55 protein-coding genes (2 of these 55 running past the window's edge) are annotated in these 57281 nt (G+C 55.6%); 32 read left to right on the top strand and 23 right to left on the bottom strand.

The features are described from left to right. A protein-coding gene (uraA, locus tag EKN38_RS01870; RefSeq protein ID WP_013098238.1) for a uracil permease crosses the window boundary here: on the top strand, positions 1 to 213 show its end. The gene continues 1077 nt to the left of window position 1, outside the view; 213 of the gene's 1290 nt are visible here — the last part of the coding sequence; its start codon lies off the left edge, out of view; its stop codon occupies positions 211 to 213. A 94-nt stretch (positions 214 to 307) separates the two neighbouring features. Further along, positions 308 to 1009 (top strand): DnaA inactivator Hda, encoded by a 702-nt coding sequence (locus EKN38_RS01865; RefSeq protein ID WP_211944493.1) that lies wholly within the window; start codon positions 308 to 310, stop codon positions 1007 to 1009. A gap of 33 nt (positions 1010 to 1042) precedes the next feature. On the opposite strand, the gene EKN38_RS01860 is transcribed toward EKN38_RS01865, so the two are convergent. From EKN38_RS01860 to celB, 3 genes are read right to left on the bottom strand one after another with little or no spacing between them, the layout of a single operon-like run. Further along, positions 1043 to 2464, bottom strand: coding sequence for a leucyl aminopeptidase family protein (locus EKN38_RS01860; protein ID WP_014832863.1), 1422 nt, complete (start codon positions 2462 to 2464; stop codon positions 1043 to 1045). Between the two features lie 2 nt (positions 2465 to 2466). Further along, complete coding sequence (locus EKN38_RS01855) at positions 2467 to 3420, bottom strand: N(4)-(beta-N-acetylglucosaminyl)-L-asparaginase (RefSeq protein WP_013098235.1); 954 nt, start codon at positions 3418 to 3420, stop codon at positions 2467 to 2469. Between the two features lie 3 nt (positions 3421 to 3423). Beyond that, positions 3424 to 4743: a PTS cellobiose transporter subunit IIC gene (celB, locus tag EKN38_RS01850; protein ID WP_014832862.1), complete on the bottom strand. Its 1320-nt coding sequence runs from the start codon at positions 4741 to 4743 to the stop codon at positions 3424 to 3426. 147 nt (positions 4744 to 4890) lie between these two features. Between celB and EKN38_RS01845 the strand changes: the two genes are divergently transcribed. Then, positions 4891 to 5715 (top strand): hypothetical protein, encoded by an 825-nt coding sequence (locus EKN38_RS01845; RefSeq protein ID WP_014832861.1) that lies wholly within the window; start codon positions 4891 to 4893, stop codon positions 5713 to 5715. On the opposite strand, the gene arsC is transcribed toward EKN38_RS01845, so the two are convergent. Both arsC and bepA read right to left on the bottom strand, forming a co-directional pair. Next, complete coding sequence (gene arsC / locus EKN38_RS01840) at positions 5712 to 6068, bottom strand: arsenate reductase (glutaredoxin) (protein ID WP_014832860.1); 357 nt, start codon at positions 6066 to 6068, stop codon at positions 5712 to 5714. The two genes, EKN38_RS01845 and arsC, sit on opposite strands and share 4 nt — an antisense overlap. Positions 6069 to 6082: 14 nt before the next feature. Continuing rightward, entirely contained in the window at positions 6083 to 7546 is a 1464-nt protein-coding gene (bepA, locus tag EKN38_RS01835) for a beta-barrel assembly-enhancing protease (RefSeq protein ID WP_014832859.1), read from the bottom strand. Between the two features lie 221 nt (positions 7547 to 7767). Between bepA and EKN38_RS01830 the strand changes: the two genes are divergently transcribed. Then, positions 7768 to 8832 carry an AI-2E family transporter gene (locus EKN38_RS01830; RefSeq protein ID WP_014832858.1) on the top strand — a complete coding sequence of 355 codons (1065 nt, stop codon included), beginning with the start codon at positions 7768 to 7770 and terminating at the stop codon, positions 8830 to 8832. Between the two features lie 137 nt (positions 8833 to 8969). Here EKN38_RS01830 and bcp read toward each other — a convergent pair whose 3' ends face one another. Together bcp and EKN38_RS01820 are read right to left on the bottom strand one after the other, a co-directional pair. Beyond that, on the bottom strand, positions 8970 to 9440 hold the full coding sequence (gene bcp, locus EKN38_RS01825) for a thioredoxin-dependent thiol peroxidase (protein WP_013098229.1): 471 nt from the start codon (positions 9438 to 9440) through the stop codon (positions 8970 to 8972). Then, entirely contained in the window at positions 9440 to 10009 is a 570-nt protein-coding gene (locus tag EKN38_RS01820; RefSeq protein WP_013098228.1) for a glycine cleavage system transcriptional repressor, read from the bottom strand. The genes bcp and EKN38_RS01820 overlap by 1 nt, the downstream gene beginning before the upstream one ends. 145 nt (positions 10010 to 10154) lie before the next feature. On the opposite strand from EKN38_RS01820, the gene dapA reads away from it, so the two are divergent. From dapA to ypfH, 6 genes are all read left to right on the top strand, one after another. Further along, positions 10155 to 11033 (top strand): 4-hydroxy-tetrahydrodipicolinate synthase, encoded by an 879-nt coding sequence (dapA, locus tag EKN38_RS01815; RefSeq protein WP_013098227.1) that lies wholly within the window; start codon positions 10155 to 10157, stop codon positions 11031 to 11033. Positions 11034 to 11049: 16 nt separating this feature from the next. Beyond that, positions 11050 to 12084: an outer membrane protein assembly factor BamC gene (gene bamC, locus EKN38_RS01810; RefSeq protein ID WP_014832857.1), complete on the top strand. Its 1035-nt coding sequence runs from the start codon at positions 11050 to 11052 to the stop codon at positions 12082 to 12084. 109 nt (positions 12085 to 12193) lie between these two features. Next, positions 12194 to 12907 (top strand): phosphoribosylaminoimidazolesuccinocarboxamide synthase, encoded by a 714-nt coding sequence (purC, locus tag EKN38_RS01805; protein ID WP_008501631.1) that lies wholly within the window; start codon positions 12194 to 12196, stop codon positions 12905 to 12907. Between the two features lie 119 nt (positions 12908 to 13026). After that, a complete protein-coding gene (locus tag EKN38_RS01800; protein ID WP_014832856.1) occupies positions 13027 to 13896 on the top strand; it encodes a neutral zinc metallopeptidase in 870 nt (289 codons plus the stop codon). Then, the gene (locus EKN38_RS01795) at positions 13896 to 15869 is read left to right on the top strand and encodes a tRNA(Met) cytidine acetyltransferase TmcA (RefSeq protein WP_014832855.1); all 1974 of its coding nucleotides are present in this window, start codon (positions 13896 to 13898) and stop codon (positions 15867 to 15869) included. Before EKN38_RS01800 ends, EKN38_RS01795 begins: the two co-directional genes overlap by 1 nt. Before the next feature lie 73 nt (positions 15870 to 15942). After that, a complete protein-coding gene (gene ypfH, locus EKN38_RS01790; protein ID WP_014832854.1) occupies positions 15943 to 16638 on the top strand; it encodes an esterase in 696 nt (231 codons plus the stop codon). 41 nt (positions 16639 to 16679) lie between these two features. Here the strand turns inward: ypfH and EKN38_RS01785 are convergent, their stop codons facing one another. Genes EKN38_RS01785 through EKN38_RS01775 form a run of 3 tightly spaced genes read right to left on the bottom strand, consistent with a single transcriptional unit; the run spans position 16680 to position 18390 of the window. Continuing rightward, positions 16680 to 16877, bottom strand: coding sequence for a YpfN family protein (locus EKN38_RS01785; RefSeq protein ID WP_013098222.1), 198 nt, complete (start codon positions 16875 to 16877; stop codon positions 16680 to 16682). A gap of 24 nt (positions 16878 to 16901) precedes the next feature. Further along, positions 16902 to 18029, bottom strand: coding sequence for a succinyl-diaminopimelate desuccinylase (gene dapE / locus EKN38_RS01780; RefSeq protein WP_046888235.1), 1128 nt, complete (start codon positions 18027 to 18029; stop codon positions 16902 to 16904). Positions 18030 to 18039: 10 nt separating this feature from the next. Further along, positions 18040 to 18390 (bottom strand): ArsC family reductase, encoded by a 351-nt coding sequence (locus EKN38_RS01775; RefSeq protein WP_013098220.1) that lies wholly within the window; start codon positions 18388 to 18390, stop codon positions 18040 to 18042. A 387-nt stretch (positions 18391 to 18777) separates the two neighbouring features. Here EKN38_RS01775 and ypfM point away from each other — a divergent pair, with 387 nt between their 5' ends. Next, positions 18778 to 18837: a protein YpfM gene (gene ypfM, locus EKN38_RS01770; RefSeq protein WP_015572204.1), complete on the top strand. Its 60-nt coding sequence runs from the start codon at positions 18778 to 18780 to the stop codon at positions 18835 to 18837. Between the two features lie 109 nt (positions 18838 to 18946). On the opposite strand, the gene acrD is transcribed toward ypfM, so the two are convergent. After that, a complete protein-coding gene (gene acrD, locus EKN38_RS01765) occupies positions 18947 to 22060 on the bottom strand; it encodes a multidrug efflux RND transporter permease AcrD (protein ID WP_126521605.1) in 3114 nt (1037 codons plus the stop codon). Positions 22061 to 22206: 146 nt separating this feature from the next. Next, the gene (narQ, locus tag EKN38_RS01760; RefSeq protein WP_014832851.1) at positions 22207 to 23895 is read right to left on the bottom strand and encodes a nitrate/nitrite two-component system sensor histidine kinase NarQ; all 1689 of its coding nucleotides are present in this window, start codon (positions 23893 to 23895) and stop codon (positions 22207 to 22209) included. 152 nt (positions 23896 to 24047) lie between these two features. Here narQ and aegA point away from each other — a divergent pair, with 152 nt between their 5' ends. From aegA to EKN38_RS01740, 3 genes are all read left to right on the top strand, one after another. Continuing rightward, positions 24048 to 26024: a formate-dependent uric acid utilization protein AegA gene (aegA, locus tag EKN38_RS01750; RefSeq protein WP_126521603.1), complete on the top strand. Its 1977-nt coding sequence runs from the start codon at positions 24048 to 24050 to the stop codon at positions 26022 to 26024. Between the two features lie 67 nt (positions 26025 to 26091). Next, positions 26092 to 26685: a GDP-mannose pyrophosphatase NudK gene (gene nudK / locus EKN38_RS01745; protein WP_014832849.1), complete on the top strand. Its 594-nt coding sequence runs from the start codon at positions 26092 to 26094 to the stop codon at positions 26683 to 26685. 105 nt (positions 26686 to 26790) lie between these two features. Further along, positions 26791 to 27834, top strand: coding sequence for a DUF1176 domain-containing protein (locus EKN38_RS01740; protein WP_014832848.1), 1044 nt, complete (start codon positions 26791 to 26793; stop codon positions 27832 to 27834). Between the two features lie 43 nt (positions 27835 to 27877). On the opposite strand, the gene tkt is transcribed toward EKN38_RS01740, so the two are convergent. Continuing rightward, entirely contained in the window at positions 27878 to 29866 is a 1989-nt protein-coding gene (tkt, locus tag EKN38_RS01735) for a transketolase (RefSeq protein WP_126521601.1), read from the bottom strand. Positions 29867 to 29885: 19 nt separating this feature from the next. Then, positions 29886 to 30836 (bottom strand): transaldolase, encoded by a 951-nt coding sequence (gene tal / locus EKN38_RS01730; protein ID WP_014832846.1) that lies wholly within the window; start codon positions 30834 to 30836, stop codon positions 29886 to 29888. A 246-nt stretch (positions 30837 to 31082) separates the two neighbouring features. Here tal and maeB point away from each other — a divergent pair, with 246 nt between their 5' ends. Next, positions 31083 to 33362 carry an NADP-dependent oxaloacetate-decarboxylating malate dehydrogenase gene (maeB, locus tag EKN38_RS01725; RefSeq protein WP_014832845.1) on the top strand — a complete coding sequence of 760 codons (2280 nt, stop codon included), beginning with the start codon at positions 31083 to 31085 and terminating at the stop codon, positions 33360 to 33362. 43 nt (positions 33363 to 33405) lie between these two features. On the opposite strand, the gene hemF is transcribed toward maeB, so the two are convergent. Further along, positions 33406 to 34305 (bottom strand): oxygen-dependent coproporphyrinogen oxidase, encoded by a 900-nt coding sequence (gene hemF, locus EKN38_RS01720; protein ID WP_014832844.1) that lies wholly within the window; start codon positions 34303 to 34305, stop codon positions 33406 to 33408. Beyond that, a complete protein-coding gene (amiA, locus tag EKN38_RS01715) occupies positions 34305 to 35180 on the bottom strand; it encodes an N-acetylmuramoyl-L-alanine amidase AmiA (protein ID WP_014832843.1) in 876 nt (291 codons plus the stop codon). The genes hemF and amiA overlap by 1 nt, the downstream gene beginning before the upstream one ends. 212 nt (positions 35181 to 35392) lie before the next feature. Between amiA and EKN38_RS01710 the strand changes: the two genes are divergently transcribed. From EKN38_RS01710 to pdxK, 10 genes are all read left to right on the top strand, one after another. Continuing rightward, entirely contained in the window at positions 35393 to 35818 is a 426-nt protein-coding gene (locus EKN38_RS01710) for a GNAT family acetyltransferase (protein WP_014832842.1), read from the top strand. Then, positions 35805 to 36254, top strand: coding sequence for a DUF2919 domain-containing protein (locus EKN38_RS01705; protein ID WP_014832841.1), 450 nt, complete (start codon positions 35805 to 35807; stop codon positions 36252 to 36254). Before EKN38_RS01710 ends, EKN38_RS01705 begins: the two co-directional genes overlap by 14 nt. Positions 36255 to 36317: 63 nt before the next feature. Continuing rightward, positions 36318 to 36893: an RpoE-regulated lipoprotein gene (locus EKN38_RS01700; protein ID WP_014832840.1), complete on the top strand. Its 576-nt coding sequence runs from the start codon at positions 36318 to 36320 to the stop codon at positions 36891 to 36893. A 92-nt stretch (positions 36894 to 36985) separates the two neighbouring features. Next, positions 36986 to 37885 (top strand): Dyp-type peroxidase, encoded by a 900-nt coding sequence (locus EKN38_RS01695; RefSeq protein ID WP_014832839.1) that lies wholly within the window; start codon positions 36986 to 36988, stop codon positions 37883 to 37885. Between the two features lie 172 nt (positions 37886 to 38057). Further along, positions 38058 to 39071 carry a sulfate ABC transporter substrate-binding protein gene (locus EKN38_RS01690; RefSeq protein ID WP_014832838.1) on the top strand — a complete coding sequence of 338 codons (1014 nt, stop codon included), beginning with the start codon at positions 38058 to 38060 and terminating at the stop codon, positions 39069 to 39071. Beyond that, a complete protein-coding gene (cysT, locus tag EKN38_RS01685; protein ID WP_014832837.1) occupies positions 39071 to 39904 on the top strand; it encodes a sulfate/thiosulfate ABC transporter permease CysT in 834 nt (277 codons plus the stop codon). Before EKN38_RS01690 ends, cysT begins: the two co-directional genes overlap by 1 nt. After that, positions 39904 to 40779 carry a sulfate/thiosulfate ABC transporter permease CysW gene (gene cysW, locus EKN38_RS01680; protein WP_014832836.1) on the top strand — a complete coding sequence of 292 codons (876 nt, stop codon included), beginning with the start codon at positions 39904 to 39906 and terminating at the stop codon, positions 40777 to 40779. The genes cysT and cysW overlap by 1 nt, the downstream gene beginning before the upstream one ends. Further along, positions 40769 to 41863 (top strand): sulfate/thiosulfate ABC transporter ATP-binding protein CysA, encoded by a 1095-nt coding sequence (gene cysA / locus EKN38_RS01675; RefSeq protein ID WP_014832835.1) that lies wholly within the window; start codon positions 40769 to 40771, stop codon positions 41861 to 41863. The genes cysW and cysA overlap by 11 nt, the downstream gene beginning before the upstream one ends. 118 nt (positions 41864 to 41981) lie before the next feature. Further along, positions 41982 to 42893: a cysteine synthase CysM gene (gene cysM, locus EKN38_RS01670; protein ID WP_014832834.1), complete on the top strand. Its 912-nt coding sequence runs from the start codon at positions 41982 to 41984 to the stop codon at positions 42891 to 42893. 5 nt (positions 42894 to 42898) lie between these two features. Beyond that, complete coding sequence (gene pdxK / locus EKN38_RS01665; RefSeq protein ID WP_014832833.1) at positions 42899 to 43735, top strand: pyridoxine/pyridoxal/pyridoxamine kinase; 837 nt, start codon at positions 42899 to 42901, stop codon at positions 43733 to 43735. Positions 43736 to 43779: 44 nt separating this feature from the next. On the opposite strand, the gene crr is transcribed toward pdxK, so the two are convergent. From crr to cysZ, 5 genes are all read right to left on the bottom strand, one after another. Beyond that, the gene (crr, locus tag EKN38_RS01660) at positions 43780 to 44289 is read right to left on the bottom strand and encodes a PTS glucose transporter subunit IIA (RefSeq protein ID WP_003861316.1); all 510 of its coding nucleotides are present in this window, start codon (positions 44287 to 44289) and stop codon (positions 43780 to 43782) included. Positions 44290 to 44329: 40 nt separating this feature from the next. After that, a complete protein-coding gene (gene ptsI, locus EKN38_RS01655; protein ID WP_014832832.1) occupies positions 44330 to 46057 on the bottom strand; it encodes a phosphoenolpyruvate-protein phosphotransferase PtsI in 1728 nt (575 codons plus the stop codon). Between the two features lie 44 nt (positions 46058 to 46101). Continuing rightward, a complete protein-coding gene (ptsH, locus tag EKN38_RS01650) occupies positions 46102 to 46359 on the bottom strand; it encodes a phosphocarrier protein Hpr (protein ID WP_000487600.1) in 258 nt (85 codons plus the stop codon). Between the two features lie 317 nt (positions 46360 to 46676). Further along, entirely contained in the window at positions 46677 to 47648 is a 972-nt protein-coding gene (gene cysK, locus EKN38_RS01635) for a cysteine synthase A (protein ID WP_014832831.1), read from the bottom strand. A gap of 163 nt (positions 47649 to 47811) precedes the next feature. Beyond that, positions 47812 to 48573: a sulfate transporter CysZ gene (gene cysZ, locus EKN38_RS01630; protein ID WP_014832830.1), complete on the bottom strand. Its 762-nt coding sequence runs from the start codon at positions 48571 to 48573 to the stop codon at positions 47812 to 47814. A gap of 230 nt (positions 48574 to 48803) precedes the next feature. On the opposite strand from cysZ, the gene zipA reads away from it, so the two are divergent. The 3 genes from zipA to EKN38_RS01615 all read left to right on the top strand — a co-directional run bounded on the left by zipA (position 48804) and on the right by EKN38_RS01615 (position 52107). Continuing rightward, positions 48804 to 49805, top strand: coding sequence for a cell division protein ZipA (zipA, locus tag EKN38_RS01625; protein WP_014832829.1), 1002 nt, complete (start codon positions 48804 to 48806; stop codon positions 49803 to 49805). Between the two features lie 69 nt (positions 49806 to 49874). Continuing rightward, positions 49875 to 51890, top strand: coding sequence for an NAD-dependent DNA ligase LigA (ligA, locus tag EKN38_RS01620; RefSeq protein WP_126521599.1), 2016 nt, complete (start codon positions 49875 to 49877; stop codon positions 51888 to 51890). A 1-nt stretch (position 51891) separates the two neighbouring features. After that, the gene (locus tag EKN38_RS01615) at positions 51892 to 52107 is read left to right on the top strand and encodes a DUF3820 family protein (protein ID WP_003861328.1); all 216 of its coding nucleotides are present in this window, start codon (positions 51892 to 51894) and stop codon (positions 52105 to 52107) included. Here the strand turns inward: EKN38_RS01615 and EKN38_RS01610 are convergent. Next, entirely contained in the window at positions 52104 to 53099 is a 996-nt protein-coding gene (locus tag EKN38_RS01610; protein WP_014832827.1) for a bile acid:sodium symporter family protein, read from the bottom strand. The two genes, EKN38_RS01615 and EKN38_RS01610, sit on opposite strands and share 4 nt — an antisense overlap. Before the next feature lie 89 nt (positions 53100 to 53188). Between EKN38_RS01610 and EKN38_RS01605 the strand changes: the two genes are divergently transcribed. Then, positions 53189 to 54124: a LysR family transcriptional regulator gene (locus tag EKN38_RS01605; protein ID WP_014832826.1), complete on the top strand. Its 936-nt coding sequence runs from the start codon at positions 53189 to 53191 to the stop codon at positions 54122 to 54124. Here EKN38_RS01605 and EKN38_RS01600 read toward each other — a convergent pair. Next, positions 54121 to 54462 carry a FlxA-like family protein gene (locus EKN38_RS01600; RefSeq protein WP_014832825.1) on the bottom strand — a complete coding sequence of 114 codons (342 nt, stop codon included), beginning with the start codon at positions 54460 to 54462 and terminating at the stop codon, positions 54121 to 54123. The genes EKN38_RS01605 and EKN38_RS01600 overlap by 4 nt on opposite strands. Before the next feature lie 319 nt (positions 54463 to 54781). Here EKN38_RS01600 and pyk point away from each other — a divergent pair, with 319 nt between their 5' ends. The 3 genes in view from pyk to EKN38_RS01585 are tightly spaced (at most 5 nt apart) and all read left to right on the top strand, a layout consistent with a single transcriptional unit that may run on beyond the window. Continuing rightward, on the top strand, positions 54782 to 56209 hold the full coding sequence (pyk, locus tag EKN38_RS01595; RefSeq protein ID WP_043951677.1) for a pyruvate kinase: 1428 nt from the start codon (positions 54782 to 54784) through the stop codon (positions 56207 to 56209). Then, positions 56210 to 56944, top strand: a complete 735-nt coding sequence (locus EKN38_RS01590; RefSeq protein WP_014832823.1) for a TSUP family transporter — start codon at positions 56210 to 56212, stop codon at positions 56942 to 56944. Positions 56945 to 56949: 5 nt separating this feature from the next. Further along, positions 56950 to 57281 carry the beginning of an AEC family transporter gene (locus tag EKN38_RS01585; RefSeq protein WP_014832822.1) on the top strand. It continues 595 nt past the right edge of the window, so only the first 332 of its 927 coding nucleotides appear in the window; the start codon lies at positions 56950 to 56952; its stop codon lies beyond the right edge, outside the window.

Below are 57281 nucleotides of genomic sequence, written 5' to 3'. Positions count from 1 at the left end.
TACAGCAAAGCGCAGAACCTGATCCTGACTTCCGTTATCCTGATCATCGGCGTGAGCGGCGCGAAGGTTCACATCGGCGCGGCCGAGCTGAAAGGCATGGCGCTGGCGACCATCGTTGGTGTGGGCCTGAGCCTGATTTTCAAGCTGATTTCCGTGATCCGTCCGGAAGAGGTGGTACTGGACGCCGACGAAAGCGAAAAAGCGTCACACTGATCGTAAAGCCGGGTGAGGGATCGCCCGGTTCTCTCCTGGCAGGTTCCGTGCTAAACTCCGTTCCGATTTTATGTAAGATCTGGTTGAGGTACTTCTGAACGGACCGGCACAGCTCTCTCTGCCACTCTATCTCCCTGACGACGAAACTTTCGCGAGTTTCTGGCCGGGTGATAACCCCTCTTTACTGGCTGCACTCCAGAATGTGCTGCGCCAGGATCACAGCGGATACATCTATATCTGGTCACGCGAAGGCGCGGGGCGCAGTCACCTGTTGCATGCCGCCTGTGCGGAGCTTTCTGCGCGGGGGGATGCGGTAGGCTATGTACCGCTGGATAAACGTACCTGGTTTGTGCCTGACGTGCTGGAGGGAATGGAACATCTCTCCCTGGTCTGCATCGATAATATCGAATGCGTGGCGGGGGATGAGCCATGGGAAATGGCGATCTTTAACCTCTATAACCGTATCCTGGAATCGGGCAAAACCCGGCTGCTGATCACCGGCGATCGTCCGCCGCGCCAGCTTAATCTGGGGCTGCCGGATCTTGCTTCCCGTCTCGACTGGGGGCAAATTTACAAGCTGCAGCCGCTGTCAGATGAAGACAAACTCCAGGCGTTGCAGTTGCGCGCCAGACTGCGCGGATTTGAACTGCCGGAAGACGTGGGGCGTTTCCTGCTCAAGCGTCTGGATCGGGAGATGCGCACGCTGTTTGACACGCTCGATCAGCTCGATCGCGCCTCCATTACTGCCCAGCGTAAGCTCACCATTCCGTTTGTGAAAGATATTCTGAAGCTTTGAGGTTGTTTGCCCGGTGGCGCAGCCGCCACCCGGCTAGAGATCTCCCATCAAGTGCTCCACCAGCAGCGGAATCGGCCTCCCTGAGGCCACGCTTCTGCCACCCTCACGCCACAGCGCTGTACCGCTAATGTCCAGATGCGCCCACGGGATTGTCGGCGGGCAGAAGTGATGCAGCAGCCACGCTGCCGAGGCGCTGATTGCCGCATTGTTGGGCGGCGTATTGCAGAGATCGGCGATGGCGCTGTCAGTCTGCTTTTTCAGCCGCGCATTCAGCGGCAGGGACCATACTTCATCTCCACTCTGTTTTCCTGCCTGCGTCAGCGCCTGGCGCAGCGGTTCATCCTGGGTCATCAACCCGCTCAGTTCATATCCCAGCGCTTTGACCACCGCACCCGTCAGCGTTGCCATATCGATAATATAGCGCGCCTGCGGATGGCGCTGGCTGGCCCAGGCGATAGCGTCTGCCAGCACCAGCCGGCCTTCTGCATCGGTATTGTTGATTTCAACCGTGGTGCCGTTGCAGGCTCTGGCTACCGTGCCAGGCTGCATGGCGTCCGGGCCGATGGCGTTTTCTGCCAGCGCCAGCACGCCCATGAGGCGCACGGGGAGCGCCAGCTCTGCAACGGTCAGCATCAGCCCCAGCACATTCGCCGCGCCGCACATGTCATATTTCATGGTGTACATGCCCGCGCCGTCTTTGAGCCACAGGCCGCCGGTATCGAAGGTAATGCCTTTACCTACATAGCAGCGCACCGGGCCGTCAGAAACACCGTCATAGTGAATAGCCAGCAGTCGTGGCGGGCAGGAGGCGCCTTTGCCAACGGCGTGAAGCAGCCCCAGACCCTGTTCAACGATCTGCTTGTCATCCAGCACGTCACAGCGCAGGGCAGGGAAAGCCGCGCACAGCGTCTGCGCCTCCTGCACCATAAACTGCGGCGTGCAGCGGTCGGAGGGGATATCGGCCAGACGGCGTGCGGCGACCATTCCACGGCTAATGGCGAGCTGCTGGCGGAAGATAACGTCCAGCCGCGCCTGCTGTTCTGGCAGGCAGAGGGCGGTAACGTGCTCAACGCGCAAAGTGACATCGTCCGCTTTCTTCAGCAGCAGATCGCTAAGCCTGTGCGACTGATTAAAAAGAAAACGCAGGAGCTGTTGCAGCACAACGTCGTCAATGTGGGTGACATCCAGCACTACGTCGGTGCTGACGGGCGTCGCCAGCAGCGGGCGGAGGGCGGTGAGTAATCCTTCAGTCAGCCCGTCATGCCAGAGTGCATCCGGCACCAGGGTGATGCGTGCAAAGGGCGCACAGCCAAATCGGGTGTCGGCAACGGCGTCCTGTCCGCGCATTTCCGCAATCAGCGGAGTGTCCGGCAGCAGCGGGCACGCGCTGCGGGCGATGAGATGGCTGTGTGGAGTTGCCTCTGAAAGGTCCGTTATTAGCTGATACGTCATCATTATTACTCCTCAATCGGGGCGCGGATCCGTGCGGCATAGGCCTGCATCCATTCATCATCCACCGCCTGATAGTGCGTTTTTTCCCGCAGGCGTTCGGCGCGAAACACGGTCAGCGGCTGGCGCGCGGTCGCCACCACAAACGAGAATGTTTTGATGTTGGTGGCGGCGCCAAATTCACCTTTGTTATTCATGCATACCACGGAGAGATCGCCCGCGCGGCCAAAACGCGACATCAGCTTGTCTTCCAGCTCGAACACCACGGAATCTGCCGCCTGCTGCGGAGACATCCCCTGCGCCATGCGGCGAACAATTTCGTAGCTGGTGCAGCCTTTCATCAGATCTTCGCCCACGCCCGTGGCGGTGGCGGCGCCAGTTTCACTGTCGCAGTAGAAGCCGGAGCCGATGATCGGTGAATCGCCAAGGCGGCCGCGCTTTTTCATAAACAGGCCGCTGGTGGAGGTGGCCACGCTCATGGATCCCTGTTTGTCGAGACCGATAATCCCGACGGTGTCATGACCATCGTAGGGGCTTAAGCCTTTATCCAGCGTCTCCCGGCAGCGCTTGCGGTAGTGCTGCATGGCCCGGTCGGTGAGCATCGTTTTGTCGGCAAAACCCTGGCTCAATGCCCACTCCCGCGCGCCCTGGCCGACCAGCAGGCTGTTATAGCGCTGGCGGCTTAACGCCTGCGCCACGCGCACCGGGTTGGCGATATCCACCAGATTTCCCACGGCGCCAAAGGCCAGCGTGTCGCCATCCATGTAGGCGGCGTCCAGTTCCACCTCGCCATTTTCGGTTGGTAGCCCGCCGTAGCCGACCGATTTATAGAACGGAAAGTCCTCGACGGCGGCAACGGCATCCACGACCGCGGCAGCCACCGGTTTCCCTGCTGCCAGCGCAGAGGCCGACTCGGTGACGCCTTCAAGCGCCATTCGCCAGGTGGCGATAATTCCCCACATGCTTTACTCCTGTTTTGCAAGGGTGGTGTCGGTTTGCGTCACGGTGGCAATCTCCGCGGCGCGGTACTGTTTATCCACGATACGCATGAATGGCAGATACAGCATGGCGCCAATCAGCAGGTTGATAAGCTGCATGATGCTGCCGCTGAGATGCCCGGTGACGATAAAACCGCTGATAACAGGCGGCAGCGTCCAGGGGATAAACACCCCGGTGGTGACGGCGACCGCACCAATTTTCATTGCCACGTACTGCACGGTGACCAGCACCAGCGGCACCAGATTGAACGGAATGAGCATGATCGGGTTCATGATCACCGGCAGGCCGAACAGAATCGGCTCGTTGATGTTAAACACCGAGGCTCCCGCGCCCAGGCGTGCCACTTCGCGCATGTTTTTACTGCGGGCGAAAATCAGCATCGCAATCACCAGCGACAGCGTGGCCCCTGCGCCGCCCATCCAGATCATGTCAAAAAACTGTTCGGTAATAATGTGCGGCGGCGTGGCGCCGGCCTGAATGGCGGCGATGTTATCGGTCTGGTTCTCCATCCACAGCGGGCGAATAATGCCGTTGATCATCGAACCGGAGTTAATGCCCACAGACCACAGAATGGTGATGCTGAATACGGTCATCAGCGCGCCAAAATAGGAGGTACCGTAGTGGCGAACCGGGGTTGCCACCACCTCGTAAATAAACTGGTGGATGGTGTTGTAATGGGTGTTTTCAAATCCAATGCGGATAACCAGCACCAGGATCATCACCAGCAGGGCAGGGATCAGCGCCGCGAACGACTCCTGCACCGCAGGCGGTACGCCATCCGGCATTCTGATAACCAGTTTTTTGCGCTTCAGCCAGCAGAACAGCTCCGTCCACAGCAGAGAACCAATCATCGCCACAAACAGACCCTTACTGCCAATCCACTCTACCGGCATGACGGTGATGCCGCCATTTTCTGCCACTTTGATAAAAGGAGTCAGGATCAGAAAGGCGACCAGTGCCAGAATGCCGCAGGAGATACGGTCTTCGCCATAGTGTTCAGCCAGGCGGTAGGCGACCAGGAAGCTGATAAACAACGACATGGTCGAGAACACCGCGTTGAACGGGATTTCGATAATCGCACTCCAGCTTTCCCCAAACGCCTGAGACATAAACTGCTGATAGGTTTGATTGGGGAAGGAGGAGATCACCAGCAGGATGGAGCCAACGATGATAAACGGCATGAATGAAACGTAGGCACCGCGAATGGCACCAAGATGACGCTGCTGGGCCGTTTTGGCCGCCAGCGGCATCAGTTTTGCTTCAAGAAATCCCAGAACATTGTTCATTGTGAACTCCGTACAAGATTGAGAGGTGTTGTTTGTGTTATCTGTGGGGATTATCAGTGAAGCGTGGCGAGCGAAAGGTGAAATCGGTCACAAAGCAATCGCTGGTGTATTATAAATCTCATAAGATTAGTTCTGGAGTTTGTTGCGATGGAAATCAAACTGCACGCCAATGCGACCACGACGCCGCGCATCCGCCGCTATCTTCAACAGTCGGATAAGAGCGACAGAGAGCTGGCCGTCGAGCTGGGCATTTCAGTCACTACCGTCAGACGCTGGCGTAATCGAGACCAGGTGTCGGATAACCATACGACGCCGAAAGTGATACACAAAGCGATGAGACAAGAGCAGATTGCGCTGGTGAATGCCCTGCGTGATATCCTGGGGGCACCGCTGGATGAACTGCTGTTGATGGTCAACGACGTACTCGGAATCGCCGTATCCCGCGCTACCCTGAACCGCTATCTCAAACCGGCCGCAGCTAAGCAAAAAGGGGCACCCTTGCAGGGGAAAAAGGCGCTTAAAGCGGGTATTACGCCCCATACGCTGGAACTGCACCATTTGCCGTTGTCGCTGCACATGGACGACGGCGGGGAGCAGCATCTGCTGTGGGCGCGAGAGCCGGTGAGCGGCTGGTGCTATGCCCGGCTTTACGCCGGGCTGTCGACTCAACGACTGAATACCTGGACGCAGGAGGTGCTGGCGGCATGTCCGGCTGCTATACAATCTATTGAGACTTTTGGTTTTGAGGCGACGCTGGCTGTTAACGACATTACGGTGAAGGCACATCAACGTACCTGCAGTGCACTTCAGGTGATGGTGCCCTTACGCGATATTATTCCGCGAGTGAATGTTGAACCGCCGGGTGTATTATTGATGACCTTGTGCGAGTTTTACAACCGGGGTAAAGCGCAGAAAAAGCTGGGGGAAAGTACGCCGCAGGCCTTTCTGGAAGGGCTGCGGCGCGAGGTTTAAAGAATGTCGAGCACCTCTTCCGGTGGGCGTCCAATGCGCGCCTTGCCGTTTGCCACCACAATCGGGCGTTCAATCAGCTTCGGATTATCAACCATCGCCTGCACGAGCTCAGCTTCAGTGAGACGCGTGTCGTCCAGGTTAAGTGACTTATAGAGATCCTCTTTCTGGCGCATCAACTCCCGTGCACTTCTCATGCCCAGCATATGCAGGAGCTGGCGGATCGTCTGCGCGTCAGGCGGTGTCTCCAGATACAGCACCACCTCCGGCTCTACGCCGTTGGATTTCAGCAGGCTGAGGGTGTCGCGGCTCTTGGAGCAGCGAGGGTTATGGTAGATTTTTACCGCGTCAGTCATCTTTTCTTCCTTTTTTACATCTTTTCGTACGGCTTGAAGCGCTGCTGTAGTGCGCGCAGCTGATCGATACGCGCATCGTAACGGGCCTGTTGCAGGCTGCCTAGTTTGACCTGCGAACTGGCGCTGCTGAGCATCGAAATGGCCTGATCCAGACGCCCTACCAGGGCAAAACCTTCGGCGCGTGCCGCCAGCTCCTGATCGCGGTTGCCCAGCTGGGCTTCTGCCTGTGCGAGCAGATCCCAGCCGTTTTGATCGTCTTTATTGTCGAAGGTGTAGCGGTTCAGAATGGTGGCCGCTTCACCCGGCTGGCCGCCCTGCAGATAAGCGTTTGCCAGGTTAAGCTGCAGCACCGGGTTGGTCCGCACCTCTTTGGCACCTTTCAGGCGGTTAATCGCATCGGCAGGTCTCTTCTGCCCCAGATCGATATCGGTCGACAGATCGAGATACCACGGGTTATTCGGGTCGGCGGCCAGCAGCGGTTGCAGGGCTTTGCGCGCCTCGTCGTATTTGCTGGCTTCCATCGCCTGCAGCGCACGGCCGTATTGCGCCGCGTTCTTCTCGCGCACGTTGCCTTTTGCCAGGGCATCCAGCAGGTCGCTGGTGAGCTGGTTACGCCCGGAATTGTACATGCCCAGCGTTCTCACTTTCGCCATGTAGAAATCCTGTGAGGATTGCACCACCACCGGACGCATCTGATTGGCACGGTTACGCGCATCCGACAGGCGGCTTTCCGGTAACGGGTGTGTGAGCAGGATTTCGGGTGGACGTGACGAGTAGCGTGCCTGATCGAGCAGTTTTTCCAGGAAGCTTGGCATGGCCTGCGGGTCAAAGCCCGAGCGCTGCAGTACCTGGATGCCAATGCGGTCCGCTTCCTGTTCGTTTTGCTGGGTAAAACTGATCATCCCCTGGCGCGTGCCTGCCAGCGTGCCGGTTAATGCAGCCATCCCGGCCTGCGGGCTGGCCATCGCCAGCAGAATAGAGCCCAGCGCCCCCACCCAGGTCAGGGGCGCGTTGCGTTTCTGGTCTTCCATCGCACGGGCCAGATGGCGCTGGGTCACGTGGGAAATTTCGTGCGCCATCACTGACGCCAGCTGGCTTTCGTTATCGGAGTAACGGAATAACGCCGAATGCAGCACCACGTTACCGCCAAAGAAGGCGAAGGCGTTGATTTCGTCGTTATTGATTAAATAGAAGTGGAAGGGGGTTTTTACCGAGTTGGCGTGCGAGACCAGGCGCATCCCCAGACCATTAATGTACTGCACCAGCAATGGGTCATTGATCAGCGGAGCACTGCCGCGCAGCTGGCGAACGTAGTAATCACCCATCTGCATCTCCTGACCAATGGAGAGCGTGCTTCCTGCTGTGGTGCCCATGTCCGGCAATGAATCGGACGAGTCAGCGAAAGCTGGCAACACCTGACCGACCGTTACGGCGGCAATCAGTGTCGCGACCACTGTTTTTTTCAACTGCCTGAACATAACCACTGTCCTGTATTTTGGATGTGCTAATTTGACCGATGAACCCGCATATCGTTCATCTCCACTGCCCTGCGAGTGTAGCCGTGTTACGGCATGAAGAAAATCCCATTCATCAGGCTTTTGCGGATTGTGACAGGGATACAAAAAGCGAAAGTCTTTTTTGTGACAGTTAGATACAATTCACCTTCTGACTCCCGTCATTCGATTCAGGGAAGGGTTGTATGCTCGAAATGTTAATGCAGTGGTATCGGCGCCGGTTTAGCGACCCGGAAGCCATTGCTTTGCTGGTTATTCTGGTTGCCGGGTTCGGTATTCTGTTCTTTTTCAGCGGCCTTCTGGCGCCACTGCTGGTGGCGATTGTGCTGGCCTATCTGCTGGAGTGGCCAACCGCGCGGCTGGAGAATATCGGCTGCTCCCGACGCTGGGCGACCAGCATCGTGCTGGTGCTGTTTGTTGGCATTCTGCTGTTGATGGCGTTTGTGGTCATGCCCGTCGCCTGGCAGCAGGGGATCAACCTGATCCGCGATATGCCCGGCATGTTAAATAAGCTTTCTGATTTTGCCGCCACGCTGCCGCGTCGTTATCCGGCGCTGATGGACGCGGGGATCATCGATGCGATGGCCGAAAACATGCGCGCCCGCATCATGACCATGGGCGATTCGGTGGTGAAATACTCCCTGGCGTCGCTGGTTGGGCTCCTTACGCTCGCCGTCTACCTGGTGCTGGTACCGTTGATGGTGTTCTTCCTGGTGAAGGACAAAGACCAGATGCTCAACGCCGTGCGGCGTATTCTGCCGCGTAATCGTGGGCTGGCCGGGCAGGTGTGGGAAGAGATGAACCAGCAGATCACCAACTACATTCGCGGCAAGGTGCTGGAGATGATTGTGGTTGGGGTCGCGACGTGGATTGGCTTCCTGATCTTCGGGCTGAATTATTCACTGCTGCTGGCGGTGCTGGTGGGGTTATCGGTCCTTATTCCGTATATTGGCGCGTTTGTGGTCACCATCCCGGTGGTGGGCGTCGCGCTGTTCCAGTTTGGCCTGGGCACCGAGTTCTGGAGCTGCTTCGCCGTGTACCTGATTATTCAGGCGCTGGATGGCAACCTGCTGGTGCCGGTGCTGTTCTCAGAAGCGGTAAATCTGCATCCGCTGGTCATTATTCTATCGGTGGTGATTTTCGGCGGGCTGTGGGGATTCTGGGGCGTGTTCTTTGCCATTCCGCTGGCGACGCTGATTAAAGCTGTCGTCCACGCGTGGCCGGATGTGCCGGCGGTGGAAGAGAGGTAGTTTTTGTGCGGCCTGATGCTCTCACCCCGGCCCTCTCCCACGGGGAGAGGGGGAAACACTAAAAACGGCAACCAGGTTGCCGTTTTGCATTTATCTTGTAGGTCGGGTAAGGCGAAGCCGCCACCCGACACTCACTTTCAGGCACTTTGTTTCAGCCAGTTCAACACCACGTCGTGGTGGTTGCTGGTTTTGAAGTCGTCAAAGACATGTTCCACTTTACCGTCAGCGTCAATCAGGAAACTGATGCGGTGAATGCCGTCATAGGTTTTGCCCATAAACGTCTTCTCGCCCCAGACGCCGAACTGCTCACAGACCTGATGATCTTCGTCGGAAAGCAGCGTGAAGTTCAGCAGCTCTTTTTCAGCAAATCGTGACAGCTTTTCTGGCTTATCGGTGCTGATACCCAGCACTTCTACGCCGGCTTTTTTCAACTCGTCCATGTTGTCGCGTAAGCCGCAGGCCTGTACGGTGCAGCCCGGGGTCATGGCTTTCGGGTAGAAATAGACCAGAACACGCTGTCCCTGGAAGTCGGTCAAATTTACTTGCTCACCATCCTGATCCGGTAAGCTAAATTTCGGTGCGATGTCACCGGCTTTCAGTGGGTTCATTACTCAACTCCATCCTGTTCATGCTGCGAATAATTTACGACGCTTATACTGCCTTGCGCGTGTAATTCTGTACAGAGGGCTTTGAACGCTTGCTCGATATTTGACGCATCCTGTGATGCAGGACTGTGGGCGGTGATTTGAATAAAGAGGGTAGGAACGGCACTCTCATCAGCCGGTTGTGTGCGGGAAACCAGCTCGGCAATGTTCATCTGATGGCTGTCAAACAGCGCGGTAAAACGCTCGATCAGATGAGGGGAATCAGGAACTTCAACCTGTACCCAGACGGTGGCAGGCATGGCCGGACGCGGACGCGCGTTGGTGCGTTTCATCACGATCAGTAAATCCAGCTCCGCGCCTTTCAGCGGCAGGGTGGATTCGATAAGCGTGATGGCGTTCCATGTCCCGGACAGCAGCATAATAAACGTGAACTCTTCGCCCAGCATCGCCAGACGGCTGTCCTCGATATTACAGCCGCAGCTGCTCACGTGGCGGGTAATGGTGTTCACGATACCCGGCCTGTCAGCACCCAGCGCAGTGATAACCAGGTAATGTTGTGATGAGGTTGTCAAACCTGTTCTTCCTTTGCTTGGTTAAGTCTTCCTAAGGAAAGCATAAAAAAAACATGCATACAACCGCCTGAGGGCCTCAGGTCGCTTGCTTTTATTACAGTTCCAAACGTACCATTGAGGCTCTTGTTCGCACAGAGGATGGCTCATGTTCACGGGAAGTATTGTCGCGCTTGTAACACCGATGGATGAAAAAGGTAATGTCTGCCGGTCAAGCATGAAGAAGCTGATTGATTACCATGTCGCCAATGGAACCTCGGCGATCGTTTCGGTAGGGACTACCGGTGAATCTGCAACGCTGAGCCACGAAGAGCACGGCGATGTGGTGATGTTGACCCTCGAACTGGCTGACGGACGTATTCCGGTCATCGCGGGAACAGGCGCGAATGCAACCGCGGAAGCGATCAGCCTGACCCAACGTTTTAACGACAGCGGCGTTGTTGGCTGTCTGACGGTCACCCCTTATTATAACCGTCCTACTCAGGAAGGTTTGTTCCAGCATTTCAAAGCCATCGCTGAACATACTGACTTGCCACAAATTCTGTATAATGTGCCGTCCCGTACTGGCTGCGATATGCTGCCGGAAACCGTTGGTCGTCTCTCGAAAGTAAAAAATATTATCGGTATTAAAGAGGCGACAGGGAACTTAAGCCGCGTTCATCAGATCAAAGAGCTGGTTTCAGACGACTTTATCCTGTTGAGCGGTGACGATGCGACCGCGCTGGACTTTATGCAGCTCGGTGGTCATGGCGTGATCTCCGTAACGTCGAACGTTGCGGCCCGCGATATGGCGGAAATGTGCAAGCTGGCGGCGGCAGGTCACTTTGATGAAGCCCGTCTCATTAATAAACGTCTGATGCCGTTGCACAATAAATTATTTGTCGAACCCAATCCGATCCCGGTGAAATGGGCATGTAAGGAGTTGGGACTTGTAGCAACCGATACGCTGCGTCTGCCAATGACACCGATTACCGACCACGGTCGTGAAATCGTCACTGCAGCGCTCAAGCATGCCGGTTTGCTGTAAAGTTTAGGGAGATTTGATGGCTTATTCAGTACAGAAGTCGCGCCTGGCGAAGGTTGCGAGTGTTTCGCTTGTTATGCTGCTCGCTGCCTGTAGTTCAGACTCGCGCTACAAGCGCCAGGTGAGCGGTGATGAATCCTATCTGGATGCGACCCCGCTTGCTGAACTTCATGCACCGGCTGGCATGATCCTGCCGATTCAGAACGGCGATTATAATATCCCCGTGACCAACGGCAGCGGCCCGGTGGGCAAAGCGCTTGATATTCGTCCGCCAGCACAGCCTCTGGCGCTGGTGAGCGGGGCGCGCACCCAGTTTACCGGTGATACCGCGTCTCTGATGGTGGAAAGCGCACGTGGCAGCACGCTGTGGCCACAGGTGGTGAGCGTTATTCAGTCGAAGAACTACACGATTGATAAACGCGATGACGCCAGCCAGACGTTAACCACCGACTGGATCGAGTGGAACCGTCTGGATGAAGACCAGCAGTACCGTGGTCGTTATCAAGTCTCCGTTAAACCGCAGGGCTATCAGCAGGCGGTTACCGTTAAGCTGTTGAACCTGGAGCAGGCGGGTAAACCGGTTGCGGATGCCGCCGCCATGCAGCGTTACAGCACTGAAATGCTGAACGTGATTGCTGCGGGCCTGGATAAAAACGCTACCGACGCCGCTAACGCCTCACAGAGCCGTAACGGTGTGACGTTTGATGTCCAGAGCGGCGCGGATGATACCGGCCTGCCGATGCTGGTTGTTCGTGCACCGTTTAACCAGACCTGGCAGCGTCTGCCAGCGACGCTGGAAAAAGTGGGCATGAAAGTGACCGACAGCACGCGTTCAACCGGTAGCATGACGGCAACCTATAAGCCGCTGTCCGACAGCGCATGGCAGGAGCTGGGCGCACGCGATCCACAGCTTGCTTCCGGCGACTACAAGATTCAGGTAGGCGACCTCGATAACCGCAGTAGCCTGCAGTTTATCGATCCGAAAGGTCACACGCTGACCCAGTCGCAGAACGATGCGCTGGTCGCGGTCTTCCAGGCTGCATTCAGCAAATAAATACGAGGGCTGGTAAATCCAGCCCTTTTTATTTTCGTGCTACGCAAACGTGTGCGTGGCATAATATCCCCAGTTTTGAACACAAATCATCACACCAGGAGTAATCAAGATGCAGAAGCAAGCTGAGTTGTATCGTGGCAAAGCGAAGACCGTATACAGCACGGAAAACCCGGATCTGTTGGTGCTCGAGTTCCGCAATGATACGTCAGCAGGGGATGGCGCACGCATTGAGCAGTTCGATCGTAAAGGCATGGTGAACAACAAGTTCAACCACTTCATTATGACCAAACTGGCCGAAGCGGGTATCCCGACTCAGATGGAAGCGTTGCTGTCCGATACGGAATGTCTGGTGAAAAAACTGGATATGGTTCCGGTTGAGTGCGTCATTCGTAACCGTGCCGCGGGCTCCCTGGTGAAGCGTCTGGGCATTGAGGAAGGTATCGAGCTGAATCCACCGCTGTTCGATCTGTTCCTGAAAAACGACGCCATGCACGATCCGATGGTCAATGACTCCTACTGCGAAACCTTCGGCTGGGTGAATAAAGAGAACCTGGCGCGCATGAAAGAGCTGACCTACAAAGCCAACGATGTGCTGAAAAAACTGTTTGATGATGCTGGCCTGATCCTCGTCGACTTCAAGCTGGAGTTTGGTCTGTTCAAAGGCGAAGTGGTACTGGGCGACGAGTTCTCACCGGACGGCAGCCGTCTGTGGGACAAAGAAACGCTGGATAAAATGGATAAAGACCGTTTCCGTCAGAGCCTGGGTGGCCTGATTGAAGCGTACGAAGCCGTTGCTCACCGTTTAGGCGTTAAGCTCGACTAACTCCCTCATCGCCAAAGGATGTTCATATCCTTTGGCGTCTTACCTTTGTTTCCTATGGTAATCTTGCCGTTAACCGCCTACGATCATAGCTATTATTAATGGAATAGTTCGAGGTAGTTATGCGCTGGCAAGGGCGTCGTGAAAGTGACAATGTAGAAGACAGACGTGGTGATAGCGGTGGCGGCCCTTCCATGGGTGGCCCCGGCTTCCGTTTACCCAGCGGAAAAGGCGGAATCATTCTGCTGATTGTGGTGCTGGTTGCGGGTTATTACGGAGTCGATCTCACCGGGTTAATGACCGGTCAGCCGCTGCAGCAACAGCAGCAATCTCAGCGCTCCATCAACCCAAATGAAGATGAAGCGGCCAAATTTACCTCCGTTATTCTCGCGACCACTGAAGACACGTGGAGCCAGCAGTTTGAGAAAATGGGGCGCAGCTACCAGCCGCCGAAGCTGGTGATGTACCGTGGTGCGACCCGCACCGGCTGCGGCACCGGACAGTCGGTGATGGGGCCGTTCTACTGCCCGGCAGACAGCACCGTCTATATCGATCTCTCTTTTTATGATGACATGAAACGCAAACTCGGTGCCGACGGTGATTTTGCTCAGGGCTACGTGATTGCGCATGAAGTGGGGCATCACGTGCAAAAATTGCTGGGCATTGAACCTAAGGTTCGCCAGCTTCAGCAAAACGCCTCGCAGGCGGAGGTCAATCGCCTTTCCGTGCGCATGGAGCTGCAGGCGGACTGCTTCGCGGGCGTCTGGGGTAACAGCATGCAGAAGCAGGGCGTGCTGGAGTCAGGCGACCTGGAAGAGGCGTTAAATGCCGCTGAGGCCATCGGTGACGACCGTCTCCAGCAGCAGAGTCAGGGCCGTGTGGTGCCGGACAGCTTCACTCATGGGACGTCAGAACAACGTTACACCTGGTTTAAACGCGGTTTTGACAGCGGTGACCCGGCGCAGTGCAACACCTTCGGTAAAGCCATGTAATGGTGGCGTTTGACCAACTGATTAGCCAGCTTGAGCGCACCGGCCAGCGTCGGCTGGTGGTGCTCAGCGGTGATGCGCAGTGGTCCCTGGCGCAGGCTGGGGCGCTGCGTGATACGCTTTCCGGGGATTGGGTGTGGCTGGATGAAAACCCTTCCCGGGAGACAGGCGGGCTGCTGGGGCGCGAGTTCCGGCACGCTGTTTTTGATGCCCGCGACGGGTTTGATGTCTCAGCCTTTGCCGCCCTGAGCGGAACGCTGCGTGCCGGGAGCCTGCTGGTGCTGTTGGCTCCCCCGCTTGCGGTGTGGGCAGACACGCCCGACCGCGATTCCCTGCGCTGGAGCGACAGCGCAGAACCCATTCCCACGCCGAATTTCATTCGTCACTTTTGCCAGACGATTACCCGCGATCCCGATGCAATTGTCTGGCAGCAAAACCAGCCGTTAACCCTTCCTCCGTTTCCTGATGCCCCTGACTGGCAACCCGCTAACGGCGCGCCCCAGCGCGAGCAGGAGGAGATCCTGCAGGCACTTCGTGCAATGCCGAAAGGCGTTGCGGCTGTTACCGCCCCGCGCGGGCGGGGAAAGTCGGCGCTTGCCGGCATGCTGCTGAACAGCATTGAGGGCAGAGCAGTTGTCACCGCACCGGCAAAGGGGGCAACGGAGGTCATCGCACGGTTTGCGGGTGAACATTTTCACTTTATGGCACCGGATGCGCTGCTGGCCTCCTCACACCATGCCGACTGGCTGATTGTCGATGAGGCGGCGGCCATACCCGGCCCTGTGCTGGAGAAGCTGGTTGCGCGCTTTCCACGGGCACTGTTAACCACGACGGTACAAGGGTATGAAGGAACCGGAAGAGGGTTTTTGCTTAAATTCTGCGCGCAGTTCAGCGCCCTGCAGCGTTATACCTTATCCACCCCCGTTCGCTGGGCTGTGGGATGTCCGCTTGAGCGGGTAGTCGCCAGCGCACTGCTGTTTGACGACACGCTCATCGACCAGCAGCCGAAAGGAGAGGTGCAACTGACCTCTCTGGCCCCCGATGCATGGGAGCACACGCCTGCACTCGCCGCGAGTGTCTACGAGCTGCTTTGTGCGGCCCATTACCGTACCTCGCCGCTGGATCTGCGCCGTATGATGGACGCCCCCGGTCAGCACGTTGCCGTCGCGCAAACGGATCCGGTCATCGCGGGCGCGTTGTGGCTGGTAGACGAAGGCGGGTTAAGCCCGGCGCTAAGTCGCGCAGTATGGGCGGGTTTTCGCCGTCCGCGCGGTAACCTTGTCGCGCAGTCTCTGGCCGCGCATGGCGGCACGCCTCTGGCAGCAACGCTGAAAGGTCGACGGGTCACGCGCATCGCTGTTCACCCTCACCGGCAACGGGAAGGGATCGGCCGGGCGCTTATCCGCGAGGCCTGCGGGGAGGATTATCTCTCGGTAAGTTTTGGCTTTACCGACGCGCTGTGGCATTTCTGGCAGCGGTGCGGCTTTGTGCTGGTACGGATGGGCAGCCACCGCGAAGCCAGCAGCGGCTGCTATACCGCAATGGCGTTATTGCCGCAAAGTGAGGCGGGGCATCGTCTGTGTGAACAGGCCCGGCTGCGCCTGCATCGCGATGCGCGTGTCTTATCATTGTGGAATGGCGAAAAGATCCCGGTGGCAGATGAGTGGGAAGCTACCCTTAATAGTGACGACTGGCTGGAGCTGGCAGGCTTTGCCTTTGCACACCGGCCCTTTGCTACGTCCGTTGCCGCGTTGACGCGTTTGCTGCTCGCCGTGGATCTGCCGCTTCCGGCCCTGCGCGGTAAAATTGAGGCGCGAAGAGAGGACGCCGCGCTCAGTGCTGAGCTGTCGCTCACCGGGCGAAAAGCGGTGCTGGCAAGATTACGCGCTGAAACGGCGCAGGCCCTTGAATGTCTTGATAATGCACGCAGCCAGCAGCTCAAAAGCGACATATTGCAATGGCAATTTTTTCAATGACTTCTTCAGTAAAGTGGCATGGTCATTCCCCCCGCAAGGCGTAGAATCCAGGTCATCAATTAAGGAGACCGCCATGAAACACGATCATTTTGTTGTTCAAAGCCCCGACAAACCGGCTAAACAGTTACTGCTGCTGTTTCATGGCGTTGGCGATAACGCCGTCAATATGGGAGAGATAGGTCGCTGGTTTGCACCTGTTTTTCCTGAGGCGCTGATTGTCAGTATCGGCGGCGTGGAGCCGTGTGGCCCTGACGGACGGCAGTGGTTCTCCGTTCAGGGCGTGACGGAAGAGAACCGTCAGGCGCGCATTGATGCCATTATGCCGGTCTTTATCGAAACCGTGCGTTACTGGCAGCAGCAGAGCGGCGTTGGTGCCGACGCGACCGCGCTGATTGGCTTTTCACAGGGGTCAATCATGTCGCTGGAGAGCGTGAAAGCAGAGCCGGGTCTGGCTTCGCGCGTGATTGCCTTTAACGGCCGTTTCGCGACGCTGCCGACGAGCGCAACCACGCAGACGACGATCCACTTGATCCACGGTGGCGAAGACCGGGTGATTGAGCTTTCGCACGCCGTAGCGGCACAGGAAGCCCTGATCCGGGAAGGCGGGGATGTGACGCTGGATATTGTTGACGATCTTGGCCACGCGATTGACGATCGCAGCATGCAGTTTGCGCTTGACCATCTGCGTTATACCGTACCGAAGCACTACTTTGATGAAGCGCTCAGCGGGGGTAAGCCGGACGATGATGATATTGTTGAATTTTTATGAGTGAAACATTCCCTCTCCCCAACGGGGAGAGGGAGTGCGAATTACTTCTTCTGGTCTTTCTTCGGCCAGTCGTCGTCGTCATCCCACTTGTCGTTAAAATCACGATGAGGCGGAAGATCCGGCTTGTTGGCGAGGAATTTTTTATGGTCAACGCGCTTAAGATCTTTAATCACGTTAAGCAATACGCCTACCAGAAACACTAACACCAGAATCCACCAGTACTTTGCAAGCCAATCCATTCGCTATTCCTCTCAGAGCGCTCGTCAGGCGACGATTTGCTCCATAATACGTTGATACATACGGGCCAGCAGTTGCAAATCTGCGGCATTGACGCACTCATTGATTTTATGAATGGTCGCGTTCACTGGTCCCAGTTCGACAACCTGAGCTCCCATGCGGGCGATAAAGCGTCCGTCTGAGGTGCCACCCGTCGTCAGCAGTTGTGGCTTAATTTCATTATAGTGCTCGATGGCGTTCACCACCGCATCCACCAGTTTACCGCGCTGCGTCAGGAACGGCTGGCCGGAAAGCCACCAGTCCACGGTGTAACGCAGCTGATATTTTTCCAGCAGGGCGATAACGCGCGCTTTGATCATCTCATCGGTCAGTTCCGTGCTGAAACGGAAGTTAAACTGAACGAAGAAATCCCCCGGGATCACGTTGTTGCTGCCGGTTCCGGCCTTCACGTTCGCAATCTGCATGCTGGTTGGCGGGAAGAACTCATTGCCTTTGTCCCACTCAATGCTCACCAGTTCACTCAGCATTGGCGCTGCGCGGTGAACAGGGTTATCGGCCAGATGCGGGTACGCCACATGTCCCTGTACGCCGTGAAGGGTCAGGTTACAGGTTAACGAGCCGCGGCGGCCATTTTTCACCACATCGCCCACCACCTCGGTACTGGACGGCTCGCCGACCAGACAGTAGTCCAGACGCTCGTTGCGGGCCATCAGGGCCTCAACCACCTTGACGGTGCCGTTATGGGCGCTGGCTTCTTCATCAGAGGTAATGAGAAACGCGAGACGGTTTTTATGGTTTGGGTGCTGGGCGACAAAGCGCTCTGCCGCCACAACCATTGCCGCCAGGGAGCCTTTCATATCTGCGGCGCCGCGGCCAAACAGCATGCCATCGCGGATGGTGGGTTCAAACGGAGGGTTGATCCAGCGGTCCGCATCACCTGCGGGAACCACGTCGGTATGCCCGGCAAAGGCCAGCGTTTCGCCCTGGCCACGCCACGCCCAGAAATTCTGGGTGTCGCCAAAATCCATACGCTCCACGGTAAAACCGATGGCACGCAGGCGCTCAATCATTAATGCCTGACAACCTGCGTCGTCCGGGCTAAGGGAAGGACGGCGAATAAGCTGCTGAGTCAGCTCAATGACCGGGCATGACATAAACTACACCTCAACGAAAAAAGTCGGAATAAAGGGTTTCACTGAAACCCAGCAGCATAGGCTGCCCGGGCGCGCAGAGCAATGGGCGTTTGATGATTGCTGGCATTTCAAGCATCAGATTTGCTGCGCTGTTGGCATCCTTGATGCTGGCACGCAGTGATTCGTCCAGCTTGCGCCAGGTCGTGCCGCGGGTGTTCAGCAGCGCTTCCCACCCCAGTTCGTTAATGGCGGTATGCAGAAATTCTGCATCAAGCCCATCGGCACGGTAATCGTGGAAGCGGTACTCGACATTGTTAGCTTCGAGCCAGCGGCGGGCTTTTTTGATCGTGTCACAATTTTTAATGCCGTACATGACAACCATGTTGAATCCTTTTGTTCTTATGACCATTAAATGTTCAGTAAATTCGAAGATATATCCTTAAGCGGAATATAACACATTCAGAAACGCTCTGGATTAACACCTCTTGTTAATTCAACTCACACCTGTACGCTGAATATTCTTTCATCATTTAAGCATAGATGTCCATCAGGTATAAATTGCCTGTAAACTCAGCGGGTAAAATAAAACTCACCCGTGGGTAGGGTTATTTCAAAATATTGCTGGCCGTCACACAAAATTTAAGGTTCTCCGTTCATATTTATCATAAATCCAGCGCGCAGACGGGGTACAATCACAGCAATCGGTTAAATTGTCTTCACAATGATGATACGTTTTCGTAGAATGCGCATAATAATAAGAGAGGTTGTTATGATTGAACGTGAACTGGGGAACTGGAAAGATTTTATCGAAGGCATGCTTCGTAAATGACATTCAGTAAGAATTGCAAGAGCACTTAAATAAGTAAAATAACCATAGTGTGAATTAATCGCACAGTAAAAAGGCGGCCTACTGAGCCGCCTTTTTTATTTTCACTATCTTATTCAGGCCGTTCCTTGAGCGGGAAGCGGCGACGCACCAGCACGAAGAACAGCGGCACAAAATAAATGGCCAGGATCGTGGCTGAAATCATTCCTCCCATGACGCCTGTACCTACCGCATGCTGGCTGCTGGAGCCTGCACCTGAGCTGGTTGCCATCGGTAACACCCCGAAGACAAACGCCAGCGAGGTCATCAGGATCGGACGCAAGCGCTGACGGCAGGCATGCAGCGTGGAAGCCATCAGCTCATGGCCTTTGGCATTCATCTCATTGGCAAACTCAACAATCAGGATGGCGTTTTTCGCCGACAACCCAATCACGGTGAGCAGCCCCACCTGGAAGTAAACGTCGTTCTCCAGACCGCGCATCCAGGTGGCGAGCAGCGCGCCGATCACGCCAAGCGGCACCACCAGCATGACCGAGAACGGGACTGACCAGCTTTCATACAGCGCCGCAAGACAGAGGAAGACCACCAGCAGCGAAAGCGCGTAAAGCGCGGGAGCCTGCGCCCCGGAGAGCCGCTCCTGATAAGACATGGCCGTCCACTGCAGACCAAAGCCAGCGGGCAGCTGTTGCACCAGCTTTTCCATGGTGTCCATCGCCGTACCGGTACTGACGCCCGGCGCGGCTTCACCGACGATCTCAACGGCGGAATAGCCGTTATAGCGCTCCAGACGCGGAGAACCGCTCTCCCAGTGCGAGGAGGCGAAGGCGGAGAACGGCACCATGCCGCCCGCATTGTTGCGGACATACCAGCGGTTAATATCGTCCGGCAGCATGCGGTATGGCGCGGCGGATTGCACATACACTTTTTTAACGCGACCGCGATCCATAAAGTCATTCACATAGCTTGAACCCCACGCCGTTTGCAGGGTGTCGTTGATGTCGTCGATGGAAACGCCCAGCGCCTGCGCCTTACGCTGATCAATATCCACCTGCAGTTGCGGGCTGTCATCCAGACCATTGTGACGAACGCGGGTCAGCCCCGGATCTTTACCGGCCAGCTCTAACAGCTTGTCGCGCGCCGCCATCAGCGCCGTGTGGCCCGCACCGGCATGGTCCTGCAACTCCATGTCAAACCCGGCAGAACTGCCGAGACCGCTGATGGCCGGGGGACTGCTGGCAAAAACGCGAGCCTCTTTGATACGGGAGAAGGCTTTGGTCGCGCGTTCGATAATGGCAAACGAGGTACCCGTTTTCGTATCGCGCGCGTCCCAGTCTTTCAGGCGCACAAACATACGCGCAACGTTCTGCCCGTTCCCGCCCGGGCCGGAGCCGACGGTGGAGAAGACCGACACCACGTTATCTTTCTCTTTGGTGAAGAAGTACTGCTCCACCTTCTGAACCACTTTCAGCGTTTGCTGCTGCGTTGACCCGCTCGGGAGCTGCAATGAAGTGATGAACATCCCCCGGTCTTCCTGCGGCAGGAAAGAGGTAGGCAGATGCAGGAACAGCCACACCATACCGCCCAACAGAACAACGTAAATCATCATCCAGCGCAGGCTGCGGTGCAGCACCTTGCCGATGGCGGATTCATAACGCGCGGCACTGCGGTTGAACATGCGGTTAAACCAGCCAAAGAAGCCTTTCTGACCGTGCTGTTCCCCTTTGTGCAACGGTTTGAGGAGGGTGGCGCAGAGGGCTGGCGTGAGGATCAACGCCACCAGCACCGACAGCACCATTGCGGAAACGATGGTGATTGAGAACTGACGATAAATGGCGCCGGTTGTGCCGCCGAAAAACGCCATCGGGATAAAGACCGCCGAGAGCACCATCGCGATGCCGACCAGCGCCCCCTGAATTTGTCCCATCGATTTACGCGTGGCCTGGCGCGGGGAAAGACCTTCCTCGCTCATGATGCGCTCGACGTTTTCGACCACCACGATGGCATCGTCCACCAGCAGGCCAATCGCCAGCACCATCGCAAACATCGTCAGGGTGTTGATGCTGTAACCAAACGCGTAAAGCACCGCGAAGGTACCCAGCAGCACCACCGGAACGGCAATGGTCGGGATCAGCGTTGCGCGGAAGTTTTGCAGGAACAGATACATGACCAGGAAGACCAGCGCGATCGCTTCCAGCAGCGTTTTCACCACATCTTCAATAGAGGCTTTAACGAAGGAGGTGGTTTCGTAGGCGACTTTGTATTCCAGCCCGTGGGGAAAATAGTGCGACAGCTCATCCAGACGATCCAGCACCAGTTGCGCGGTGGCCATTTCATTGGCACCCGAGGCCAGTTTAACCCCCAGACCGGAGGCCGGATTACCGTTAAAGCGGCTGAGATAATCATATTTCTCAGCCCCCATTTCCACCGTGGCAACGTCGCCCAGGCGGACCTCCGAGCCATCCTGATTGACCCTCAGGGTAATGTTGCGAAACTGCTCCGGGGTCTGAAGCAGCGACTGTGAGTTAATGGTGGCATTCAACGCTTGCTTATCGACGGAAGGCGTTCCCCCAAGTTGCCCCACGGCAATCTGGGCGTTCTGGGATTTAATGGCATCCGTCACGTCGGTGGCCGTCATCTGGAAGCTGTTCAGCTTGTTCGGATCAAGCCAGATACGCATGGAATACTGAGAGCCGTAAGCGTCGATATCACCGACGCCGTTAATACGGCTGAGGGGATCCTGAATATTACTGGCGACGTAGTCCGCAATGTCCTGCTTATCCATGGAGCCGTCGGTAGAAACAAACGCAATAGTCAGGATGTTGGTGTCACCGGTTTTGCGCACGGTAACCCCCTGATTCTGCACCGCCTGAGGCAGTTTACGCATCGCCGACTGCAGCTGGTTTTGCACCTGCTGCACGGCTTCGTCCGGGTCCGTACCGGCGGTGAAGCTCAGGGTGACGGTCGCCTGGCCGGTGGCGCTACTCTGCGAGGACATGTACATCAGGTTATCCAGACCCGTCATGTTCTGCTCGATAACCTGCGTGACGGTATTTTCCAGCGTTTGTGCTGAAGCACCGGGGTAGTTTGCCGTAACGCGCACGTTTGGCGGTGCCAGGTCGGGATATTGCTCAACAGGAAGTGAAGTAATGGCCAGGACACCTGTCAGACACAACAGAATGGCAAGTACCCAGGCAAAAATGGGGCGATCGATAAAAAAATTCGCCATGAAAAAGAGACCTCGTTTTGCTGCACGTCATTATTGTTTATTGCCCGCATCACTTTAGCGGCAAGACGAAGACCAAACGTGGAGAAATAAAGGAGATAGTGTAAATTATCATGCGCTTTTCTCTGCGCCTCTCCTTTTACCGTAATTTACCTGTCGGTACCGCCTGTCGGGAAGGTCACGCTCACCAGCGTCCCGCCGTTTTGTGGCCGGGAAAAGTGCAGCGTTCCACCGAGTCGCTCCGCGCGTTCGCGCATAATATTGAGCCCGTAATGTCCTGGCGGCTCGCTGGCCTCGCCAATCCCGATACCGTTATCGCGGATGCTGACGCTGTGGGTGCCGTCAGCAGACGTCACGCAACTGACGGTGATTTCGCTGGCCTGAGCGTGTTTAATTGCATTCAACACCGCTTCACGCACGATTTGCAGTAAATGCACCTGTTTCTGGGCGTCCAGCGCCAGCGAGGAGAGACGGCAGTCGAGGTGCAGCTTCGCCTGCGTCTGGCTCTGTAACCCGTCCAGTGACTCCTGTAGGGCTGCGGGCAGGTTGGTGTGGTTAAGCGTCAGGCGGAAGGTGGTAAGCAGCTCGCGCAGCTGATGCCAGGCGTTGTTAAGCTCGCGGGAAAAGTCGGTGATGATGGTCTGCGCCGGGGCATTTTCCTGCGGGATGGCGCGTTTAAGCAGCGCCAGCTGGATCCGTAAATAGGACAGCACCTGCGCCAGCGAATCATGCAGCTCGCGGGCGATCGTCGCGCGCTCTTCCATCAGCAGCAGCTGCTGGTAGTGCTTTTGCGCCTGGTTGAAGTAAAGCCCGCGCCCGAGCATCGTCGCCACGCTTTTCATCAGCGGCAGGGGAACGTTGCCCGTCTCGCTTTGCCAGCGCAATTCACCGTACAGGGTATCCTGCATCAGCACGGGTAGCGTTTGCAGGGGGATTTCATGCGACTCTGTACCTTCGCTGAGCCGCCAGTCGTCGCTGGTGCGCAACTCCAGGTAGTTCATCTGCGTGTACTCATGCACTATCTGCAAAATATGCCGGAAACAGTGGCTGTCTATCTGGCCGGTATTCAGTGCCTGAGAACATTTAAACAGCATCTCCAGCTGCTGGTGCGCCTCATTCAAATGCCGCGTCTTTTCCGCCACGGAGTGTTCAAGCGAGCGATAAAGCGTGTGCAATTCCCCCGACATATGATTGAACGCCCGGGATAACTGACCCAGCTCGTTCGGCAGCGCGGTATCCGGTGCAGGCGTATCGAATTGCCCCCGCTCAATGCGCTCGCTGGCCGCCACCAGATTATTCAGCGGTAACACCACCTGGCGGCGGATGCGTCGCAGGGTGAAGATCGTCAGTAACAGAATGCCTGTCCCGCCCGCCAGGGAGATGAGGATCACCGCGCGGATTTTATGTTCGGTGTAGTGCTGAAGGGCGAGCACAAAGGCGTCAATCCGGCCGACAAAGTCTTCAATGTGGGCCTGATACCACCCGATATCGCCGCGAGCGATGCGGTTATCCATCTCCTGCCACGCCAGATGCAGCTGCTGATAGCGCGCTTTAACATCGTCCGGCACGTACCAGCGGTTCAGCTTTTGTAGCGCAGGGGCGCCCAGCGTCTGCTGCCAGTTTTCGCGGTGCGCCGCAAGAGCGTCGCTGTTGCGCTGCATCTCATAACCCAGACGATAACTCTGCATTCGCAGTGAACCAGCAATGTTAATGGCTTCTGCGTCGCGCTGGCTGCTAGCGAGCGTCAACAGCGCAACGGTGCTGGTCAGAACGGACAGCACAATAATGGAAATGAAAGCCCGGGCCAGGCTTCCGGAAACGGGTCGTTTAACGGTCACAGAACAGCTTCCTGAAAAAAATTGATCTGCCACAGGTTCACTGGAGATAGTTCGGCTTCCTGGGCATTTGTACATTGCCTGATAGCGCCGCCGTGGGTAAATACACTATTCCTATAAAGAATAAGGTTATTGAACCAAAAACAGGTGTCGTTATGAATCGTTTTATTATGGCCAACAGCCAGCAGTGTATAGGGTGTCGTGCCTGCGAAGTGGCCTGCGTGATGGCGCACAACGATGAACAACATGTGCTGAGCGAGCGCCATTTTCATCCCCGCATTTCTGTCCTGAAATCCGGCGCGAAGAGCACGCCTGTAACCTGTCACCATTGCGAAAACGCGCCCTGCGCGCAGAGCTGCCCGAACGGGGCCATCAGCAAATGCGATGACAGCGTACAGGTGAATCAACAAAAATGCATTGGCTGTAAAGCCTGCGTGGTCGCCTGTCCGTTCGGCACGATGGAGATCGTTGTTACGCCTCTCGACAAGGGCAACGTAAAAGCCTCGGCGCATAAATGCGATCTTTGCCACACGCGCCCACAGGGCCCGGCCTGCATCGAAAATTGTCCGGCACAGGTGCTTACCCTGGCGACGCCCGCCGTGCTGAATCACCTTGCGAAAACCCGCCGCCAGCGCACCGCCTGTCAGGACGCGCAGCCCTGGCACGACGAGGCGGTCAGACCAGACCTGCCGCGTACCCGGCTTGAGCAGATGAGAAACACACCGCCACGCGGGGAGCCGGATAAACTCGCCGCGAATGCACGTGTCAGCCATTTTCAGGAGATCTACCTGCCGTTTCGGGCAGAGCAGGCCTCGCGTGAGGCGTCGCGCTGCCTGAAGTGCGGCGAACACAGCATTTGTGAATGGACCTGTCCGTTGCATAACCATATCCCCCAGTGGATTGAACGCGTTAAAGCGGGGGATATCGCCGGGGCGGTTGAGCTTTCGCACCAGACCAACTGTTTACCTGAAATTACCGGCCGCGTCTGCCCGCAGGACCGATTATGTGAAAGCGCCTGCACCGTGCGTGATGTCTCTGGCGCGGTGACCATTGGCAACATCGAGCGTTATATCTCTGACCAGGCGCTGGCGATGGGCTGGAAGCCGGATCTGAGCGGCGTGACGCCGGTTGATAAACGAGTGGCGGTGATCGGCGCGGGGCCCGCGGGGCTTGCCTGTGCCGACGTGCTGGCGCGCAGCGGCGTGAGCGTCACGGTCTATGACCGGCATCCGGAGATTGGCGGCTTGCTGACGTTTGGTATCCCGGCCTTTAAGCTCGATAAATCGCTGCTCGCACGGCGCAGGGAGATATTCACGGCCATGGGGATCCAGTTCGTTCTGAACTGCGACGTCGGACAGGATGTGCCGATGTCACAGCTGCAACGCGAATACGACGCCCTGTTTATTGGCGTGGGAACCTATCGTTCCATGAAAGCGGGTATTGCGCATGAAGATGCGCCCGGCGTCTATGACGCGTTACCTTTCCTGGTGGCAAACACCCGCCACGTGATGGGGCTTGAGGCGACAACCAAAGCGCCATTTATCGATACCCGGGGGCTGAACGTGGTAGTGCTCGGCGGGGGCGATACCGCCATGGACTGTGTCCGCACCGCGTTACGTCACGGTGCGGCGAAGGTAACCTGTGCCTACCGCCGGGATGAAGCCAATATGCCGGGCTCGAAAAAAGAGGTGAAGAATGCGAAGGAAGAGGGCGCCGCGTTTGAATTTAACGTTCAGCCCGTGGAGTTAACCCTGGCACCAGACGGGCAGGTCAATGGCCTTCGTATGCTGCGTACCGAACTCGGCGAAGCGGATGCGCAGGGGCGTCGTCGGCCGGTGCCGATAGCGGGCAGCGAGTTTGTGATGCCTGCGGATGCGGTGATCATGGCATTTGGTTTCAATCCGCACGAGATGCCGTGGCTGCAGGCGCAGGGCGTTGAGACGGATAACTGGGGGCGAATTATTGCCTCGGTGGAGAGCCGCTATCGCTATCAGACCTCTAACCCGCAAATTTTCGCAGGCGGTGACGCCGTACGCGGCGCGGATTTAGTGGTCACCGCCATGGCGGAAGGGCGACATGCCGCGCAGGGGATCCTCGACTGGCTGGGCGTCAGCGCGTCAAAAACGCATTAAATCGGGTGGGCGACAAAGTGGGGTTCACGGCGTAATATAGGCAGACTCATTGTGTCGTGGAGCCCGTATGACCCTGAAAATTGACGTTATCAAAGACAAAATCCTGTCTGATAATTACTTTGTCCTGCGTAACATCACCTATGATTTAACGCGTAATAACGGGGACGTGATCCGCCACAAACGTGAGGTTTACGACCGCGGCAATGGGGCAACCATTCTGCTTTATAATCGTGAAAAGCAGAGCGTGGTGTTGATCCGCCAGTTCAGGGTTGCGACGTGGGTCAATGGCAATCCGGACGGACGGCTGATTGAAACCTGCGCTGGTCTGCTGGATGACGATGAGCCGGAAGTCTGTATCCGCAAAGAAGCCATCGAGGAGACGGGCTTTGAAGTGGGTGAGGTTAAAAAAGTTTTCGAACTGTTTATGTCGCCAGGCGGCGTGACGGAAATCGTCCATTTCTTTATTGCCGAATACAGCGATGCGCATCGTATCCATCAGGGCGGTGGCGTGGAAGATGAAGATATCGAGGTGCTGGAGTTACCGTTTGTCCGGGCGCTGGAGATGATCCGTTCCGGGGAAATTAAAGATGGTAAAGCTGTAATATTACTGCAGTATTTACAAACAACCGGGCTGATGGCTCCCTCTTTCGAACGTGTGTAGTTTGTTTTTCGGATAAATCTATCCGATAAATCCGATTGAGCAACCCCGGCGGGAACACGAAGATACTGCCCAGTTAAGCGTTTTCGTTCCGGGACTGTGCCATTCATGCGCTACTGCGTTTTTATTCTTTTCCTGATTTGCGTGCTCCCCGCACCGTTGGTGTGGGCTGCACCTGCCCAGCAATCATTCTCAGACTGGCAGGTGACCTGTAATAACCAGAATTTTTGCCTGGCACGCAACACGGGTGAACACCGCGATCTGGTGATGACGCTTAGCCGTAGCGCCGGGGCGAAAACCGATGCCTCGCTGCGTCTCGATCTCGGCGGCCTTTCAGCCCCTTCCGTCAAAGAGCCTGCTATTGCGCCGCGCCTGCTGCTGGATGGCGTGCCAGTCACGCTGGACCGTCAGCACTGGCAGTTAACGCCATGGCATCTGAAAACGGACGATGCCGCGACCATCACCGCATTTCTCAAGCATATCCAGGAAGGGAAAGCGCTAACCCTGCGTGATGGCAAGCAGGCGATCTCCCTGAGCGGTCTGAAGGCGGCGCTGTTGTTTATCGATGCGCAGCAAAAGCGTGTCGGCAGCGAAACCGCCTGGATTAAAAAAGGTGACGATCCGCCGTTAAGCGTACCGCCCGCACCGGCCCTGAAAAAGGTGGCGGTCGTGAATCCTACGCCGACACCGCTCTCCCATGCCGAACTCAACGACCTGCTGGACTACGGTACCTGGCGGATGAATAACAGCCAGTGCTCGCTCGATCCCAACCGGCGGGAAGTGCGTGTTACCGCGCTCACTGATGACAAAGCGCTGCTGATCGTCAGTTGCGAAGCGGGGGCCTATAACACCGTCGATCTGGCCTGGCTGGTGTCACGTAAAAAACCGTTCTCTTCCCGTAGCGTCAGGCTGCGACTGCCGTTTACGCCATCCAGCGGCAGCAGTGAAATGGAGTTAATGAACGCCCGCTTCGATGAGAAAACGCGTGAGTTGACCACCCTGGCGTTAGGGCGGGGGATTGCCGACTGCGGGATCCAGACGCGCTGGCGCTTTGACGGCCAGCGCTTCCGTCTGGTGCGTTATGCCGAGGAGCCCAGCTGCGATAACTGGAATGGGCCAGATGCCTGGCCCACGTTGTGGATCACACGCTAGTTTTGCCGGGTGGCGGTTACGCTTACCGGGCACGCAGGCCGCACTAAAGTACGCTCAACGCCTTCTCAACGACGTTCTCAACGGTAAAGCCGAAATACGGGAACAGTTTGTCGGCCGGCGCCGATTCACCGTATCCCCGCATGCCGACAATGGCCCCTTTCAGCCCGACATATTTGTACCAGTAGTCGGCAATGCCGGCCTCAACCGCCACGCGGGCCGTCACGCTGGATGGCAGGACCGATTCACGATACGCCTCATCCTGTGCGTCAAAGATGTCGGTTGAGGGCAGGGAAACCACGCGCACCGCGTGACCTTCGGCCGTCAGTTTCTCTGCCGCTTTGACGGTGATCTCCACCTCGGAACCGGTGGCAATCAGGATCACATCCGGCTTGCCGCCACTGTCCTTCAGAATGTAACCGCCGCGGGCAATGTCTTTTACCTGCTCAGGCGTACGCTCAATCTGCGCCAGGTTCTGACGCGACAGGATCAGCGCCGTCGGTCCATTATGGCGCTCTACCGCCAGCTTCCAGCCCACCGCGGCCTCGACCTGATCGCACGGACGCCAGGTGCTGAAGTTTGGCGTCAGGCGCAGGCTCGCCAGTTGTTCAACCGCCTGGTGAGTGGGTCCGTCTTCCCCAAGCCCGATGGAGTCATGGGTGTAAACCATAATCTGCCGCGCTTTCATCAGGGCCGCCATGCGCGCGGCGTTACGGGCGTATTCCACAAACATCAGGAAGGTGGCGGTGTAGGGCACAAAGCCCCCGTGATGGGCGATGCCGTTGGCAATGGCGGTCATCCCGAACTCGCGTACGCCGTAGTGAATATAGTTTCCGGCGATATTCTCTTTCAGCGATGTCGAGCCAGACCAGATGGTCAGGTTGCTGGGGGCCAGATCCGCCGAGCCGCCCAGCAGTTCAGGCAGGATTGGGCCAATCGCATTCAGGGTGTTTTGCGACGCCTTACGGGTGGCGATTTTGGCCGGGTTGGATTGCAGGTTTTCAATCAGCGCCTGCGTTTTCTCTTCCCAGTCCTCCGGTAAACCTCCGCTCATGCGGCGGGTGAACTCGGCCGCCAGCTCCGGGTAGGCCTGTTTGTAGTCGGCAAATTTCTCGTTCCAGGCGTGCTGGGCTTTTTCACCCTCTTCACGGGCATCCCAGGCGCGGTAAATCTCTTTCGGAATTTCGAACGGCGGATATTTCCAGCCCAGTTTCTGCCGGGTCAGCGCCACTTCTTCATCACCCAGCGCCGCCCCGTGTGCCTCTTCTTTACCTGCCTTGTTTGGCGAGCCAAAGCCGATAACCGTGCGGCAGATAATCAGCGACGGTTTGTCCTTCACGCTCTGCGCTTCCTGAATCGCTTTTTTCACCGCCTCGGGATCGTGGCCGTCAATTTCATGCACCACATGCCAGTGATAGGCCTCAAACCGTTTTGCCGTGTCGTCGGTAAACCAGCCCTCGGTTTCCCCGTCAATGGAGATGCCGTTGTGGTCATAGAAGCCAATCAGCTTGCCCAGCCCCAGCGTGCCCGCCAGCGAACAGACTTCATGGGAGATCCCCTCCATCAGACAGCCGTCACCCATAAAGACGTACGTGTAGTGATCGACGATGTCATGGCCCGGCTGGTTAAACTGCGCGCCGAGCGTGCGTTCCGCAATGGCCAGCCCAACGGCGTTGGCTAAGCCCTGTCCCAGCGGCCCGGTAGTGGTTTCCACCCCTGGCGTATAGCCAATTTCCGGGTGGCCGGGGGTTTTTGAGTGCAGCTGGCGGAAGTTTTTCAGCTCTTCGAGCGGCAGATCGTAGCCCGACAAATGCAGCAGACTGTAGAGCAGCATCGACGCGTGGCCGTTAGAGAGAATAAAACGGTCGCGATCGTACCAGGTGGGGTCGTTGGGGTTGTGCTTCAGAAAGTCATTCCACAACACTTCGGCAATATCTGCCATGCCCATCGGTGCGCCAGGGTGGCCGGAATTGGCTTTCTGCACGGCATCCATACTGAGGGCGCGAATGGCATTGGCTAACTCTTTACGGGACATAGTTCACTCCGTGGCAAGGTTAAAGTTTGGCGGCGAGAAGATCTTCAAGTTTGCGCTGGTCGACAGCGAACTGGCGGATGCCGTCCGCCAGTTTTTCCACGGCCATGGGGTCCTGATTGTGCTCCCAGCGGAATTCCGCTTCGGTCATGGCTTTCGGTTTGGGTAATACGGTGGATGTGGGCACCAGCTTACGGATTACCGTTTCGTCGCTCTCCTGCAGCTTTTTCAGCAGGTCAGGGGAGATGGTCAGGCGGTCACACCCTGCCAACGCCAGGATCTGCTCGGTACGGCGGAAGCTGGCCCCCATGACGATAGTCTCGTAGCGGTGCTGTTTGTAGTAGTCGTAAATATTACGTACTGACTTCACGCCCGGGTCTTCCTCCACCACGTACGGATCCATCGGCTGTTTTGCCTGATACCAGTCGTAGATGCGCCCGACGAACGGTGAGATCAGGAATACGCCCGCTTCGGCACAGGCGCGTGCCTGCGCAAACGAGAACAGCAGCGTCAGGTTGCAGTGGATCCCCTCTTTTTCCAGCACTTCCGCCGCGCGGATGCCTTCCCAGGTGGAGGCGAGCTTAATCAGAATGCGTGATTTGTCGATCCCCTGCTCCTGGTAGAGTTCGACGAGGCGGCGGGCTTTATTGATGCTCTTCTCTTTATCGAAGGAGAGGCGGGCGTCGACTTCGGTGGAGACGCGCCCCGGGATGCTTTTCAGAATTTCCGCACCGAAATTAACCGCCAGCTTGTCACTGGCTTCGGCAACCTGTTGTTCCTGGGTTTTACCGCGCTGTTTGCCATAGGCAATGGCGTCATCAATCAGGTGACTAAAATGGGCAAGTCCTGCCGCTTTGAGCAGCAGCGACGGGTTGGTGGTTGCGTCTTCAGGCTGGTAGTGCCGAATCGACTCGATATCGCCGCTGTCTGCAACCACGGTTGTGAATTGTTTGATGCCGTCAAGTTGGTTCATAAGTCATGACTCCTTGAAAATAAAAGCGTTAGACGAGTGCGTTAGTTCACACTTCTGGAAAAATCATGATGGACTTAACAAAAAAGCATAGCAGACGGGGGAGGCATTGCTTTTGAGACGGGTAACATGGCTGTTATAAATTGATAACAATTTTTAATGTGTGATGGTGAGAGTTTGGCAGCCTTCAAAGTTTATGCGGCAGCCTGCGGCGATACTATCTGACCGATACGTAAAAGGAATAACAAGATGGACGATCAGTTAAAACAGAGTGCCCTTGATTTTCATGAGTTTCCTGTCCCGGGTAAAATCCAGGTTTCCCCGACAAAACCGCTGGCAACCCAGCGCGACCTGGCGCTGGCCTACTCGCCGGGCGTGGCGGCACCGTGTCTCGAAATTGAAAAAGATCCGCTGGCCGCCTACAAATATACCGCGCGCGGCAACCTGGTCGCCGTGATCTCTAACGGTACGGCGGTGCTGGGCCTGGGCAACATTGGTGCGCTGGCTGGTAAGCCTGTGATGGAAGGGAAGGGCGTTCTGTTCAAGAAATTCGCCGGTATCGACGTGTTTGATATCGAAGTGGACGAACACGATCCCGATAAATTCATCAACGTCGTGGCGGCGCTGGAGCCAACCTTTGGCGGGATTAACCTCGAAGACATCAAAGCGCCGGAATGTTTCTACATTGAGCAGAAACTGCGTGAACGTATGAACATTCCCGTGTTCCATGATGACCAGCACGGGACGGCGATCATCAGCACTGCCGCCATTCTTAACGGTCTGCGCGTGGTGGAGAAAAATCTCTCTGACGTGCGCATGGTAGTTTCCGGCGCGGGTGCGGCGGCCATTGCCTGTATGAACCTGCTGGTGGCGCTCGGGATGCAGAAACACAACATTGTGGTCTGCGACTCCAAAGGGGTGATCTACAAAGACCGCGAACCGAACATGGCGGAAACCAAAGCAGCCTACGCGGTGGACGACGACGGCAAGCGTACGCTTGAGGAGGTCATTGACGGCGCGGATATCTTCCTGGGCTGTTCAGGCCCGAAAGTGCTGACCCAGGAGATGGTGAAGAAGATGGCGCGTGCGCCAATGATTCTGGCGCTGGCGAACCCCGAGCCGGAAATCCTGCCGCCGCTGGCGAAAGCGGTGCGTGAAGATGCCATCATCTGTACCGGTCGCTCCGACTACCCGAACCAGGTGAACAACGTGCTCTGTTTCCCGTTCATCTTCCGTGGGGCGTTGGATGTAGGCGCGACGGCCATCAACGAAGAGATGAAGCTGGCGGCGGTGCACGCCATTGCGGAGCTGGCCCATGCCGAGCAGAGCGAAGTGGTTGCTTCAGCGTATGGCGATCAGGATCTGAGCTTTGGCCCGGACTACATCATTCCAAAACCGTTCGACCCGCGTCTGATTGTCAAAATCGCGCCAGCGGTCGCGAAAGCGGCAATGGACTCCGGCGTGGCAACGCGACCTATTACTGATTTCGATGCTTACGTGGATAAGCTCACCGAGTTTGTCTACAAAACCAACCTGTTTATGAAGCCGATCTTCTCTCAGGCGCGTACCGATGCGAAGCGAGTGGTGCTGGCGGAAGGGGAAGAGGCGCGCGTGCTGCACGCCACGCAGGAGCTGATCACCTTAGGGCTGGCGAAGCCGATCCTGATTGGCCGCCCGAGCGTTATTGAAATGCGTATCCAGAAACTGGGCCTGCAGATCAAACCGGGTGTTGATTTTGAGATCGTGAATAACGAATCCGACCCGCGCTTTAAAGAGTACTGGAGCGAATACTACGCGATCATGAAGCGTCGCGGGATCACTCAGGAGCAGGCGCAGCGGGCGGTGATCAGCAACACCACGGTGATTGGCGCAATCATGGTTCATCGCGGCGAGGCGGATGCGCTGATCTGCGGCACCATCGGTGATTACCACGAGCATTTCAGCGTGGTGCAGGAGATCTTCGGCTATCGCGACGGTGTGCACACGGCCGGGGCGATGAACGCGCTGCTGCTGCCAAGCGGTAACACCTTTATCGCCGATACCTACGTCAACGACGATCCAACCCCGGACGAGCTGGCGGAAATCACCGTGATGGCGGCCGAAACCGTGCGCCGCTTTGGTATCGAACCGAAGGTGGCGCTGCTGTCGCACTCTAACTTCGGCTCCTCTAAATCTGCGGCGGCGTGCAAAATGCGTCAGACGCTGGAGCTGGTTCGCGAGCGCGCGCCGGAGCTGATGATTGACGGTGAGATGCACGGCGACGCTGCGCTGGTGGAGAGCATCCGCAACGAACGTATGCCGGACAGTCCGCTGAAAGGCTCAGCGAATATCCTGATTATGCCAAACGTGGAAGCGGCGCGTATCAGCTACAACCTGCTGCGCGTCTCCAGCTCTGAAGGGGTGACCGTGGGGCCGGTGCTGATGGGGGTGGCGAAACCGGTGCATGTGTTAACGCCGATTGCCTCTGTACGCCGTATCGTGAACATGGTGGCGCTGGCGGTAGTGGAGGCGCAGACGCAGCCGCTGTGATTTATTGCCCTCTCCCTTTGGGAGAGGGGCGGGGTGAGGGGGGTTAAACCCAGTCCCGAACCTGAATAAACTCACTCAGGGCAGCCTCCGGGCTGCCTTCTTTTGGCGCGTAGCAGTACTCCCAGCGCACCAGCGGCGGCATTGACATCAGAATCGACTCCGTGCGCCCGCCGGTCTGCAGGCCAAACAGCGTTCCGCGATCCCACACCAGGTTGAACTCCACGTAGCGCCCGCGACGGTAAAGCTGGAACTCGCGTTCACGCACGCCGTAGTCGGTGTTTTTACGCCGTTCAACAATGGGCAGATAGGCGTCGGTATAGCCTTCGCCCACCGCGCGCATAAAGCTGAACGCGGTATCAAAATCAGGCGTGTTCAGATCGTCAAAGAACAGCCCGCCGATGCCGCGCTGTTCGTCGCGGTGTTTTAAGTAAAAGTAGTCGTCGCACCACTTTTTGTATTTCGGGTAAACGTCTTCGCCAAACGGCAGGCAGAGATTGCGCGCGGTGGTGTGCCAGTGCACGGCATCCTCTTCAACGCCGTAGTAGGGGGTCATGTCGAAACCGCCCCCGAACCACCAGACCGGATCGGCCCCCGGTTTTTCCGCGATGAAAAAACGCACGTTGGCGTGGCTGGTCGGGACAAACGGGTTGTGCGGGTGTACCACCAGCGAAACGCCCATTGCTTCGAAGCTCCGGCCCGCCAGTTCAGGACGATGCGCCGTCGCAGAGGCAGGCATCGCATCACCATGAACATGAGAGAAATTGACGCCAGCCTGTTCGAAGATACCGCCGTTTCGCAATACGCGGCTACGCCCACCGCCACCGGCTTCGCGCTGCCAGTTATCTTCCTGAAAGTCACCGCCGTCTACGGCGGCCAGTTTCTGGCAAATCTCATCCTGCAACTGCAGCAGGAAGGATTTGACCCGCTTTGCATTCGGTTTCATCAACGTTTCCTGGAGTGCGCTTTTTGATTATCGAACCAGTTAAAGTAACTGATAATGCCGGAGGCGATGGCACTGGCGATCTTCTGGCGAAACGCCGTGGTGCCGAGCAGACGTTCTTCCTCCGGGTTGGTAATAAAAGAGGTTTCGACCAGTACGGAGGGAATTGACGGTGACTTCAGCACCACAAACGCTGCCTGCTCGGTACTCCTGCTGTGCAGGCGATGCACCGGCTTAATCTTCTTCAGGATGTGCGAGCCGAGCGTCAGGCTGTTTTTAATGGTGTCCGTCTGCACAAGGTCAAACAGCACCTGCTGTAACAGATGATCTTTGTCGGTCGCTTTTTTTCCGGCCACCTCATCCGCGCGGTTTTCACGGTCCGAGAGGTATTTTGCCATGGCGCTACTGGCCCCACGGTTGGAGAGGGCGAACACTGACGCACCCGCCGCCGACGGGTTGGTAAAGCCGTCCGCGTGAATGGACATAAACAGATCGGCCCCGTGCTGGTGGGCAATCTCCACGCGGTCATACAGCGGAATAAAGGTATCGCCCGTGCGCGTCAGACGGGCGTCAATGCCGTTGCTGCGTAAAATCGATCGCACATTTTTTGCAATCGCCAGTACAACATGTTTTTCTTTCGAACCGTTTTTGCCAATGGCACCGGTATCAATACCGCCGTGGCCCGGGTCGAGCATGACCAGACGCTTCGCGCCCGGTTTTTTGGCTTTGGGTTTGCTGTGTCCGTTACTGGTTTTAAGCGTGCTCTCTTCTTTTGCCTGAGCCTGCTGTGCGATGCCCGTTAACGTTAAGGCCGCCAGCCCCGCTTTGAGAACCTGACGACGCGATGTGAGTGCTTTTAATGGTTTGAATGTGCTCATGCGGCCTGAATAGTAAAAATTGCGGTCCTGGTGTTATATCGTATCGCGTTTAGCGTTACGACAGTCCTTATTGAGAATTGTTTTACTTTTCATTTCAATACGTGACAAAGTGACATTATGCCAAATTTTGGCGAGATTTTCCCCGGTTATTGGCTAAATGCCCTGTTCGCGCCATAATCACTGTTTTTAAACCCGAAAAGGCGGTTAATACCATGGAGATACGCGTTTTTCGCCAGGAAGATTTCGAAGAGGTCATTACCCTTTGGGAGCGCTGCGATTTGCTGCGTCCGTGGAACGATCCAGAGATGGACATTGAGCGTAAGCTAAATCACGACGTCAGTCTGTTTCTGGTGGCGGAAGTGAACGGCGAAGTGGTGGGCACGGTGATGGGCGGTTACGACGGTCATCGCGGCTCTGCTTATTATCTGGGCGTTCACCCGGAATACCGGGGGCGCGGCATTGCCAACGCGCTGCTCAATCGTCTTGAGAAAAAACTGATCGCTCGCGGTTGCCCTAAAATTCAGATCATGGTGCGCGAAGATAACGACGTGGTGCTGGGCATGTATGAACGTCTGGGCTATGAACACGCTGACGTGCTGAGCTTAGGTAAGCGTCTGATCGAAGATGAAGAGTATTGAGATCCACCCGGCAGATTACGACGCGCAGGGGCGTGTCAGGCTGCCTTTCTTATTCTGGTGCGTACTGTTGCTGCAGGCCCGCACCTGGGTGCTGTTTGTCATGGCCGCCGCGTCCCGCGGACAGGGCGATACATTACTGACGCTCTTTTATCCCGATCACGACGCCTTTTGGCTCGGCCTGTTACCGGGCGTACCGGCGGTGGTGACGTTTTTGTGCAGCGGCCGACGACAGGCGATCCCACGGCTTTGGCGTGCGCTTCGCTGGCTGCTGATCCTGGCCCAGATTGCGCTGCTCTGCTGGCAGCCTGTGCTCTGGTGGTATGGTGAACCGCTTACGGGCATCGGCATTGCGCTGGTGGTCGCCGACATCGTGGCGCTGCTGTGGCTGCTGACTAACCCCCGCTTACGCGCCTGTTTTACGCATGAGTCAGATTAACGCGGCACTTTTTGCCGATGCTGCACTCCAACAAGCGTTGATTTAACACGTAAGGACGTTTCAATGAAATCGCTGCGTTTACTTTTATGCGCTCTCCCGCTGGCGTTAACCGGCTGTTCAACGCTCTCCTCCATTAACTGGTCGGCCGCTTATCCGTGGAACTGGTTTGGCTCTTCGCTGGAGGTCACCGAACAGGGCGTGGGCAACATTACCGCCGCGACGGCGCTGGATCAGGACGCGCTTCAGGCGGCCCTGAGCAGCGACTATCGTCTGCGCAGCGGCATGAAAACTGAAAACGGCACTATCGTGCGTTACTTCGAAGCGCTGAAGGGAGACGAACTGGCTCTGGTGATTAACGGCGATAAAGGCACGGTAAACCGTATTGCCGTGCTGGACGATGCCATCCCGACGGCGAGCGGCGTGAAGGTTGGTACGCCGTTTAGCGATCTTTATAAACAGGCTTTCGGCAACTGCGCCAGCGCGCCTTCAGACGATGGTGTGGCGGTGCAATGTAAAGCGCCGGACAGCCAGCACATCAGCTACCTCTTTACCGGAACCTGGAGCGGTCCTGAAGGGTTAATGCCGTCTGACGACACGCTGAAAAACTGGAAAGTGAGCAAAATACTCTGGCAGCAGTAATTTGCGCCTGAACAATCCGTCTCGCTGAAATCCGGGTATAATACCCGCCATCAATGCCACGTTGTCGTGGCATCTTTATTTCAGGAGGAGCGATGTCTCAGGTTCAGAGTGGCATTTTGCCAGAACATTGCCGCGCGGCGATTTGGATTGAAGCCAATGTGAAAGGGGATGTGGATGCCCTGCGTGCGGCCAGTAAAGCGTTTGTGGATAAACTGGCCACCTTCCAGGCCAAATTCCCGGATGCCCATCTGGGTGCTGTGGTGGCCTTTGGTAATAACGTCTGGCGTCAGCTGAGCGGTGGTGAAGGGGCGGAAGAGTTAAAAGACTTTATCCCTTACGGTAAAGGCCTGGCTCCGGCAACCCAGTACGATGTGTTGATCCATATTCTCTCTCTGCGTCACGACGTAAACTTCTCCGTTGCCCAGGCGGCGGTAGCGGCGTTTGGTGACAGCATTGACGTTCAGGAAGAAGTCCACGGTTTCCGCTGGGTGGAAGAGCGTGACCTGAGCGGCTTTGTCGACGGGACAGAAAACCCGGCAGGTGAAGAGACGCGCCGTGAAGTGGCGGTCATCAAGGACGGTGTGGACGCAGGCGGCAGCTACGTATTTGTTCAGCGCTGGGAGCATAACCTTAAGCAGCTTAACCGCATGAGTGTGCAGGACCAGGAGATGATGATTGGCCGTACCAAAGAGGCCAACGAAGAGATCGACGGCGACGAACGCCCGGTGACCTCGCACCTGAGCCGCGTTGACCTCAAGGAAGACGGTAAAGGGCTGAAGATTGTTCGCCAGAGCCTGCCGTATGGCACCGCAAGCGGAACGCATGGCCTCTACTTCTGTGCCTACTGCGCGCGTCTGTACAATATTGAGCAACAGTTGCTGAGCATGTTCGGCGATACCGACGGTAAGCGTGACGCCATGCTGCGCTTCACCAAACCGGTCACCGGCGGCTACTACTTCGCGCCATCCATTGAGCGTCTGCTGGCGCTGTAATTCCCTTTCTCCCTCTCCCTCCGGGAGAGGGTTGGGGTGAGGGCAACAGGCCGCACCCTTATTCCCTTTTCTGCTTGTAAATCACCAAACGGTATATAAAACCGTTACTCCTTTCGTCCTCGTTATAAATATTATGACTATAAGATAGTCATCACATTTATAAGGGTGCGCAATGGCCGTTACTGTACTGAAAAAAGGATCCCTGGCACTGGCAGGTTTACTGCTGGTGGCACAGGCGCAGGCGACTGAGCTGCTGAACAGCTCATATGACGTCTCCCGCGAGCTGTTTGCCGCCCTTAACCCGCCGTTTGAGCAGCAGTGGGCGAAAGACAATAACGGTGACAAGCTGACCATCAAACAGTCTCACGCCGGTTCGTCCAAACAGGCACTGGCGATCCTTCAGGGACTGAAAGCGGATGTGGTGACCTACAACCAGGTGACCGACGTGCAGATCCTGCATGACAAAGGCAAGCTCATCCCGGCCGACTGGCAGAGCCGTTTACCCAACAAGAGCTCGCCGTTCTACTCCACCATGGGCTTCCTGGTGCGTAAGGGCAATCCGAAGAATATCCACGACTGGAGCGATCTGGTTCGTTCTGACGTCAAACTCATTTTCCCGAACCCGAAAACTTCCGGTAACGCGCGTTATACCTGGCTGGCGGCGTGGGGGGCAGCGGACAAGGCTGACGGTAACGATAAAGCCAAAACCGAGCAGTTCATGACCCAGTTCCTGAAAAACGTCGAAGTGTTTGATACCGGCGGGCGTGGAGCGACGACAACCTTCGCAGAGCGCGGTCTGGGCGATGTGCTGATTAGCTTTGAATCGGAAGTGAATAACATCCGCAAACAGTATGAAGCGCAGGGCTTTGAGGTCGTTATCCCGAAAACCAATATCCTGGCCGAGTTCCCGGTGGCGTGGGTGGATAAAAACGTGCAGGCAAACGGCACGGAGAAAGCGGCAAAAGCCTATCTTAACTACCTGTACAGCCCACAGGCGCAGACCATCATTACCGATTACTACTATCGCGTGAACAACCCTGACGTGATGAACAAACTGAAAGATAAATTCCCGCAGACTGCGCTGTTCCGCGTGGAAGACCATTTCGGATCCTGGCCTGAGGTGATGAAAACGCATTTTGCCAGCGGCGGTGAATTAGACAAATTGCTGGCGGCGGGGCGTAAGTAATGTTTGCCGTATCGACTAAACGCGTGCTGCCGGGTTTTACCTTAAGCCTCGGGACCAGCCTGCTGTTCGTCTGCCTGATTTTGTTGTTGCCGCTCAGCGCGCTGGTGATGCAGCTTGCGCAGATGAGCTGGTCCCAGTACTGGGAAGTGGTCACCAACCCGCAGGTCGTTGCAGCCTATAAAGTCACGCTGCTGTCGGCGTTTGTGGCCTCGATTTTCAACGGCGTGTTTGGCCTGCTGATGGCGTGGATTTTAACCCGCTATCGCTTCCCGGGCCGCACGCTGCTCGATGCATTGATGGATTTACCCTTTGCTCTGCCGACCGCCGTTGCCGGTTTAACGCTGGCGTCACTTTTCTCCGTCAACGGGTTGTACGGTGAGTGGCTGGCGAAGTTTGACATCAAAGTGACCTATACCTGGCTTGGTATCGCGGTGGCGATGGCCTTTACCAGCATTCCGTTTGTGGTGCGTACCGTACAGCCGGTGCTCGAAGAGTTAGGCCCGGAATATGAAGAGGCGGCAGAAACGCTGGGGGCTACACGCTGGCAGAGCTTCCGTAAAGTTGTCCTGCCTGAGCTGTCCCCGGCGCTGATGGCGGGGGTGGCGCTGTCGTTTACCCGTAGCCTCGGCGAGTTCGGTGCGGTCATTTTTATCGCCGGTAACATTGCGTGGAAAACAGAAGTGACATCGCTGATGATTTTTATCCGTTTGCAGGAGTTTGATTACCCGGCGGCGAGCGCCATTGCCTCGGTCATTCTTGCCGCATCGTTGCTGCTGCTCTACTCAATCAACACTCTGCAAAGTCGCTTTGGTCGACGTGTGGTAGGTCACTGATGGCGGAAGTTACTCAATTGAAGCGATACGACGCGCCCCGCATCAACTGGGGGAAATGGTTTCTGATTGGTACGGGCGTGCTGGTTTCCGCTCTTATCCTCGTGGTACCGACAATCTATATTTTCGTTCAGGCGTTCAGTAAAGGGATAATGCCCGCGCTGGAAAACCTGGCGGACCCGGATATGCTGCACGCCATCTGGCTGACCGTGCTGATTGCGCTGATCACGGTGCCGGTCAACCTGGTGTTTGGTACGCTGCTGGCCTGGCTGGTGACGCGCTTTAACTTCCCGGGGCGTCAGATGCTGCTGACCCTGCTGGATATCCCGTTTGCCGTCTCCCCGGTGGTTGCGGGTCTGGTTTACCTGCTGTTTTACGGCTCCAACGGGCCGCTGGGTGGCTGGCTGGATGAGCACAACCTGCAGGTGATGTTTGCCTGGCCGGGTATGGTGCTGGTGACCATCTTTGTGACCTGTCCGTTTGTGGTGCGTGAACTGGTGCCGGTGATGTTAAGCCAGGGGAGCAACGAAGACGAAGCGGCTGTGCTGCTGGGCGCGTCTGGCTGGCAGATGTTCCGCCGCGTCACGCTGCCGAATATTCGCTGGGCACTGCTCTATGGTGTGGTGCTGACCAACGCGCGTGCAATTGGCGAGTTCGGGGCGGTGTCGGTGGTATCCGGTTCCATTCGAGGTGAAACCCTGTCGCTGCCGTTACAGATTGAACTTCTGCAGCAGGATTACAACACCATCGGCTCCTTTACCGCCGCAGCGTTGCTGACGCTGATGGCTATTTTGACCCTGTTTTTGAAGAGTGTGGTGCAGTGGCGTTTAGAGAATCAGGAAAAACGTCAGCATCAGGAGGGAAATCATGAGCATTGAGATTGCCAATATTAAGAAGTCTTTTGGTCGCACCCAGGTGCTGAATGATATCTCGCTGGATATCCCTTCCGGACAAATGGTGGCGCTGCTGGGGCCATCTGGCTCGGGCAAAACCACGCTGCTGCGTATTATCGCCGGTCTTGAGCATCAGACCAGCGGGCATATCCGTTTTCACGGCACCGACGTGAGCCGCCTGCATGCCCGCGATCGCAAAGTCGGCTTTGTGTTCCAGCATTACGCGCTGTTCCGCCATATGACGGTGTTCGACAATATCGCCTTTGGCCTGACCGTTCTTCCTAAGCGTGAGCGTCCGGACGCGGCAACCATCAAAGCGAAGGTGACCAAACTGCTGGAGATGGTGCAACTGGCCCACCTGGCTGACCGTTTCCCGGCGCAGCTTTCGGGCGGCCAGAAACAGCGTGTCGCGCTGGCCCGTGCGCTGGCGGTTGAACCGCAAATTCTGCTGCTGGATGAGCCGTTCGGGGCGCTGGATGCGCAGGTGCGTAAAGAGCTTCGTCGCTGGCTGCGTCAGTTGCATGAAGAGCTGAAATTCACCAGCGTGTTCGTCACTCACGACCAGGAAGAGGCGATGGAAGTCGCGGATCGCGTGGTGGTAATGAGCCAGGGGAATATTGAGCAGGTTGATGAGCCAGAGCAGCTCTGGCGTGAACCTGCGACCCGTTTTGTGCTGGAGTTTATGGGCGAAGTTAACCGTCTGCAGGGCACCGTACGGGGTGGACAATTCCACGTTGGGGCACACCGTTGGCCGCTGGGATACACGCCAGCCCATCAGGGGCCGGTGGATCTGTTCCTGCGCCCATGGGAAGTGGATGTCAGCCGTCGAACCAGCCTGGATTCACCGCTGCCGGTGCAGGTGCTGGAAGCTAGCCCTAAAGGGCACTACACGCAAATGGTGGTACAACCGCTGGGCTGGTATACCGAGCCGCTGACGGTGGTAATGCGCGATGAAGAGGCGCCACACCGGGGGGAACGCCTGTTTGTGGGGCTGCAGCATGCCCGTATTTATCACGGTAACCAGCGCATCGAGACGCGTGAGGATGTTGCTCTGGCGGAGTCAGCCTGATAGGTTATTAGGATGTTTATCGCCCGGTGGCGCTGCGCTGACCGGGCCTACAGCTAAAACTGCGTCTTGTAGGCCGGGTAAGCGAAGCGCCACCCGGCTTTTTTATTGAGTAAAAATCGTGAATACACTCGAACACACCATCGGCAACACTCCTCTGGTCAAGCTCCAGCGCATGGGGCCGGACAACGGCAGCGAAATCTGGGTCAAACTCGAAGGCAATAACCCGGCGGGGTCGGTCAAAGACCGCGCGGCATTGTCGATGATTGTTCAGGCCGAAACGCGCGGTGAAATTAAGCCTGGCGACGTGCTCATTGAGGCCACCAGCGGGAATACCGGCATTGCGCTGGCGATGATTGCCGCGCTGAAAGGCTACCGCATGAAGCTGCTGATGCCGGACAACATGAGCCAGGAGCGCCGCGCCGCGATGCGGGCCTACGGTGCCGAGCTGATACTGGTGACCAAAGAGCAAGGGATGGAAGGGGCGCGCGACTTAGCGCTGGCGATGGCTGATCGTGGTGAAGGCAAGCTGCTGGATCAGTTCAACAATCCGGATAACCCCTACGCCCACTACACGACCACAGGCCCGGAAATCTGGCAACAAACCGACGGACGTATCACCCATTTTGTCTCCAGTATGGGCACCACCGGCACCATTACCGGCGTGTCGCGTTTTCTGCGTGAGCAGGAAAAACCGGTCACCATTGTCGGTCTGCAGCCGGAAGAGGGGAGCAGCATTCCCGGTATTCGCCGCTGGCCGGCAGAGTATATGCCGGGCATCTTTAATGCCCAGCTGGTGGATCAGGTGCTGGATATTCATCAGCGCGAGGCGGAGAATACCATGCGTGAGCTGGCGGTACGTGAAGGCATCTTCTGCGGGGTCAGTTCAGGTGGCGCGGTAGCAGGCGCGATGCGGGTGGCGCAGGAGAACCCTGGTGCAGTGGTGGTGGCGATTATCTGCGACCGCGGCGATCGCTATCTGTCTACCGGCGTCTTTGGTGAAGAGAGTTATTCGCAGGGGGCGGGGATTTAAGCGTCATGGAGATGATTCTATTCCGGGATAACACCCGGGCGCAGCAAACCGATATTGTCGCCGTACAGTCGCAGGTGGTGTACGGCAGCGTGGGGAACAGCATTGCGGTACCGAATATTCGCACCCACCGGCTGAACGTCACCGCCGTACCGACGGTGCTGTTCAGCAACACGCCGCACTATGACACCTTTTACGGTGGAGTGATCCCGGATGAGTGGTTCAGCGGCTACCTGAAGGCGCTGGAAGAGCGCGAGATCCTGCGCGAGCTTAAGGCGGTTACCACCGGCTATATGGGCAGCGCCAGCCAGATCGTTCTGCTGGCGCAGTGGCTGAAGGCGATCAAGGTGCAGCATCCGGACCTGCTGGTGCTGGTCGATCCGGTGATCGGGGATATCGACAGCGGGATGTACGTTAAACCTGATATTCCAGAGGCGTATCGTGAGCATCTGCTGCCGCTGGCGCAGGGCATTACGCCCAATGTATTCGAACTGGAAGTGTTAAGCGGTAAACCGTGCCGCACGCCAGAGAGCGCCATCGCCGCTGCGCAGGGGCTGCTTTCCGATACGCTGAAATGGGTGGCGATAACCAGTGCGCCAGTGGCCGACGACCCGCAGAATATTCACGTCGTGCTGGTGAGTAAAGAGGGCGTTACCGTAAGCGCGCACCCACGTGTCGAGACGGATCTGAAAGGCACGGGCGATCTGTTCTGTTCAGAACTGGTCAGCGGTATTGTGGGGGGAAAAACCGTTGCTGACGCCATACGCATGGCAGGCGATCGGGTGACTGACGTCATGATTTATACGCAGTCGAAAGGTTACGACGAGCTTATCCTCCCCGCATAAACAAAAATGGCGCCCGAAGGCGCCATTTTTCTGTGCGGCAAGAATTACTTCTTGATGCGGATAACCGGGGTTTCACCCACGGTGACGCTGCCAGACAGTTTGATCAGTTCTTTGATTTCGTCCATGTTGGAGATAACAACCGGAGTCAGGGTAGACTTCGCTTTTTCTTCCAGCAGTGGCAGATCGAATTCAATCACCGGGTCGCCAACTTTCACACGCTGGCCTTCTTCTGCGATACGTTTGAAGCCTTCGCCTTTCAGTTCAACGGTGTCGATACCGAAGTGAACGAACAGTTCGATACCGCTATCAGATTCGATAGAGAACGCATGGTTGGTTTCAAAAATTTTACCGATGGTGCCGTCAACTGGAGCAACCATTTTGTTGCCAGTTGGTTTGATAGCAATGCCATCACCAACGATTTTCTCAGCAAACACTACATCCGGCACGTCTTCGATGTTGACGATCTCGCCGGAGAGCGGAGCAACAATCTCAATAGTTCCGGAGTCTTTCTTATCATCAGAAACCAGAGATTTCAGTTTATCGAACAAACCCATGATCTTCTCCTAAGCAGTAATTTGGGCCGCATCTCGTGGATTAGCAGATTGTTTTTTCTTCAATGAACTTGTTAACCAGCGTCATTAACTCGTCCGTTGTCGGTTGAGCAAGAGCCTGCTCTGCTAACACCTTCGCATCTTCGAAGTTCGTGTTACGGATAATCTTCTTAATGCGCGGGATGGAAATGGCGCTCATAGAGAATTCGTCCAGACCCATACCCAGCAACAGAAGTGTAGCACGTTCGTCGCCTGCAAGCTCACCACACATGCCAGTCCATTTACCTTCTGCATGAGAAGCATCAATAACTTGCTTGATCAAGTTCAGTACGGACGGTGACATTGGCTGGTAGAGATGTGAAATCATATCATTACCACGGTCAACTGCCAGGGTGTACTGCGTTAAATCATTGGTGCCGATACTAAAGAAATCAACTTCTTTGGCTAAATGACGCGCAATGGTCGCGGCTGCCGGTGTTTCCACCATCACGCCGATCTCAATTGACTCGTCAAATGCTTTACCTTCGTCACGCAGTTCCTGTTTATAGATCTCGATCTCTTTCTTCAGTGCACGCACTTCTTCAACAGAGATGATCATCGGGAACATAATGCGCAGCTTGCCGAAAGCAGAGGCACGCAGAATCGCACGCACCTGGTCACGCAGGATCTCTTTACGATCCATGGCGATACGTACTGCACGCCAGCCCAGGAACGGGTTCTCTTCTTTCGGGAAGTTCATATACGGCAGCTCTTTGTCGCCACCGATGTCCATGGTACGGACGATAACGGCCTGGGAGCCGCAGGCTTCAGCCACCGCTTTGTACGCTGCAAACTGCTCTTCTTCAGTTGGCAGGGCATCACGGTCCATGAACAGGAATTCAGTACGATACAGACCCACACCTTCCGCGCCGTTGCGCTCAGCGCCATCGACGTCGCGTACGGTACCGATGTTAGCGCACACTTCTACCTGATGGCCGTCCAGCGTAATAGCTGGCAGGTCTTTCAGTTTAGCGAGCTCCGCTTTCTCGGTCGCAACCTGCTCCTGAACGGCGCGCAGTTTCTCGATCTCTTCGTTGGTTGGGTTGACGTAAACCATGTTGTTTACGGCATCCAGAATCAGATAGTCGTCGTTTTTCACCTGAGAGGTGACGCTACCGGTACCCACGATGGCAGGCAGTTCCAGAGAACGTGCCATGATAGAGGTGTGGGAGGTACGGCCACCGGCGTCGGTGATGAAACCCAGCACCTTGTTCAGGTTCAGCTGTGCGGTTTCAGACGGGGTCAGGTCAGCGGCAACCAGGATCACTTCGTCCTGAATCGCGCTCAGATCGATAATGGCCAGACCCAGGATGTTGCGCAGCAGGCGCTTACCGATATCACGTACGTCGGCCGCACGTTCTTTCAGGTATTCATCATCCAGTTCTTCCAGGGCAGTTGCCTGACCTTCGATAACTTCATGGGCAGCCGCGTCGGCCGTCATGCCTTTATCTTTAATCAGGGCTATGATTTCCTGCTCCAGCTCCTCATCTTCGAGCAGCATGATGTGCCCTTCGAAGATAGCTTCTTTTTCTTCACCGAAAGTTTCGCCAGCTTTAGTTTTGATCGCTTCCAGTTGCGCAGATGCCTTGGCACGACCGCTCAGAAAACGTTCAACTTCCTGATCAACCTTGTCGGCAGAAATTTTTTTCCGGTCGATGACGATCTCGTCTTCTTTCAGCAGCAGTGCTTTGCCGAAAGCGATACCCGGGGATGCTAAAATGCCTGAAATCATAACCCTACCTTACTTGTGACTGATATTTAAAAGAACCCGGAAACTTACTCGAGCTCAGCCATCAGTTTTACCAGATGCTCAACTGCTTTCTGCTCGTCTTCACCTTCAGCAGAGATGGTGACTACGGTGCCCTGAGTCAGGCCCAGAGTCTGCAGTTTGAACAGGCTTTTTGCGCTAGCGCTTTTGCCGTTGGAAGTCACAGTGATTTCAGAAGTGAAGCCTTTCGCTTCTTTAACAAACTGAGCAGCAGGGCGGGTGTGCAGACCGTTCGGAGCGGTAATGGTAACTTCTTGCTGGAACATTGTATTTCCCCAACTTATAGGTTTAGTGTTGTGGAACTAAAGTCTAGCCTGGCGACTGAACTTTAGCCTGTATTGTTAGCGCTGACGTTTCGATCGTCATTAAACATTATGCAGCGAAAGCAAGACTTGAACCAAATCATAAAATCGATTCAGCAAGGCTATTTCGTTCGCTGATTAATTTCACGCATCAAAATAATTGCTGGTTTAAATACCAGACCCAACGGGGTGAATCAATGCCAGGAGGGGTAAAACTTTGAAGCAGGCCACAAAAAAGCACCTAAAAAGGTGCTTTTTTACGCGTTATTAACATGCTGGCATTACTGTTGCAGTTCTTTTTCAGTAAACAGATCGGCAAACAGTGCAGTGCTTAAGTAACGCTCACCCGAAGAAGGCAGGATAACCACAATATTCTTATTGGTAAAGGCCTCATCTTCCTGAAGTTTGAGCGCCGCCGCAACGGCAGCACCGGAAGAGATACCCGCCAGGATACCTTCTTCGTCCATCAGGCGACGTGCGGTCGAGATGGCTTCTTCGTTCGTGATCGTCACGACTTTATCAATCAGCTTCAGATCCAGGTTGCCCGGAATGAAGCCTGCGCCAATACCCTGAATCTTGTGCGGGCCTGGTTTGAGTTCTTCGCCCGCCAGCGCCTGAGAGATAACCGGCGAGTCGGTCGGTTCAACGGCCACGGTGATCAGGTCTTTTTTACCTTTCGTGCCTTTTATATAGCGTGACACACCGGTCAGCGTACCGCCGGTACCCACGCCAGAGATAAATACATCAACCTGACCATCGGTATCTTCCCAGATTTCCGGGCCGGTGGTTTTTTCGTGGATTTCCGGGTTTGCCGGGTTGCTGAACTGCTGAAGCAGCAGGTATTTCGCCGGATCGCTGGCAACAATCTCTTCGGCTTTCTGAATGGCACCTTTCATGCCTTTCGCGCCTTCGGTCAGCACCAGGTTTGCGCCCAGCGCTTTCAGCAGCTTGCGACGCTCGATGCTCATGGTTTCAGGCATGGTCAGCGTCAGTTTATAGCCACGCGCCGCAGCGACATAGGCCAGTGCGATGCCAGTGTTGCCGCTGGTAGGCTCAACCAGCTCAACGCCAGGCTTGAGCACGCCACGTTTTTCGGCATCCCAAATCATATTTGCACCGATACGGCATTTTACGCTAAAGCTCGGGTTGCGTGATTCGACCTTCGCCAGAATGCGTCCATTACCGATACGGTTCAGTCGAACCAGGGGCGTATGACCGATAGTCAGCGAGTTGTCTTCATAAATCTTACTCATGGCCTGTCCTTAACTGTATGAAATTGGGATACCGACCCAGCATACCTGCTAAGCAGGTAGGGGGAAGTAAGGAATTCGCATATCTATATACTGCAAGGAAATAATGGGGATCAGTATGGAATAAGGGGCGGCATAAGCCACCCCTCTTTTACACATTTTTGCATTACTTCCATAACGCGTGCTTAGCACGGTAGCAGTCCACCCACATTGCCGTTGCGCCGCAAACCGCAACGGGCATGATGAAAAGATTGAGGAAGGGGATCAATGTGAACAGGCTGGTGAGCGCGCCAAACTGCATATTGGCCACTTTCTGCGTGCGCAGCGCGGTGCGCATCTCTTTAAAAGGTACCTTGTGATTATCAAACGGGTAGTCGCAGTACTGAATCGCCAGCATCCAGGCGCTGAACAGGAACCACAGCACGGGGGCAACCGTCTGGCCGATACCGGGCACCAGATAAAGGAGAAGCAGTACAATCGCACGGGGAAGGTACCAGGCGAATTTCTGCCATTCGCGCTTCATGATGCGCGGAATATCTTTCATGATCCCTATTATGCCTGTGTCCGGTGGTGTGGCACCGGTCAGACGCGCTTCCAGCTGTTCCGCCAGCAGTCCGTTAAACGGCGCCGCAATCCAGTTGGCAATCGTTGAGAAGAAATAGCCGAACACCAACAGCACAGAAATCACCGCGAGTGGCCACAGCAGATAGCTCAGCCACTGCAGCCAGTCAGGTACATAGCTCATCATGGCCGGGACCCAGCTTTCAAGCTTCGTGAAAAGCCACCAGAAGGCGCCGCCCATGAGAACAATGTTGATCAGCAAGGGCAGAATGACGAAACGTCGAATACCCGGTAGGGAGACCAGTTTCCAGCCCTGAGAAAAATACCAGACGCCGCTGCGTGGGGGAGAAGAAGATGTTGAAACCATAACCAGGCTGTACTCCTTTTTTCACAACCAGTGGAATTGCCCGCCTATATTATCCAGTTACGGACCAATGACCAGTTCGGAAATGTTCGAAAAAACAGCAAAAAGCACGATTTAGTTCATCTTTATGCTGTGAATGCTCTGCACACACTTGCACTTGACGTAAACGGCAAATACTCTTAGTGAGTAAATGTTTGCCGTGGTGGCAAGGTGTTAGAACAACAGAGAATATAATGATGCAGGATTTGCGTCTGATATTAATCATTGTTGGCGCGATCGCCATAATCGCTTTACTGGTACATGGTTTCTGGACCAGCCGTAAAGAGCGTTCTTCTATGTTTCGCGATCGCCCACTGAAGCGCATGAAGTCCAGTCGTGACGACGATGACAGTGAATATGACATCGATGGAAGCGACGACGACGGCGTGGGTGAAGTTCGTGTTCATCGGGTCAATACTGCGCCCGGCGCGGCTCATGGGGAGCATGAAGCCCCCCGCACTGCGCAGCACCAGTATCAACCGCCGTATGCTTCTGCACAGCCTCGCCAGCAGGCGCCGCAGCCAGTGGAAGAGCCGGTGCGTCAGCCGCCGCAGCAGCCTGTCCAACAGCAGCCAGCAGCGCCGCAGCCGGTTCCACAACAACCCGTGCAGCAGCCTGTTCCGCAGCAACCTGCGCAACAACAGCCTGCTCAGCCGGTACAGCAAGCGCCACAACAGCCTGTTCATGTGCAGCCTGCGCCACAGCCAGCTCCGGCACCGCGCGTGGAGCCAGAACCGGTTGCAGAGCCAGAACCGGTTGTTGAAAAACCGCAGCGCAAAGAAGCGGTGATCATCATGAACGTGGCCGCCCATCACGGCAGCCATCTGAACGGTGACGTACTGCTTAACAGTATTCAACAGGCCGGCTTCAAGTTTGGCGATATGAATATCTTCCATCGTCACCTGAGCCCGGACGGTAGCGGCCCGGCGCTGTTTAGCCTGGCCAATATGGTCAACCCTGGCACCTTCGACCCTGAAATGACGGGGGATTTCGTGACGCCGGGGGTAACAATCTTTATGCAGGTTCCGTCTTACGGTGACGAACTGCAAAACTTTAAGCTGATGCTGCAGTCCGCTCAGCACATCGCTGACGAAGTGGGTGGTGTGGTGCTCGACGATCAGCGTCGCATGATGACGCCGCAGAAACTGCGCGAGTATCAGGACCGCATCCGCGAAGTTAAGGAAGCCAACGCGTAACCGACGCGTTATCTTCAACTCCTCCTCAACCCCCGCCTGTCGGGGGTTTTTTCTCATTGATGGTGCGATATGGACTCAATCGAACAACAAATCACTGAACTGCGAACCACGCTTCGCCATCATGAATATCTTTATCATGTTATGGACGCACCGGAAGTGCCGGATGCGGAGTACGATCGCCTGATGCGTGAACTGCGCGATTTAGAGACGCAACACCCGGAGTTGATCACTCCAGACTCGCCAACCCAGCGTGTCGGCGCTGAACCGCTAGGTGCGTTCAGTCAGGTACGTCATGAAGTGCCGATGCTCTCTCTGGATAACGTCTTCGATGAAGAGAGCTTCCTCGCCTTTAACAAGCGTTTGCAGGATCGGCTCAAAAGCAGCGACGCCCTGACATGGTGCTGTGAGCTGAAGCTGGATGGCCTGGCCGTCAGTATCCTCTACGAGAACGGCGTGCTGGTCCGTGCCGCAACGCGTGGTGATGGCACTACCGGCGAAGACATCACCACCAACGTGCGTACTATCCGTGCGATCCCGCTGAAGCTGCATGGCGACAATATTCCAGCTCGTCTGGAAGTCCGCGGTGAAGTGTTCCTCCCGCAGGCGGGCTTCGAAAAAATTAACGAAGAGGCACGTCGCACCGGTGGGAAGGTGTTTGCTAACCCGCGCAATGCGGCGGCAGGCTCTTTGCGCCAGCTGGACCCGCGTATTACCGCGAAGCGACCACTTACTTTCTTCTGCTATGGCGTCGGTATTCTGGAGGGAGGGGCGCTGCCGGATACCCACCTCGGACGTTTACTGCAGTTTAAAGCGTGGGGCTTGCCGGTCAGCAATCGCGTGCAGCTTTGCGACTCACCGGAGGCGGTGCTTGCGTTCTATCACAAGGTTGAAGAAGACCGTCCGACCCTCGGTTTTGATATCGATGGTGTGGTTATCAAGGTGAACTCGCTTGCGCTGCAGGAACAGCTAGGCTTTGTGGCACGAGCACCGCGCTGGGCTGTGGCGTTTAAGTTCCCGGCCCAGGAGCAGATGACCTTTGTCCGCGATGTGGAGTTCCAGGTGGGCCGTACGGGAGCCATCACGCCCGTTGCACGTCTGGAGCCGGTGCATGTGGCCGGTGTGCTGGTGAGCAATGCAACCCTGCACAACGCGGATGAAATTGAGCGTCTTGGCCTGCGTATTGGTGACAAAGTGGTGATTCGCCGGGCGGGGGATGTGATCCCGCAGGTTGTCAACGTGGTTCAGTCTGAACGCCCTGACGATACGCGCGCCATTGAGTTCCCGACACATTGCCCGGTGTGTGGCTCAGACGTGGAGCGTGTGGAAGGTGAAGCGGTGGCCCGTTGCACTGGGGGATTAATCTGTGGCGCGCAGCGTAAAGAGTCACTCAAGCACTTCGTCTCCCGACGGGCGATGGACGTTGACGGCATGGGCGACAAAATTATCGATCAGCTGGTTGAGAAAGAGTACGTCCACACGCCTGCGGATCTCTTTAAACTGACGGCAGGTAAGCTGACCGGCCTTGACCGCATGGGACCGAAGTCGGCTCAGAACGTGGTGAATGCGCTGGAAGCCGCCAAAGAGACCACGTTTGCCCGTTTCCTCTATGCGCTTGGTATTCGTGAGGTCGGTGAAGCCACCGCTGCAGGTCTGGCGGCGTACTTTGGTACGCTGGACGCGCTGGAGAAAGCGAGCATTGAGGAGCTGCAAAAAGTGCCGGATGTAGGCATTGTGGTGGCCACGCACGTCTTTAACTTCTTTGCCGAAGAGAGCAACCGCGACGTCATCGGCAAACTGCTGGAACAGGGCATCAAATGGCCTGCGCCGGTCGTTGTCAACGCCGAAGAGATCGACAGCCCGTTCGCGGGTAAAACGGTGGTGCTAACCGGTAGTCTCAGCCAGCTGTCACGTGATGATGCGAAAGCGCGTCTGGTGGCGCTGGGGGCAAAAGTGGCGGGCAGCGTGTCGAAGAAAACCGACCTGGTGATTGCCGGTGAAGCCGCTGGTTCAAAGCTGGCCAAAGCGCAGGAGCTCGGCATTGAGGTTATCGATGAAGCAGAAATGCTGCGCCTGTTAGGAGAGTAACGTGGAGAAAGAGCAGCTCGTCGAGATCGCCAATACGGAAATGCCGTTCGGTAAATATAAGGGCCGCAGGCTGATTGATTTGCCGGAAGAGTATCTGCTGTGGTTTGCCCGGAAGGATGAATTCCCTGCCGGACGCCTGGGCGAGCTGATGGCTATCACGCTACTGATTAAAACCGAGGGGCTGACCCAGCTGGTTCAGCCCCTGAAACGTCCTTAAGCCTTCGCGGCGCGGGTCTCTTCCTGCGCCAGCTTTTCCGTCTGACGTTTGTAACGACGCGCCAGTACCGCACAGACCATCAGCTGGATCTGATGGAAAATCATCAGCGGCAGCACCATCATCCCAATCACCGAGGTCGGGAACAGAATGTTGGCCATCGGGATGCCGTTTGCCAGACTTTTCTTCGATCCGCAGAACACAATAGTGATTTCATCTGCTTTGCTGAAGCCGCACTTGCGTGCCACAAAGACATTTACCGCAATGACAATCGTCAGCAGGACGATACTGACCACCACGATAAACAGCAGCGAGCCGGCGCCCACCTTATGCCAGATACCATTCACCACGGCTTCGCTGAAGGCGGAGTAAACCACCAGCAGGATCGACGTCTGGTCGGTTTTTGAGATCCATTTCTTGTGCTTCGCCACAAACGCCCCCGTCCACGGACGAGAAAGATGGCCAAGGACAAATGGCAGCAGTAGCTGCAGACAGATTTTCCCGACTTGCTCCAGGTTACCTTCTGCACCGTGCATATTCATCAGCAGGCCAACCAGCAACGGTGAGACGAAAATCCCTAACAGGCTGGATGCCGATGCCGAGCAGACAGCAGCCGCGACGTTGCCGCCAGCCAGCGAAGTAAAGGCAATGGCGGACTGGACGGTGGCTGGCAAAATACAGAGATACAGGAAACCGGTATAGAGCGCCGGGTCAACATTGACCGGTGCCCACCACGCAAACAGCACGCCGAGTATCGGGAACAAAATAAAGGTGCTGCACATGACCCACAGGTGCAGTCGCCAGTGGCTTCCGCCTGCGATAATGGCTTCGCGGGAGAGTTTGGCGCCGTGCATAAAGAACAGCAGTGCGATGGCCGCCGTGGTTAGCCCTTCAAAAAACGGTACAAAGCCGCCGCGCGCGGGGAAGAAGGAGGCCAGTAACACGGTGACGACCAGGGTAAGTGTAAACGGATCAAGAATACGAAATAGTTTCATAATGACTCCTGAAAACAGATGTCGCTATTGTGCTTTGTTCCCTTTGAGAAATAAAATTGATTTATTGCATCCATTCATGAATTAAACAGATGAATTATTCACTCCGCCAGCTTCGCGTTTTTGTCACCGTGGCCCATGCCCGCAGCTTCAGCCGGGCAGGGGAGATCATTGGCCTGAGCCAGTCAGCGGTCAGCCACAGTGTGAAAGAGCTTGAGATCCAGACAGGCGTCCGATTACTCGACCGGACCACGCGTGAAGTGGTATTAACCGAAGCCGGACAGCAGCTGGCCCTGCGACTGGAGCGGTTACTGGATGAACTGAACAGTACGCTCAGGGATGTCGGGCGACTGGGACAGCAGCTTTCGGGCACCGTGCGGGTGGCGGCGAGCCAGACGATTTCGGCGCATCTTATTCCGCAGTGTATTGCTGAGGGTAATCAACGCTATCCGGATATCGATTTTGTGCTGCACGACAGGCCGCAACAGTGGGTGCTGGAGAGCATCCGCCAGGGCGATGTGGATTTTGGTATTGTCATCGATCCTGGTCAGGTCAGTGATCTGGAGTGTGAGATCGTTCTTTCCGAGCCGTTTTTGCTGCTCTGTCGGGACGACGATCCGTTGGCAATGTTACCCCATGTTAGCTGGCAGTCGCTGCAGGGAGCGAATCTGGTCTTGCAGGATTATGCATCGGGCAGCCGTCCGTTGATTGACTCAGCGCTGGTGACTCAGGGGGTAAAGGCAACCATCGTGCAGGAAATCGGTCACCCGGCCACGCTGTTTCCTATGGTGGAGGCAGGCATTGGGATCAGCGTATTACCCGCCCTGGCGCTTCCGTTGCCACAGGGGAGCCGACTGACCGTGAAGCGTCTCGTACCGGCTATCGAGCGCAAGCTGATGCTGGTTCGGCGAAAAAATCGTTCTCTTTCGGGGGCGGCGCAGGCTATCTGGGAAGTGGTGCGTATTCAGGCGCAAAGATTAACCGAAGCCCGTATACGCGACCCACTGTTTAATGCTGCAGAGGATTAGATGTAGATATCGATCTGATTTTGATCTGATGGGTTGTTTACCCCTTCCACCTTGCCCTGCTTCTGATCCTGTTTCTTCTGAGCCTCTTCTGCCTGCTGGCGTAATAACTGCGCAAGCTGTGTCTGCAGCACTTTAAGCTGTGCCTGGATGAGCTCCTGTTGTTTTTTCTTCTCTTCCGGGCTGCCGGCACTCTCTGGCAGCTCTTTTAGCTGTTGAGTCAGTTTGGTGATTTGCTCCGTAATGCGGCTGATTTGGGCTGCAATATCGTTGCCACTGGAAGCACTCCCTCCACTGTTATTGCTTTGAATAGGGTGGGTTGATGTCTGAATGGTCGTCATAGTCTTTCCTCTTACCATAAAACAGAGATATCGGCACCGATGGTGGGAGCTTGAGGAAAACTGCTATATCTGGCAGGGGCCTTATCAGATAGTCCTGTCGTGGCCAGAACATTCATACGCCCATTCCCGGTCCGAGGTCTTTTCCCATCTTATTAAAAATAGATATAAGAAATCCCGGGTTATGGAAATGTTGAAAGTACAGGCCTGACGCGCCATGAAAACCCGGTAATAATTATTCGGCATATTTGATATGTTTATATGATTTAGCAAGGTGTCACAAAACTGTCATAAAAAGTTTTCTATATAAAAGGAGTGACTTATGACAGGTTCACGCGTTATTGCGACTATCGGCCCAGCTTCAAATAATACGGATACCCTACTCAAATTACGCAAGGCAGGTATGTCCGTAGCACGATTAAATGGTTCTCATAATACACCTGAATGGCATGCAGAAACGGTTAAACTTCTGCGCAATACTGTTCCTGATGTCCCTGTGCTTCTGGATATTCCAGGAAGAAAAATCAGGACGCTGCAACTGACTCATGAACCTTCTTTCAACAGTGGCGATACCTTAATCCTTACTACAGATAGTAGCCATGATGGTACAGAAAAAGTCCCTGTCGGTTTTGATCGCCTTCATGAGAAATTATCCGTTGGTGACGGGGTTTTCGCAGACGACGGCACACTCTCATTTGTTGTAGAAAAAATCGAGGGACGAGATATTTATCTGCGGGCTAACATGGATGGAAAATTAAGGAGTCGCAAGGGAATAAATGTACCCGGCATTGATCTTGGACAGTCACTGGTTACAGATAAAGATCGAGCAATGATTGAATTTGCTAAATCAATCGGTGTGGATTATATCGGAATCAGTTTTGTCGAAAGTCGCGCGCATATTGAAGCCATTCGTGAACTGATTGCTGCACCAGTTCCGCGTATTGTTGCAAAAGTTGAAAACAGTGGAGGGATCACTCATCTTGCTGAAATCGTAGATTCGGCTGATGTCATTATGATTGACCGCGGTGACCTCGCCGTAGAAACATCGATTGATCATGTCGCTCTTTATCAGAAAAAAATTCTGAGTGAAGCAGCCCGTGCAGGTAAGCCCACCATCGTGGCGACCGAAATGCTCCACAGCATGATTGAAAATCCTTTACCCACCAAAGCAGAAGTCAGCGATATCACCAATGCCATTTTGGATGGCGCTTCAGCAGTCATGCTTTCAGGTGAAACCGCAGTGGGGCGTTATCCGGTTGAGGCGGTTGATCGAATCAGCCGTATTGCCACGCTCGCGGCAACCGGACGTCATTCGCCTTATCATTCAGGCAGAGAACCAACGGACAATGATCTCCGACATACCATTCGTGCGCTTGCAAAGGCTTTACCGCTGACCCGGTTGGTTGTCCTTTCCCGAACGGGTTACGCCGTGCGTATTGCTGCTATGTCTGATGCCGGGTTGCCTGTATTAGCCGTAGGAACACATCCAGAACTTACTCGTAGCTGGAATCTTCTTCCGAATGTCACCAGCGTTTATATTAATAATGAAGATGAAATTTCCGGGTTGGGAGAGGACCATCTTTTGAAAAAATTAACCCATGGTGGATATCTGGGACATGATGATTATGTGGTGATTATCTCCGCACAACAGGACAGTAAGAGTCTTAATGGAAACATAATTCATACTCTGAATGTAAATGCCTGGCTTCAGCATAATTCTAAAAAGTTAAATGAGGTAGAGGTGGCTTAAATGGATTATGAATATCTCTTCCTGCCCGTTATTATGCTTTTTTCTGTGATTCAGTCTATTTTCGGTATGGGTATTCTGGTCTTCGGTACTCCGGCTCTTCTCCTGCTGGGATATGATTTTTCGTCGGTTCTCGGGTTGCTTTTACCCTCGTCAGTCCTGATTTCATTTACTCAGCTGTATACTTGCCGGGGAGGGAATGTAGAAAGGAACGAAATAGTCAATATGGTCATCTGTGCGGCGGCCGTGATTTTATTGCTGAGTGTCATTATTATCTCGGGAGTTAAGGTTAATCTTGATATCTTAGTCGGTCTGGTGCTGATATTTTCTGCAGCGGTGAGGTTAAGCGCAAATTTCAGACAGTTTATCCGTGTCAGACTCATTAAATATCAACGTCAGTATGTTCTGATAATGGGCGCTTTACATGGGGTAACCAATATGGGAGGTGCATTGCTGGCCCTTTATGCATCCACCAAACAACGTGAGAAGACAGCCATACGGGCAGAGGTTTCACGCTATTATCTGATGTTTGGCATTATCCAACTGCTTACGCTTGTTATCCTGAAACCACATTCCTTGAGTCTTTCTGGATTTATGGCTGCACCACTTGCGTTGTTTGTCTACTGGGTTGTCGGGAATGTGCTTTTCCGTCGCGCCAGCGCATCCGTATACGAAGGTCTGTTGACAGCCTTTATTGCGGTATATGGCATCCTGGTGCTTACTAAGGGATATATCTGACGATCATGATTACGACTCTGTTCGCCCTTATTCCTGTCATGTTTCTGATTGCCCTGGGCTATATGCTCCGCTCGCGCAACTTTATTGATGCGCAGTTTTGGTTGCCTTGCGAAAAGCTCAATTACTTCTGGCTGTTCCCTGCGTTAATGTTCTCCCAGGTTGCTACAGCTGACCTGGGGGTGTTTCCCGTCAAGCCTATCGCCTGGTCTATCCTTGGGGCAGTACTGCTGGCAGCATTGTCTCTCTGGGTCTGGCGGGGATTAAGCAAACAGTCAGGTCCTGTATTTTCTTCTGTCATACAGGGGGCGTTGCGCCCGAATACTTATATTGGGGTCGC

The sequence above is a fragment of the Enterobacter sp. WCHEn045836 genome, assembly GCF_003965585.1.
In the GTDB taxonomy this organism is placed as follows: Bacteria; Pseudomonadota; Gammaproteobacteria; order Enterobacterales; family Enterobacteriaceae; genus Enterobacter; species Enterobacter dissolvens.
The sequence above is the reverse complement of the archived record's forward strand: the minus strand, read 5'-3'. Positions and strand labels throughout refer to the sequence as shown.

Coding starts and splice junctions, on each gene's coding strand:
- EKN38_RS01860 (WP_014832863.1), bottom strand. CDS start 2,464: ATGATGACGTATCAGCTAATAACGGACCTTTCAGAGGCAACTCCACAC.
- EKN38_RS01855 (WP_013098235.1), bottom strand. CDS start 3,420: ATGTGGGGAATTATCGCCACCTGGCGAATGGCGCTTGAAGGCGTCACC.
- celB (WP_014832862.1), bottom strand. CDS start 4,743: ATGAACAATGTTCTGGGATTTCTTGAAGCAAAACTGATGCCGCTGGCG.
- EKN38_RS01845 (WP_014832861.1), top strand. CDS start 4,891: ATGGAAATCAAACTGCACGCCAATGCGACCACGACGCCGCGCATCCGC.
- arsC (WP_014832860.1), bottom strand. CDS start 6,068: ATGACTGACGCGGTAAAAATCTACCATAACCCTCGCTGCTCCAAGAGC.
- bepA (WP_014832859.1), bottom strand. CDS start 7,546: ATGTTCAGGCAGTTGAAAAAAACAGTGGTCGCGACACTGATTGCCGCC.
- EKN38_RS01830 (WP_014832858.1), top strand. CDS start 7,768: ATGCTCGAAATGTTAATGCAGTGGTATCGGCGCCGGTTTAGCGACCCG.
- bcp (WP_013098229.1), bottom strand. CDS start 9,440: ATGAACCCACTGAAAGCCGGTGACATCGCACCGAAATTTAGCTTACCG.
- dapA (WP_013098227.1), top strand. CDS start 10,155: ATGTTCACGGGAAGTATTGTCGCGCTTGTAACACCGATGGATGAAAAA.
- bamC (WP_014832857.1), top strand. CDS start 11,050: ATGGCTTATTCAGTACAGAAGTCGCGCCTGGCGAAGGTTGCGAGTGTT.
- purC (WP_008501631.1), top strand. CDS start 12,194: ATGCAGAAGCAAGCTGAGTTGTATCGTGGCAAAGCGAAGACCGTATAC.
- EKN38_RS01800 (WP_014832856.1), top strand. CDS start 13,027: ATGCGCTGGCAAGGGCGTCGTGAAAGTGACAATGTAGAAGACAGACGT.
- EKN38_RS01795 (WP_014832855.1), top strand. CDS start 13,896: ATGGTGGCGTTTGACCAACTGATTAGCCAGCTTGAGCGCACCGGCCAG.
- ypfH (WP_014832854.1), top strand. CDS start 15,943: ATGAAACACGATCATTTTGTTGTTCAAAGCCCCGACAAACCGGCTAAA.
- EKN38_RS01785 (WP_013098222.1), bottom strand. CDS start 16,877: ATGGATTGGCTTGCAAAGTACTGGTGGATTCTGGTGTTAGTGTTTCTG.
- dapE (WP_046888235.1), bottom strand. CDS start 18,029: ATGTCATGCCCGGTCATTGAGCTGACTCAGCAGCTTATTCGCCGTCCT.
- EKN38_RS01775 (WP_013098220.1), bottom strand. CDS start 18,390: ATGGTTGTCATGTACGGCATTAAAAATTGTGACACGATCAAAAAAGCC.
- acrD (WP_126521605.1), bottom strand. CDS start 22,060: ATGGCGAATTTTTTTATCGATCGCCCCATTTTTGCCTGGGTACTTGCC.
- aegA (WP_126521603.1), top strand. CDS start 24,048: ATGAATCGTTTTATTATGGCCAACAGCCAGCAGTGTATAGGGTGTCGT.
- nudK (WP_014832849.1), top strand. CDS start 26,092: ATGACCCTGAAAATTGACGTTATCAAAGACAAAATCCTGTCTGATAAT.
- EKN38_RS01740 (WP_014832848.1), top strand. CDS start 26,791: ATGCGCTACTGCGTTTTTATTCTTTTCCTGATTTGCGTGCTCCCCGCA.
- tkt (WP_126521601.1), bottom strand. CDS start 29,866: ATGTCCCGTAAAGAGTTAGCCAATGCCATTCGCGCCCTCAGTATGGAT.
- tal (WP_014832846.1), bottom strand. CDS start 30,836: ATGAACCAACTTGACGGCATCAAACAATTCACAACCGTGGTTGCAGAC.
- maeB (WP_014832845.1), top strand. CDS start 31,083: ATGGACGATCAGTTAAAACAGAGTGCCCTTGATTTTCATGAGTTTCCT.
- hemF (WP_014832844.1), bottom strand. CDS start 34,305: ATGAAACCGAATGCAAAGCGGGTCAAATCCTTCCTGCTGCAGTTGCAG.
- amiA (WP_014832843.1), bottom strand. CDS start 35,180: ATGAGCACATTCAAACCATTAAAAGCACTCACATCGCGTCGTCAGGTT.
- EKN38_RS01710 (WP_014832842.1), top strand. CDS start 35,393: ATGGAGATACGCGTTTTTCGCCAGGAAGATTTCGAAGAGGTCATTACC.
- EKN38_RS01705 (WP_014832841.1), top strand. CDS start 35,805: ATGAAGAGTATTGAGATCCACCCGGCAGATTACGACGCGCAGGGGCGT.
- EKN38_RS01700 (WP_014832840.1), top strand. CDS start 36,318: ATGAAATCGCTGCGTTTACTTTTATGCGCTCTCCCGCTGGCGTTAACC.
- EKN38_RS01695 (WP_014832839.1), top strand. CDS start 36,986: ATGTCTCAGGTTCAGAGTGGCATTTTGCCAGAACATTGCCGCGCGGCG.
- EKN38_RS01690 (WP_014832838.1), top strand. CDS start 38,058: ATGGCCGTTACTGTACTGAAAAAAGGATCCCTGGCACTGGCAGGTTTA.
- cysT (WP_014832837.1), top strand. CDS start 39,071: ATGTTTGCCGTATCGACTAAACGCGTGCTGCCGGGTTTTACCTTAAGC.
- cysW (WP_014832836.1), top strand. CDS start 39,904: ATGGCGGAAGTTACTCAATTGAAGCGATACGACGCGCCCCGCATCAAC.
- cysA (WP_014832835.1), top strand. CDS start 40,769: ATGAGCATTGAGATTGCCAATATTAAGAAGTCTTTTGGTCGCACCCAG.
- pdxK (WP_014832833.1), top strand. CDS start 42,899: ATGGAGATGATTCTATTCCGGGATAACACCCGGGCGCAGCAAACCGAT.
- crr (WP_003861316.1), bottom strand. CDS start 44,289: ATGGGTTTGTTCGATAAACTGAAATCTCTGGTTTCTGATGATAAGAAA.
- ptsI (WP_014832832.1), bottom strand. CDS start 46,057: ATGATTTCAGGCATTTTAGCATCCCCGGGTATCGCTTTCGGCAAAGCA.
- ptsH (WP_000487600.1), bottom strand. CDS start 46,359: ATGTTCCAGCAAGAAGTTACCATTACCGCTCCGAACGGTCTGCACACC.
- cysK (WP_014832831.1), bottom strand. CDS start 47,648: ATGAGTAAGATTTATGAAGACAACTCGCTGACTATCGGTCATACGCCC.
- cysZ (WP_014832830.1), bottom strand. CDS start 48,573: ATGGTTTCAACATCTTCTTCTCCCCCACGCAGCGGCGTCTGGTATTTT.
- zipA (WP_014832829.1), top strand. CDS start 48,804: ATGATGCAGGATTTGCGTCTGATATTAATCATTGTTGGCGCGATCGCC.
- ligA (WP_126521599.1), top strand. CDS start 49,875: ATGGACTCAATCGAACAACAAATCACTGAACTGCGAACCACGCTTCGC.
- EKN38_RS01610 (WP_014832827.1), bottom strand. CDS start 53,099: ATGAAACTATTTCGTATTCTTGATCCGTTTACACTTACCCTGGTCGTC.
- EKN38_RS01605 (WP_014832826.1), top strand. CDS start 53,189: ATGAATTATTCACTCCGCCAGCTTCGCGTTTTTGTCACCGTGGCCCAT.
- EKN38_RS01600 (WP_014832825.1), bottom strand. CDS start 54,462: ATGACGACCATTCAGACATCAACCCACCCTATTCAAAGCAATAACAGT.
- pyk (WP_043951677.1), top strand. CDS start 54,782: ATGACAGGTTCACGCGTTATTGCGACTATCGGCCCAGCTTCAAATAAT.
- EKN38_RS01590 (WP_014832823.1), top strand. CDS start 56,210: ATGGATTATGAATATCTCTTCCTGCCCGTTATTATGCTTTTTTCTGTG.